Annotated in this window: 57 protein-coding genes and 1 tRNA gene (2 of these 58 cut by a window edge); 26 read left to right on the top strand and 32 right to left on the bottom strand. The window is 54.0% G+C overall.

Annotated elements, in window-relative coordinates; all coding sequences use genetic code 11:
• The 3 genes from Q0X64_RS00845 to Q0X64_RS00835 all read right to left on the bottom strand — a co-directional run.
• Positions 1–1,057, bottom strand: partial view of an N-acetylmuramoyl-L-alanine amidase gene (locus Q0X64_RS00845; protein ID WP_297807720.1) — the 5' portion only. Its footprint begins 290 nt before the window's first position; 1,057 of the gene's 1,347 nt are visible here — the first part of the coding sequence; its start codon is at positions 1,055–1,057; the stop codon falls past the left edge of the window.
• A gap of 98 nt (positions 1,058–1,155) precedes the next feature.
• A complete protein-coding gene (tsaE, locus tag Q0X64_RS00840) occupies positions 1,156–1,611 on the bottom strand; it encodes a tRNA (adenosine(37)-N6)-threonylcarbamoyltransferase complex ATPase subunit type 1 TsaE (protein WP_297807719.1) in 456 nt (151 codons plus the stop codon).
• An 11-nt stretch (positions 1,612–1,622) separates the two neighbouring features.
• Entirely contained in the window at positions 1,623–3,113 is a 1,491-nt protein-coding gene (locus tag Q0X64_RS00835) for an NAD(P)H-hydrate dehydratase (protein ID WP_297807717.1), read from the bottom strand.
• 46 nt (positions 3,114–3,159) lie between these two features.
• Between Q0X64_RS00835 and queG the strand changes: the two genes are divergently transcribed.
• Positions 3,160–4,230 (top strand): tRNA epoxyqueuosine(34) reductase QueG, encoded by a 1,071-nt coding sequence (queG, locus tag Q0X64_RS00830; RefSeq protein ID WP_297807716.1) that lies wholly within the window; start codon positions 3,160–3,162, stop codon positions 4,228–4,230.
• Between the two features lie 60 nt (positions 4,231–4,290).
• Positions 4,291–6,234: a methyl-accepting chemotaxis protein gene (locus tag Q0X64_RS00825; RefSeq protein ID WP_297807713.1), complete on the top strand. Its 1,944-nt coding sequence runs from the start codon at positions 4,291–4,293 to the stop codon at positions 6,232–6,234.
• Here Q0X64_RS00825 and phrB read toward each other — a convergent pair.
• The 6 genes from phrB to orn form a co-directional block, all read right to left on the bottom strand.
• A complete protein-coding gene (phrB, locus tag Q0X64_RS00820) occupies positions 6,231–7,628 on the bottom strand; it encodes a deoxyribodipyrimidine photo-lyase (RefSeq protein ID WP_297807711.1) in 1,398 nt (465 codons plus the stop codon). The genes Q0X64_RS00825 and phrB overlap by 4 nt on opposite strands.
• Positions 7,625–9,172: a cryptochrome/photolyase family protein gene (locus tag Q0X64_RS00815; RefSeq protein WP_297807708.1), complete on the bottom strand. Its 1,548-nt coding sequence runs from the start codon at positions 9,170–9,172 to the stop codon at positions 7,625–7,627. Before Q0X64_RS00815 ends, phrB begins: the two co-directional genes overlap by 4 nt.
• Complete coding sequence (locus tag Q0X64_RS00810; protein WP_297807705.1) at positions 9,172–9,567, bottom strand: DUF3429 domain-containing protein; 396 nt, start codon at positions 9,565–9,567, stop codon at positions 9,172–9,174. The genes Q0X64_RS00815 and Q0X64_RS00810 overlap by 1 nt, the downstream gene beginning before the upstream one ends.
• Positions 9,564–11,030, bottom strand: coding sequence for an exonuclease domain-containing protein (locus tag Q0X64_RS00805; protein WP_297807702.1), 1,467 nt, complete (start codon positions 11,028–11,030; stop codon positions 9,564–9,566). The genes Q0X64_RS00810 and Q0X64_RS00805 overlap by 4 nt, the downstream gene beginning before the upstream one ends.
• Complete coding sequence (locus Q0X64_RS00800; RefSeq protein WP_297807883.1) at positions 11,027–11,170, bottom strand: DUF2256 domain-containing protein; 144 nt, start codon at positions 11,168–11,170, stop codon at positions 11,027–11,029. The genes Q0X64_RS00805 and Q0X64_RS00800 overlap by 4 nt, the downstream gene beginning before the upstream one ends.
• A 97-nt stretch (positions 11,171–11,267) precedes the next feature.
• On the bottom strand, positions 11,268–11,825 hold the full coding sequence (orn, locus tag Q0X64_RS00795) for an oligoribonuclease (RefSeq protein ID WP_297807700.1): 558 nt from the start codon (positions 11,823–11,825) through the stop codon (positions 11,268–11,270).
• 104 nt (positions 11,826–11,929) lie between these two features.
• Here orn and Q0X64_RS00790 point away from each other — a divergent pair, with 104 nt between their 5' ends.
• On the top strand, positions 11,930–13,174 hold the full coding sequence (locus Q0X64_RS00790) for a M48 family metallopeptidase (protein ID WP_297807698.1): 1,245 nt from the start codon (positions 11,930–11,932) through the stop codon (positions 13,172–13,174).
• 1 nt (position 13,175) lies between these two features.
• Positions 13,176–13,451, top strand: a complete 276-nt coding sequence (locus Q0X64_RS00785) for a hypothetical protein (RefSeq protein ID WP_297807696.1) — start codon at positions 13,176–13,178, stop codon at positions 13,449–13,451.
• Here Q0X64_RS00785 and Q0X64_RS00780 read toward each other — a convergent pair.
• The 4 genes from Q0X64_RS00780 to trxB are packed head-to-tail and all read right to left on the bottom strand — an operon-like array spanning position 13,448 to position 17,262.
• Entirely contained in the window at positions 13,448–14,482 is a 1,035-nt protein-coding gene (locus tag Q0X64_RS00780) for a GGDEF domain-containing protein (RefSeq protein ID WP_297807692.1), read from the bottom strand. The genes Q0X64_RS00785 and Q0X64_RS00780 overlap by 4 nt on opposite strands.
• A gap of 60 nt (positions 14,483–14,542) precedes the next feature.
• Positions 14,543–15,820 carry an MFS transporter gene (locus Q0X64_RS00775; protein ID WP_297807690.1) on the bottom strand — a complete coding sequence of 426 codons (1,278 nt, stop codon included), beginning with the start codon at positions 15,818–15,820 and terminating at the stop codon, positions 14,543–14,545.
• A gap of 6 nt (positions 15,821–15,826) precedes the next feature.
• Positions 15,827–16,273 (bottom strand): universal stress protein, encoded by a 447-nt coding sequence (locus Q0X64_RS00770; RefSeq protein ID WP_297807688.1) that lies wholly within the window; start codon positions 16,271–16,273, stop codon positions 15,827–15,829.
• A gap of 53 nt (positions 16,274–16,326) precedes the next feature.
• Positions 16,327–17,262, bottom strand: a complete 936-nt coding sequence (gene trxB, locus Q0X64_RS00765; RefSeq protein WP_297807685.1) for a thioredoxin-disulfide reductase — start codon at positions 17,260–17,262, stop codon at positions 16,327–16,329.
• Positions 17,263–17,394: 132 nt separating this feature from the next.
• Between trxB and Q0X64_RS00760 the strand changes: the two genes are divergently transcribed.
• The 3 genes from Q0X64_RS00760 to Q0X64_RS00750 all read left to right on the top strand — a co-directional run bounded on the left by Q0X64_RS00760 (position 17,395) and on the right by Q0X64_RS00750 (position 21,729).
• Positions 17,395–19,692, top strand: coding sequence for a DNA translocase FtsK (locus Q0X64_RS00760; protein WP_297807682.1), 2,298 nt, complete (start codon positions 17,395–17,397; stop codon positions 19,690–19,692).
• 61 nt (positions 19,693–19,753) lie between these two features.
• Positions 19,754–20,389, top strand: a complete 636-nt coding sequence (gene lolA / locus Q0X64_RS00755) for an outer membrane lipoprotein chaperone LolA (RefSeq protein WP_297807679.1) — start codon at positions 19,754–19,756, stop codon at positions 20,387–20,389.
• Positions 20,390–20,400: 11 nt separating this feature from the next.
• On the top strand, positions 20,401–21,729 hold the full coding sequence (locus Q0X64_RS00750; protein ID WP_297807677.1) for a replication-associated recombination protein A: 1,329 nt from the start codon (positions 20,401–20,403) through the stop codon (positions 21,727–21,729).
• Positions 21,730–21,732: 3 nt separating this feature from the next.
• On the opposite strand, the gene Q0X64_RS00745 is transcribed toward Q0X64_RS00750, so the two are convergent.
• From Q0X64_RS00745 to Q0X64_RS00735, 3 genes are read right to left on the bottom strand one after another with little or no spacing between them, the layout of a single operon-like run.
• On the bottom strand, positions 21,733–22,482 hold the full coding sequence (locus tag Q0X64_RS00745; RefSeq protein ID WP_297807674.1) for a class I SAM-dependent methyltransferase: 750 nt from the start codon (positions 22,480–22,482) through the stop codon (positions 21,733–21,735).
• Positions 22,475–23,470, bottom strand: coding sequence for a cytochrome D1 domain-containing protein (locus tag Q0X64_RS00740; RefSeq protein ID WP_297807672.1), 996 nt, complete (start codon positions 23,468–23,470; stop codon positions 22,475–22,477). Before Q0X64_RS00740 ends, Q0X64_RS00745 begins: the two co-directional genes overlap by 8 nt.
• Positions 23,470–24,033 (bottom strand): SRPBCC family protein, encoded by a 564-nt coding sequence (locus tag Q0X64_RS00735; protein ID WP_297807669.1) that lies wholly within the window; start codon positions 24,031–24,033, stop codon positions 23,470–23,472. Before Q0X64_RS00735 ends, Q0X64_RS00740 begins: the two co-directional genes overlap by 1 nt.
• A gap of 209 nt (positions 24,034–24,242) precedes the next feature.
• Between Q0X64_RS00735 and Q0X64_RS00730 the strand changes: the two genes are divergently transcribed.
• Genes Q0X64_RS00730 through hisC form a run of 10 tightly spaced genes read left to right on the top strand, consistent with a single transcriptional unit; the run spans position 24,243 to position 31,793 of the window.
• Positions 24,243–25,061: an ABC transporter ATP-binding protein gene (locus Q0X64_RS00730; RefSeq protein ID WP_297807666.1), complete on the top strand. Its 819-nt coding sequence runs from the start codon at positions 24,243–24,245 to the stop codon at positions 25,059–25,061.
• Positions 25,058–25,840, top strand: a complete 783-nt coding sequence (gene mlaE / locus Q0X64_RS00725) for a lipid asymmetry maintenance ABC transporter permease subunit MlaE (RefSeq protein ID WP_297807664.1) — start codon at positions 25,058–25,060, stop codon at positions 25,838–25,840. The genes Q0X64_RS00730 and mlaE overlap by 4 nt, the downstream gene beginning before the upstream one ends.
• Before the next feature lie 2 nt (positions 25,841–25,842).
• On the top strand, positions 25,843–26,307 hold the full coding sequence (gene mlaD, locus Q0X64_RS00720) for an outer membrane lipid asymmetry maintenance protein MlaD (RefSeq protein ID WP_297807662.1): 465 nt from the start codon (positions 25,843–25,845) through the stop codon (positions 26,305–26,307).
• Positions 26,308–26,309: 2 nt separating this feature from the next.
• Positions 26,310–26,942, top strand: coding sequence for a phospholipid-binding protein MlaC (locus Q0X64_RS00715; protein ID WP_297807659.1), 633 nt, complete (start codon positions 26,310–26,312; stop codon positions 26,940–26,942).
• The gene (locus Q0X64_RS00710; RefSeq protein ID WP_297807657.1) at positions 26,939–27,244 is read left to right on the top strand and encodes an STAS domain-containing protein; all 306 of its coding nucleotides are present in this window, start codon (positions 26,939–26,941) and stop codon (positions 27,242–27,244) included. Before Q0X64_RS00715 ends, Q0X64_RS00710 begins: the two co-directional genes overlap by 4 nt.
• Positions 27,245–27,267: 23 nt before the next feature.
• Positions 27,268–27,492 (top strand): BolA/IbaG family iron-sulfur metabolism protein, encoded by a 225-nt coding sequence (locus tag Q0X64_RS00705; RefSeq protein WP_297807654.1) that lies wholly within the window; start codon positions 27,268–27,270, stop codon positions 27,490–27,492.
• 23 nt (positions 27,493–27,515) lie between these two features.
• Positions 27,516–28,793, top strand: coding sequence for a UDP-N-acetylglucosamine 1-carboxyvinyltransferase (murA, locus tag Q0X64_RS00700; protein WP_297807652.1), 1,278 nt, complete (start codon positions 27,516–27,518; stop codon positions 28,791–28,793).
• Positions 28,794–28,796: 3 nt separating this feature from the next.
• Positions 28,797–29,441: an ATP phosphoribosyltransferase gene (gene hisG / locus Q0X64_RS00695; RefSeq protein WP_297807649.1), complete on the top strand. Its 645-nt coding sequence runs from the start codon at positions 28,797–28,799 to the stop codon at positions 29,439–29,441.
• A complete protein-coding gene (gene hisD / locus Q0X64_RS00690; RefSeq protein ID WP_297807646.1) occupies positions 29,434–30,735 on the top strand; it encodes a histidinol dehydrogenase in 1,302 nt (433 codons plus the stop codon). The genes hisG and hisD overlap by 8 nt, the downstream gene beginning before the upstream one ends.
• Positions 30,736–30,737: 2 nt before the next feature.
• On the top strand, positions 30,738–31,793 hold the full coding sequence (gene hisC, locus Q0X64_RS00685; protein WP_297807643.1) for a histidinol-phosphate transaminase: 1,056 nt from the start codon (positions 30,738–30,740) through the stop codon (positions 31,791–31,793).
• Here the strand turns inward: hisC and Q0X64_RS00680 are convergent.
• Positions 31,790–32,461 (bottom strand): DUF4124 domain-containing protein, encoded by a 672-nt coding sequence (locus tag Q0X64_RS00680; RefSeq protein WP_297807640.1) that lies wholly within the window; start codon positions 32,459–32,461, stop codon positions 31,790–31,792. The genes hisC and Q0X64_RS00680 overlap by 4 nt on opposite strands.
• On the opposite strand from Q0X64_RS00680, the gene Q0X64_RS00675 reads away from it, so the two are divergent.
• Entirely contained in the window at positions 32,460–33,248 is a 789-nt protein-coding gene (locus Q0X64_RS00675) for a sulfite exporter TauE/SafE family protein (RefSeq protein WP_297807637.1), read from the top strand. The genes Q0X64_RS00680 and Q0X64_RS00675 overlap by 2 nt on opposite strands.
• Here Q0X64_RS00675 and pyrE read toward each other — a convergent pair.
• The 6 genes from pyrE to Q0X64_RS00645 all read right to left on the bottom strand — a co-directional run bounded on the left by pyrE (position 33,245) and on the right by Q0X64_RS00645 (position 37,894).
• Complete coding sequence (gene pyrE / locus Q0X64_RS00670) at positions 33,245–33,886, bottom strand: orotate phosphoribosyltransferase (protein ID WP_297807634.1); 642 nt, start codon at positions 33,884–33,886, stop codon at positions 33,245–33,247. The two genes, Q0X64_RS00675 and pyrE, sit on opposite strands and share 4 nt — an antisense overlap.
• Positions 33,883–34,482, bottom strand: a complete 600-nt coding sequence (metW, locus tag Q0X64_RS00665) for a methionine biosynthesis protein MetW (RefSeq protein WP_297807880.1) — start codon at positions 34,480–34,482, stop codon at positions 33,883–33,885. The genes pyrE and metW overlap by 4 nt, the downstream gene beginning before the upstream one ends.
• Before the next feature lie 2 nt (positions 34,483–34,484).
• On the bottom strand, positions 34,485–35,633 hold the full coding sequence (locus tag Q0X64_RS00660) for a homoserine O-acetyltransferase (RefSeq protein WP_297807631.1): 1,149 nt from the start codon (positions 35,631–35,633) through the stop codon (positions 34,485–34,487).
• A gap of 125 nt (positions 35,634–35,758) precedes the next feature.
• On the bottom strand, positions 35,759–36,325 hold the full coding sequence (locus tag Q0X64_RS00655) for a YggT family protein (RefSeq protein WP_297807629.1): 567 nt from the start codon (positions 36,323–36,325) through the stop codon (positions 35,759–35,761).
• Positions 36,318–37,151, bottom strand: coding sequence for a pyrroline-5-carboxylate reductase (gene proC / locus Q0X64_RS00650; protein ID WP_297807626.1), 834 nt, complete (start codon positions 37,149–37,151; stop codon positions 36,318–36,320). The genes Q0X64_RS00655 and proC overlap by 8 nt, the downstream gene beginning before the upstream one ends.
• A gap of 44 nt (positions 37,152–37,195) precedes the next feature.
• The gene (locus Q0X64_RS00645) at positions 37,196–37,894 is read right to left on the bottom strand and encodes a YggS family pyridoxal phosphate-dependent enzyme (protein ID WP_297807623.1); all 699 of its coding nucleotides are present in this window, start codon (positions 37,892–37,894) and stop codon (positions 37,196–37,198) included.
• 90 nt (positions 37,895–37,984) lie between these two features.
• Here Q0X64_RS00645 and Q0X64_RS00640 point away from each other — a divergent pair, with 90 nt between their 5' ends.
• The 3 genes from Q0X64_RS00640 (at position 37,985) to Q0X64_RS00630 (ending at position 41,198) form a co-directional block, all read left to right on the top strand.
• Positions 37,985–39,022 carry a type IV pilus twitching motility protein PilT gene (locus Q0X64_RS00640; protein ID WP_297807621.1) on the top strand — a complete coding sequence of 346 codons (1,038 nt, stop codon included), beginning with the start codon at positions 37,985–37,987 and terminating at the stop codon, positions 39,020–39,022.
• 11 nt (positions 39,023–39,033) lie between these two features.
• The gene (locus Q0X64_RS00635; protein WP_297807619.1) at positions 39,034–40,176 is read left to right on the top strand and encodes a PilT/PilU family type 4a pilus ATPase; all 1,143 of its coding nucleotides are present in this window, start codon (positions 39,034–39,036) and stop codon (positions 40,174–40,176) included.
• A gap of 176 nt (positions 40,177–40,352) precedes the next feature.
• Positions 40,353–41,198, top strand: coding sequence for an OmpA family protein (locus Q0X64_RS00630; RefSeq protein WP_297807616.1), 846 nt, complete (start codon positions 40,353–40,355; stop codon positions 41,196–41,198).
• A gap of 89 nt (positions 41,199–41,287) precedes the next feature.
• On the opposite strand, the gene Q0X64_RS00625 is transcribed toward Q0X64_RS00630, so the two are convergent.
• The 6 genes from Q0X64_RS00625 to yihA all read right to left on the bottom strand — a co-directional run bounded on the left by Q0X64_RS00625 (position 41,288) and on the right by yihA (position 47,357).
• On the bottom strand, positions 41,288–42,094 hold the full coding sequence (locus Q0X64_RS00625) for a DUF2927 domain-containing protein (RefSeq protein ID WP_297807613.1): 807 nt from the start codon (positions 42,092–42,094) through the stop codon (positions 41,288–41,290).
• 170 nt (positions 42,095–42,264) lie between these two features.
• Positions 42,265–42,341, bottom strand: a tRNA-Arg gene (locus Q0X64_RS00620).
• 100 nt (positions 42,342–42,441) lie between these two features.
• The gene (locus Q0X64_RS00615) at positions 42,442–44,943 is read right to left on the bottom strand and encodes a glycogen/starch/alpha-glucan phosphorylase (protein WP_297807611.1); all 2,502 of its coding nucleotides are present in this window, start codon (positions 44,941–44,943) and stop codon (positions 42,442–42,444) included.
• 17 nt (positions 44,944–44,960) lie between these two features.
• Positions 44,961–45,506, bottom strand: a complete 546-nt coding sequence (locus tag Q0X64_RS00610) for a cytochrome c (RefSeq protein ID WP_297807610.1) — start codon at positions 45,504–45,506, stop codon at positions 44,961–44,963.
• Complete coding sequence (soxC, locus tag Q0X64_RS00605) at positions 45,475–46,734, bottom strand: sulfite dehydrogenase (protein WP_297807608.1); 1,260 nt, start codon at positions 46,732–46,734, stop codon at positions 45,475–45,477. Before soxC ends, Q0X64_RS00610 begins: the two co-directional genes overlap by 32 nt.
• Before the next feature lie 5 nt (positions 46,735–46,739).
• Positions 46,740–47,357, bottom strand: coding sequence for a ribosome biogenesis GTP-binding protein YihA/YsxC (gene yihA / locus Q0X64_RS00600; protein ID WP_297807606.1), 618 nt, complete (start codon positions 47,355–47,357; stop codon positions 46,740–46,742).
• A gap of 88 nt (positions 47,358–47,445) precedes the next feature.
• Between yihA and Q0X64_RS00595 the strand changes: the two genes are divergently transcribed.
• From Q0X64_RS00595 to Q0X64_RS00580, 4 genes are all read left to right on the top strand, one after another.
• On the top strand, positions 47,446–48,054 hold the full coding sequence (locus Q0X64_RS00595) for a c-type cytochrome (protein WP_297807604.1): 609 nt from the start codon (positions 47,446–47,448) through the stop codon (positions 48,052–48,054).
• 81 nt (positions 48,055–48,135) lie between these two features.
• A complete protein-coding gene (locus Q0X64_RS00590; RefSeq protein WP_297807602.1) occupies positions 48,136–50,142 on the top strand; it encodes a cytochrome c biogenesis protein ResB in 2,007 nt (668 codons plus the stop codon).
• A 45-nt stretch (positions 50,143–50,187) separates the two neighbouring features.
• Positions 50,188–51,342, top strand: a complete 1,155-nt coding sequence (ccsB, locus tag Q0X64_RS00585; protein WP_297807877.1) for a c-type cytochrome biogenesis protein CcsB — start codon at positions 50,188–50,190, stop codon at positions 51,340–51,342.
• Between the two features lie 15 nt (positions 51,343–51,357).
• Positions 51,358–51,990 carry a thiol:disulfide interchange protein DsbA/DsbL gene (locus Q0X64_RS00580; protein ID WP_297807600.1) on the top strand — a complete coding sequence of 211 codons (633 nt, stop codon included), beginning with the start codon at positions 51,358–51,360 and terminating at the stop codon, positions 51,988–51,990.
• A 69-nt stretch (positions 51,991–52,059) separates the two neighbouring features.
• Here Q0X64_RS00580 and mltF read toward each other — a convergent pair whose 3' ends face one another.
• The 3 genes from mltF to waaA form a co-directional block, all read right to left on the bottom strand.
• Positions 52,060–53,448: a membrane-bound lytic murein transglycosylase MltF gene (gene mltF, locus Q0X64_RS00575; protein WP_297807874.1), complete on the bottom strand. Its 1,389-nt coding sequence runs from the start codon at positions 53,446–53,448 to the stop codon at positions 52,060–52,062.
• A gap of 170 nt (positions 53,449–53,618) precedes the next feature.
• The gene (gene tadA, locus Q0X64_RS00570; protein ID WP_297807598.1) at positions 53,619–54,068 is read right to left on the bottom strand and encodes a tRNA adenosine(34) deaminase TadA; all 450 of its coding nucleotides are present in this window, start codon (positions 54,066–54,068) and stop codon (positions 53,619–53,621) included.
• Positions 54,061–55,371 (bottom strand): lipid IV(A) 3-deoxy-D-manno-octulosonic acid transferase, encoded by a 1,311-nt coding sequence (gene waaA, locus Q0X64_RS00565; protein ID WP_297807596.1) that lies wholly within the window; start codon positions 55,369–55,371, stop codon positions 54,061–54,063. The genes tadA and waaA overlap by 8 nt, the downstream gene beginning before the upstream one ends.
• A gap of 30 nt (positions 55,372–55,401) precedes the next feature.
• Between waaA and lpxL the strand changes: the two genes are divergently transcribed.
• On the top strand, positions 55,402–56,295 hold the 5' portion of the coding sequence (lpxL, locus tag Q0X64_RS00560; protein WP_297807594.1) for an LpxL/LpxP family Kdo(2)-lipid IV(A) lauroyl/palmitoleoyl acyltransferase. 21 nt of this gene lie beyond the right edge of the window; the window shows 894 of its 915 coding nt (coding positions 1–894); the start codon lies at positions 55,402–55,404; the stop codon falls past the right edge of the window.

The raw sequence follows: 56,295 nt of genomic DNA, 5'->3' as shown, positions 1-56,295 counted from the left end.
GAATATCGGGTGATTTCAACACCACAAAAGCAGCGGATTCGACCTGTTTTTTATGTACATGGCCGACCCGTTTAAGGCCGGAAAGCACGGTATTGGCAACTTCCAGACTGGCTTCCAGGCTGGCAGTCTGCGACAGATCCAGTAACACCGAGGCCAGCAGGTCATCTTTGTCTTCCAGACTGATGCCCCCGGCCAGATCGGCGGCGTTTTCGCGGTCAGCCAGGATTTGCGCTGCTTCACTACTGGCGCCACGTTCGGATAGTACATAGACCGAAGACCCTCGGGCACTGCGTTTGTGGAAAGCGTCCGCATGAATGGAAATAAACATATCCGCGCCGTTTTCATGGGCGCGGCGAATGCGCTGGCGCAGGCTGATAAAGACGTCCTTATCGCGGGTCAGGTAAGAGCGCATACCCGGCTCCTGATCAACCAGCTTGGCCAGTCGTTTTGCCACTGACAGCACAATATCTTTTTCCTGAGTGCCGCGCGGACCGATAGCACCGGGATCCTGGCCGCCGTGGCCCGGGTCAATCGCAATCACGATATCCCGACGTGGCAGCACCTTGTTTTGCTTCACCTCGCTGGCCTTGGCTTGCTGTTGCTGGGCCGGCGTCTGCTTAGTTTCCTGCTTTTGTTCCTGTTTGGCGGCGATTAATGCCTGCTTTTCCTGGCTGGCGGTGTAGTCCAGGTCCACAACCAGCCGGTGCGGGTAGCCCTGATTGGGCCTCAGTGTCTGGGTTTGGTATTCCACTTTATGTGCCAGATCCAGCACGATCCGCAGCGTTTGACGGTCATAGGCGGCATAACGGACAGACTTAACCGGCGTATTAATGAGCGAGGGAATAATCAGCTTGTCGTGCTGGGTGAAGTCTTTCAGATCGATGACCAGACGGTGCGGGTTTTCCAGCGTAAATGTGTTGTAGCGGGCATTGGCATCCAGATCGAATACCAGACGGGCGCTGGTATCATCATGTGACACACGAATGCCCTGAACGGAATCCGACCAGGCCAGGTCACTGGTTAGCAAAAGAAAAATACTCAGCAGGAAACGGAGCATCTGATCATCCTTAAATCGACTTGATTGATATTTTGTCGATGCCGTAGTTAAAAATCAAGTTTTCTTTTTAAATAAGCAAGATAGCGTCAAAACTTGAACTAATTGTGAAGTTTTCCGCAAATCTGTTTGCCCCGTTCTGTTAAGGGCACGATCTCGGCTTGACGGGCCTGTTTTTGATAACTGAGCCGAATCACAAGGTCTGCTTCTGGTAAATACTCACTACCGCGTTGCGGCCACTCAATCAGGCAGATGGCATTATCGCAAAGGTAATCATCGAGCCCCAGAAACTCGAGTTCACCCGGATCACTGACGCGGTATAGATCAAAATGATAAAGCGGCCTCTGCTGAAGTTGATAATGCTCTACCAGCGTGTAGGTCGGACTTTTGACCTTGCCCTCATGCCCCAATGCACGCAGAAACCCGCGTGTCAGCGTGGTTTTACCGGCGCCCAGTTCTCCCTCCAGGTGAAGCTGAATCAGCGCATCGGGACAGGCCTTTGCCAGTTCCGCCCCCAGAGCCAGTGTGGCTTGTTCATCTGCCAGAAATCGTTGCAAAACAGTCCTGCTTATTCATATCGAAGATTGACCAGTTGCCGCAGGTGCGGCATTAAATCCATCGCGAGCATACCACGTTCGCCGTCCTGTTCGGCAGCTTTGTCAGCCGCCATACCATGCAGCATAACGCCGGCGCAGGCTGCCTGAATGGGACTGAAATGCTGTGCCAGCAGGCCGCCGATGATGCCGGACAATGCATCGCCCATGCCGCCACTGGCCATGCCCGGATTACCCCTGTCTGACAAGTGAATCAATGGCTGGCCATCCGCAATCAGGGTGCCGGCGCCTTTGAGTACCACTACGCCCCCATAGCGGGTCTGTATGGCATTGACCGCACGCAGGCGGTCAGTCTGAACCTCGGCAGTGCTGCAGCCGAGCAGCCGGGCGGCTTCACCGGGATGTGGTGTCAGCACCCAGTTATCGCGCTGATGCGGGTTATGGCTGAGCAGATTGAGGCCATCAGCATCAAGCACAATGGGTAAATCGCTATCCAGCGCTTTATCAAACAGGCGCTGACTCCAGCGGCTTTGGCCCAATCCCGGTCCCAGTACCAGCGCACTGGCTTTTTTCAGTAAAGGCTTTAGCGCATCAGCATCCTCTACCCCGTGAGACATCAGTTCAGGCCGGGCCAGATTAAGGATTGTGCTGTGTGCACTGCGCGTCGCCACACTGTTGAGCCCCGCGCCAACCCGGGCGCCGGCCTCGGCAGCAATGCGCACAGCACCGGACATGCCTAGATCGCCACCGATCATCAGTAGATGGCCGAAATGGCCTTTGTGGGCATTTCGCTGACGTGGGCCCAGTAAAGCTATGAAGTCATCCAGATCTATCCGCCGGGCGGTGGGAGTGAAGCTTTGATAGACCGATGCCGGGACTTGTAGCGATTCAAAATAGACCTCGCCGCTGTAAGCGGGGCCGTCGCCAGTGAACAAACCAGTATTGAGTCCGATAAAACTGAGGGTGGCTGAGGCTTGTACCGCTACGCCCATTTTATTGCCGGTATTGGCATCAATGCCCGACGCAATATCCAGTGACAGCACCGGCGTATCAGTCTGTTGATTTAAAGCGGCGATGGCATCGGCATAAAGACCGGCCACCTGACGATCCAGGCCGGTACCAAACAGTCCGTCAACCAGCACATCAGCCCCGGGCAGCGATCCTGTAAAAGGCTGAATATGATCTCCCAGTGCCTGCAGCGCCTCACGGGCAGCGCGGGTTTCATCGCTCATTTTGTCAGCCTTGCCGAGTTCAAACAGGCTTACCTGGTAGTCTTCCAGCAGCGCCTGGCGGGCCAGTTCATAGCCATCCCCGCCATTGTTGCCGCCGCCGCAGACCACCACAAGCTTCCTCGCCTGTGGCCATAGTTGCTTGAGTAATGCCAGCGCAGACGCCCCGGCATTTGCCATGAGCCGGGCACCGGGGATATGGTGCTGTTCAATAACGGTTCGGTCAATTTCACGGGTTTGTGCGGCGCTGTAAAGTTCATGGGGCAGGTGGCGCATAGAGCTAATCCCGGATCAGAGTGGATACCGCTTTATAATAACGTGCATGACAGAAAATAAAACAGCCATCGCGGAGCAGGATTTACTGTCGCGCATGCAGCGCTGGGCCCGATCTTTCGGGTTTCAGGCGCTGGGTGTGAGCGATATCGATCTGTCTGATGCCGAGCGCCATCTGCAGGACTGGCTGGCAAAAGGTTTCCATGGGGAGATGAGCTTCATGGAAAAGCACGGCAGCAAAAGAACGCGTCCCGAACAGTTGATCGAGGGAACGCTACGGGTCATCAGCGTTCGAATGGACTACTGGCCGGGCGAAGCCGCCGAACCCTGGAAAGTGATGGCGGATGGCGACAAGGCTTTTATATCGCGGTATGCACTGGGCCGTGACTATCACAAACTGATGCGTAAACGCCTGGCCAAGCTGGCCGCTAAAATTGAACGTGAAATCGGGCCCATGGGCTACCGGGTGTTTACCGACAGTGCCCCGGTGATGGAAAAAGCGATTGCCGAAAAAGCCGGCATTGGCTGGATTGGCAAACACAGCAACGTGCTGAACCGGGATCACGGCTCCTATTTTTTCCTGGGGGAAATCTACACCGATCTGCCATTGCCCCTGACCGATTCAACCACGGCCCATTGTGGCAGTTGCACAGCCTGCCTCGATGTTTGCCCGACACAGGCGATCGTGGCGCCATATCAGGTCGATGCGCGGCGCTGTATATCCTATCTGACTATTGAATTGCGGGGTTCGATACCGGAAGAGTTCCGGCCTTTGATGGGGAACCGCATCTATGGCTGTGATGATTGCCAGTTGATTTGTCCGTGGAATAAATATGCGCAATCCACAGTCGAACCCGACTATCTGCCCCGCGAGGGGCTGGATGCACCGCAACTGTTGGATTTATTTAACTGGACCGAGCAGGACTTTCTGCAGAAGCTGGAAGGCAGCCCGATACGACGCATTGGCTATGAATGCTGGCTGCGTAATATTGCGGTGGCGCTGGGTAATGCCGACAGCTCGACAGCGGTGGTGAGTGCGTTAAAACAGAGACAGGATCACCCATCAGCGCTGGTTCGTGAGCACGTCAACTGGGCGCTGAAACAGCACGGTCTGTCATAAAGCTGTCATCGGTAAGCGGTACGCTCGCAGGTTGCTTTTACTCAGCTTACCGGCGAATTTATGAAACTGTCCCATGTGTCGCGCGCACTGACCCTGGCTATTGTCGCGCTATTAATCATTTCCTCAGTGATAGGTGTCTGGGGCTGGCGCCAGCTTGATAAACCCTACCAGATTGCCGAGTCATTTCAGCAATACCGCAACACCTTTGATATTGAAGTCAGAAACCTGCTCGAACGCTACCTGGCATCAGGCAATGCCGATTTGCTGCAGCAGGCTGAGACCCGCTTGAATGGCTTGCGGGAGCAATCCATTGACTGGCTCAGCGAGCAGGATAATCAGCAAATAGACAGCGCCATAGTGAAGCTGCAGGAGCAGGTGCAGCAGGTTCGTGCTGCCGGCAAGCTGGCGGCAAATCCGCAGGCTTTGCTGATTAACAATGAGCGCGAACGGGCCGGAGATATCGGCATGCTGGTCGATTATGCTAAACAGGCCGGCTTCCAGTTCAGTGAGGAGCAGACGGTGTTTCTGGCCACGCTGGCCGAAATGGGGCAAAGCCTCAATAGCCTGTCGCAGCAACGCCAGGCCTATTTTGAACAGCAGAGCGAAGGCCAGCAGCAGGCTTTACTGAGCGAGAATAAACAGTTCGGCGAACTGGTTTCTACGCTGGAGTCCATGCCGCGCTTTGAAATTTATACCGAGGTCAATCAGGAAGCGCTGATCCCGGAGGAGCCCGACGAAATCGGTGAGTTGAGTATCTCCTCGCTGCAGACTCTGACCCGCCGCTATGAAAAAGAGATCGCTAACACCGTCGAATTACAGCAACAGGTCAATGCCAGCCGTCAGTCGCTGAACCAGCAAATTCTGGTCCTGCAGTCAGTGCTGGATAATGCTCAGCAGCAAATCAGCGGTATCAAGGCCGATATTACCCGCCAGGTTCGCTGGGCCATGCTGGTCGCCTTGTTATTCATCGTGATTGCCGTGGCCGCACAGGGATTAATGCAAAAACAAACCCTTACCTTTTTGCTGCAGACCGAGCGTTTTTTCCGCGCCATGCTCAAAGGTGATTACCGTCAGCCGATGGCCACGACCACGCGTTTCGCCGAACCCCGCTCGGTCGCCGAGTCGGCCAATCATTTACAGGCTTATCTGGCTGAGCTTATCGCCAAGCTGGAAACGCAGGCGGAAACAGTGACCGGTGCCAGTGAATCCCTGCAAGCCGTGTCCGCTTCAACGTCGGAACTGACCCGCCAGCAAAATGCTGCCACCGACCAGGTCGCGACGGCGGTGACCGAGTTGTCGTATTCCTTTAAGGAAGTGGCGGACAATGCCAGTCAGGCGGCTTTGTCAGCCAGCCAGGCGAATGAATCAACACTGACGGCCCGAGCCACGCTCAAGCAGGCGACGCAGGCCAGCGATAAACTGGCTGCCGATTTGCTGGATGTGGAAACGGTGATGGGGCGACTGGAACAGAATGGTCATAATATCCGGGCGGTGCTGGAAGTGATTCAGGGTGTTGCCGAGCAAACCAATTTACTGGCCCTGAATGCGGCGATAGAGGCAGCCCGTGCCGGTGAGCACGGCCGTGGTTTTGCCGTCGTTGCCGATGAAGTCAGGCAACTGGCTTCGAGGACGACGCAGTCCACCGAGGAAATTCGCGTGATTATTGAGCAACTGACCGAGTCGGGATCTGAAGCAACAGCCATTGTCTCGCGCCAGAGCCAGGCTGCGGCAGATTGTGCCAAACAGACCACCGAAGCCAGTTCAGCTATGGAGCCGGTGGTGTCAGCCATGGATAATATCAACCAGATCAATGCCGCGATTGCTACGGCCACCCAGCAGCAAACGACTACCGTCGATGAGATTGCCCGCACCACCGAGCAAATCAAAACTGACTCGGAGCAGGTGGACCAGCATGTTGCTGACATCAACCAGGCTGGTCTCAGCCTGACCCGGATCAGTCAGACACTGGCCCAACTAGTGCGGCAATTAAAGCAAGCCGACTAGTCCTTTTTAAGGTCAGCAAAAGTATCAATGGCCCGTTTTCTGGCCATTTTGTAGTCCACCACCGGCAGTGGATAGTCCAGATCCTGGCGGGTTTCATCGTCAGGATCATGGATTTTTTTGCCTTTGAGCGATGACAATTCCGGCACAAAACGGCGGATAAACTCGCCGTCGGGATCAAAACGCTCGGACTGGCGGGTGGGGTTGAACACCCGGAAGTAGGGCGCAGCATCACAGCCGGTGGAAGCGCTCCATTGCCAGCCACCATTATTGGCACCGAATTCGCCATCCACCAGATGTTGCATAAAAAACTGCTCGCCCCGGCGCCAGTCAATCAACAGCAGCTTGGTCAGAAAGCTGGCCGTGATCATGCGCAGGCGATTATGCATCCAGCCGGTTTGCTTGAGTTGTCGCATCGCCGCATCAACGATAGGGAAGCCGGTGCGGCCTTCGCACCAGGCCTGAAAGCCCGCTTCATCATCACGCCAGACCACCTGCTCGGTTTCCGGCTTGAATGGTTTATCCATGCTCAGTCGCGGGAAATGCAGCATTAATTGGCGGTAAAAGTCGCGCCAGGCCAGTTCCCGCAGCCAGTCATTGTCCTGCCAGTGCAGATCCTGCTGCAAACAGTGATACTGAATACTGTGCAGCAGACGACGCGGGCCGAGTCGGCCAATGCTCAGGTAGGGCGACAGGGTACTGGTTGCCGGTTGCGCCGGAAAATCACGGTCATCAGGGTAGGCCTTAAGACGTTTTTCGCAGAAGCGGCTGAGCTTATCCAGCACGGCCTCCTCTTCAGCAGGCCACAGATCATCGCGGTAGTCGCCGGCCCAGTCGGGAATATCAAATTCAAATGTCAGCTTCTTGCCCTGCTTTTCCGGTGCCGGATAGGGGGGCTGTTGTAGATCCTGCAGGATTTGCAGCCAGCGGCGGTAATAAGGGGTAAAGACTTTAAAGGCCTCATCCTGCTGGGTTAATACCGGGGCCGATACCAGCAGATCCGGGGCCAGGGCATGGGTTTCCAGACCTTCCTGTTGCAACAATTCGCACACCGCCTGATCCCGCCGGCGCTCATCCAGTGGTGTTTCCTGGTTGAACCAGAGTGCGGTATAGCCCTGTTGTCGGCACAGTGTTTCCAGTTTGCCGGGCACATCGCTGAAAAAGTCGGCCTCGACAAGATGCAAATCGATGCCTTTTTGCGCCAGTTGTGCGCTGATATCTTTCAGGCTGGCTGCTTTGAGGCCCAGTTTGGCAGGCGAGTCATCATGCTGTTGCCATTGACCGGGGCTGGCGACAAACACCACCGCAATATCACCCTGTTGCTGGGCGAGGTTCAGCGCCGGGTTATCATCCAGTCTCAAATCATTGCGCAGCCAGACCAGTTGGGTGGCACTCATGTTTGCTCCTTGTTGTTTTTATCCAGGTTACGATACAGCCACACGCTGCGTTCCCGGATCTGCTGTTGCTCCTGTTCGCCCTTGTTGTACCAGTTACGCACCTGCATGCCCAGCCGTGGATTGCGCGACAGTCTGTCCTGATGCTTGTCGATAAAAGACCAGTAAAGTGTAGTGAAAGGACAGGCTTTCTCGCCGGCAGCCTGTTTGGGCTGGTACTGACAATGGCTGCAGTAGTTGGACATGCGGTTGATATAAGCACCACTGGCGATATAGGGCTTGGAGCCGACGATACCGCCATCAGCATACTGGCTCATGCCAATGGTGTTGGGGATTTCCACCCAGGCAACAGCATCCACGTACATGCCCAGGTACCAGCGGTGAATGGCTTGCGGTTTGACGCCCCAGAGTAGAGAAAACAGGCCGGTGACCATCAGTCGCTGGATGTGATGGCCATAACCGCTCTCCAGCACCTGTGACAGACTCTGTTGCATGCAGGTCATTGAGGTATCACCATCCCAGTAAAACCAGGGCAAATCCTGGTCAGCATCCAAAGCATTGTAATCGAGCCAGTTGTCACGATAACTCCAGTAGAGCCCGCGCACGTACTCACGCCAGCCCAGGATCTGGCGGATAAACCCTTCCACGGCATTGAGCGGAGCCTGACCATCATGGTAAGCCCGTTCGGCAGCCTGAATGACTTCCATCGGCCCCAGCAGTTTCAGGTTGAGACTGGCTGACAGCCGCGCATGGTAAAGAAAAGGCTCATCCGTCCATATGGCATCCTGGAAGTCACCGAACAGCGGCAGACGCTGATGGATAAAGTCATCCAGTTGCTGCATGGCCTGCTCCCGTGTAACTGGCCAGTTAAAGCTGTCCAGCCGCCCCGGCAGATCGGGCAGATAACGTTCAATATCAGCGATGACCTGCTCGGTGAGTTTGTCAGGTTCGAAAATTACGTCTTCCGGCACGGCCTCAGGTCCGGCTTTGGCAAAACTCTTGCGGTTGTCCTTATCAAAATTCCACTGACCGCCTAAAGGTTCATCTTTTTCCATCAGAATCTGGTGTTCACGCCGTAAATGCCGGTACCAGTGTTCCATCCGCGGTTGTTTACGCTCGCCCAGCCAGTCGCTGAACTCACCGCGGCGGGCGATAAAATGATTATCGGGCAGCCAGGAGAGTCTCACCTGATGCTTTTTACAGCTTTGTTCAATTTCTTTGACTACCGCTACATCGCCGGGCAACACGCAGCGCAGCTCATCAACATCCTGTTTTTGAAAGCAGCGTTCAAGCGCATCAGCAAAGCGGCTGATGCCTTGGTCAATGCTGAAATAAATCAGCTTGTAACCGTCGGCTTTAATGTTGTCGGCAAAATGCCGCATGGCCGATAAGAACAAAGCCGTGCGTTGTTTGCTTGACGGTGTCTGCGTCGATTCTGCTTTGACTTCGGCCATCAGGAAAAGATCCTGACTGGCATCACAGTCCTGCCAGATCAGGCTTTCGGCATTGAGTTGATCGCCAAGGATAAGGTTGAGTCGCAAAGCCATCAGAAACCGGCAACAAGCAGTGATAGTGCGGCAATCATTGATAATTGACCACGCATTTTCAAAAAGTCCGGCTTGATATAAGGCCGTAACAGCAGCCATTCGTATAGCCACAGCGCGACGAAGGACAGGGCAGCCAGCCACAGCCAGTTATAAGCGGGCATCAACAACCACACCCAGGCCCACAACATGCAACTGACAGAAACCAGACTGACATGGGCAGGTAAAGCCCTCAGCAGGCTGTGTCCCCACAGTATGCCGCCCAGAAAACTGAAAATCAGCGCCGCATAGCTGAGCAAAAACGGCGTGGCATGATCGATATTGAACAGGCTTGCCAGCGCCAGCAGTACGAAAGGAATCAGGCCGCCGTAGCCAAGATATCGATGCTGTGAGCTCATGACACAGACTCCCTATCAGTGGATGAAAAAGGTTTGATGCTGAGTCGCTGATGTTTTTGCCGGGTGGGCGTCAGCAGAAAACGCACCAGGATTTTGTAACTGTCCAGATCAAAAAATGGCGGGTTATGACGAAGCTCGGCCAGTATTTGATGACAGTCTTCCTGATCCCGTACTTGACCCAGATAACACCACTGGTCAATCAGGTGATAGTGGACGCCATCAAAATCTTCGCTCAGCGGATGTTCTTCCACCAGGACCGGTCCCGGCCACGGCCACTGTTCATTTTTCAGGCCCTGCAGCGCCAGTTGCAGGCGCAGATTGTAGTGGGCGGCATCTTCTTTGCCGCAACAGGCGCCTTTGCATTGACTAAGCTGATAGCCGAAACAGGCCCCGCGCTGGCGTTTTTCGATGCCACAGAGTTTCTGACAAAGCTGAAATTGCTGGGCCAGATCCAGCAGCTTTTTCTCCGCCTGTTTGCGGCTGCGAAACAGGCCGAAACGGGTGCTGATATCGGCCAGCGCCGTCATCTCGGTGGCCACGGTTTCCAGCTGGTGATAGCCCTGGTTGTCAGGTTTCAGAAGCAGTTGATAGAGCTTGCGGGTTTTGGTCTGACGCCGGTTGTAGCGCGGCGACAAGGTTTTGATTTCACTGTTTTCCAGCAACTGGGCACCAAAGTCAGACGGTGTCTGCTGGAATTCAATCTGGTGCAGTTGCTTGCTGATATCCAGCTCTTTGGCGCTCTGATGATCCTGACTGAAGTGGCTCAACACCCGTTCACGGATATTGACGGACTTGCCGATGTAAAGCAGGCCACCTTCACTGTCATAGAAACGGTATATGCCGGCAGCTTCGGGCAGGGCATCTATCTGCTGCTGGCTGATGTGACTGGGCAGGCTGGGACGTCTCAGTAACTCATTGCAGGCTGCTGTAATCTGCGCATCCGGTATGTTTTCGCTGATATAACGGAAAAAAGCCAGGATGACCTCGGTATCAGCCATGGCGCGATGGCGGTCATCAATAATGATCCCTAGTCTTTCGATAATACGATCCAGGCCATGACGTCGATACTGAGGAAAAAGCTTGCGGCTCAGCCTGACTGAGCACAGCGTTTTACTACTCAACTGCAGACCGCAGCGGGCAAAAGACTGTTTGAGAAAACTGAAGTCGAAGCGGGCATTGTGGGCAACAATCACCTTGCCCTGCAGGCGTGTGAACAGCGCATCAGCAATCTCATCAAAAGCAGGGGCGTTCTCCAGCATGCCCTGGTGGATACCGGTCAGCCGGGTGATCCAGGGCGGAATGGGAATCTGCGGATTGATCAGAGTTTGCCAGCGATCGACTACCTCGCCATTTTCAATCTCAATCAGGGCGATTTCGGTGAGTCGGTCACGGCTGGCGCGGCCGCCGGTAGTCTCGCAGTCGAGCAACACCATCTTGTCCGGAAAGGCAGACAAATCGCTCACTGCTGACTCGCATTGCGGCGACATCGCTGCGAGCAGTATTTCACCTGTGGCCAGTCACGCGCCCACTTTTTGCGCCAGTTGAAGGGGCGCTGACAAACTACACAGATTTTGCTGGGGAGATGACTTTTAGCGTGCACGATTTCACAAGTATCTTGAGATCTGCGCTTAATGTGAATCTGCCGCTGTGAAAAGCGGGTGAACATGTGCTATGTCACAGCTACAAGGCAATGATTAGGCTTAGACGCTTTCCGGCACTTTGATCATATGTTCGCGATAGTGTTCCAGCTCACGGATGGAGTCACGGATGTCATCCATGGCCAGGTGAGAGGCATTTTTCTTGAAGGCTTTTTCCACCTTGGGCGCCCAGCGCCGTGCCAACTCCTTGAAGCTGCTGACATCCAGGTTGCGATAGTGGAAAAAGGCTTCCAGCTCCGGCATGCAACGGGCCAGAAAGCGGCGATCCTGGCAGATACTGTTGCCACACATGGGGGACACCCCGGCCGGAACATGCTCACGCAAAAACGCCAGGGTCTCGGCCTCGGCCTGTGACTCAGTCATGTTGCTGTTACGAACCCGCTCGGTGAGGCCGGATTTACCGTGTTGACGGGTGTTCCACTCATCCATGCTTTCAAGTATGGCATCCTGCTGGTGAATAGCGAACACCGGGCCTTCGGCAATCACGTTCAATTGGCTGTCGGTGACAACCGTGGCAATTTCAATGATGTAGTCATTGTTGGTATCAAGACCGGTCATTTCCAGGTCAATCCAGATCAGGTTATTTTTGCTTTTGGCCATGGGTTTCGTCTTTGCTTTAAGGGCGGTGAGTGAACTAACTTGCCTCAGAGTGTATCAAAAGCTACTCTGCATGACATTTAATAGAGGAAACTTGGGCTTAAAGTATGAATGAATTCAGTTGGATATTTCTGGCTGCCGTGGCCTTGATGACCGCGGTGGAATTGTGGTTGTCGTTCAGGCAGGGCCGTTATGTCGCGGCGCACCGCAATGAGGTTCCCAAGGCCTTCAAAGAGCAAATCAGCCTGGCATCGCATCAGAAAGCGGCGGATTACACCGTAGCCAAAGGCAAGTTCAAGCGCACAGAAACCGTATTCGGCTCAGCAATCCTGCTGATCTGGACTTTGGGTGGGGGCCTGGCACTGTTGTTCGGTGCCTGGCAGCCGTTCGGCATGGGCCCGATGCTGAGTGGGGTGCTGTTCTTTTTGAGTTTCCTTTTGATTGGTTCGCTGCTGGAACTGCCGCTGTCTTATTACAAAACTTTTGTTTTGGAGGACAAGTTCGGTTTTAACCGGCAAACGCCGGGCCTGTTTTTCTCTGATTTTATCAAGCAAACCATTTTGATGCTGGTGGTAGCCGGCCTGCTGGTATGGGTCGCGTTGTGGATGATGGGTAGTGCCGGTCAACTCTGGTGGTTGTATCTTTGGGCTGCCTGGATGGGCTTTGCTTTGCTGATGATGTGGGCTTACCCGGCGTTTATTGCGCCCTTATTTAACAAGTTCACCCCGCTGGAGGATGCCCAGTTACAACAGCGGGTCGAAAACCTGTTGAGCCGCTGTGGTTTCAAAAGCCAGGGCATTTTCGTGATGGATGGTTCGCGCCGCAGTGGCCACGGTAATGCTTATTTCACCGGCCTGGGCAGTAACAAGCGGATTGTGTTTTTTGACACGCTGCTTAATACCCTCAATGAAGATCAAATTGAGGCCGTGCTGGCCCACGAACTGGGGCATTTCCGCCGCAAGCATGTGGTTAAAAACATGCTGGTGATGGCCGCTATCAGTCTGTTGGGCCTGGCATTGCTGGGCTGGGCTTCGGGCCAGAGCTGGTTCTATCAGGGACTGGGTGTCAGCACGGAATCCAATGCCATGGCGTTGGCGCTTTTCATGCTGGTCATTCCGGTGTTCCTGTTTTTTCTGCATCCGCTGATGACGTCGCTGTCTCGCAAATACGAGTATGAGGCCGATGATTACGCTGCCTCTGTCGCCAGTGCTGATGATCTGATTGCCGCGCTGGTGGCCTTGTATCAGGAAAATGCCAGCACGCTGACGCCGGACCCGCTGGTTTCTGCAGTCTATGATTCGCATCCGCCTGCGGCATTGCGCATCGCTCACCTGCAGTCGAATACCGCCTGATATGCGACTGGCGCTGCTGTTAGTGATGATAGCCTCCAGTGGCGTGACGCTGGCACAGGGCAAGGCTTTGCATGATTCAGCCTGCCTGCAGTGCCATGCGTCGCTGGGCGGTGGTGATCCCAATCAACTCTACACACGCGGAGATCGCACGGTGAAAAGCCTGGATGGCCTGAAAAAGCGGGTGGCTTATTGCACAAAAGCCGCCGATGTGAGCTGGGATAAATCGCAACAGCAGGCCGTGGTTGATTACCTGCGTCAACGCTTCTATAACTTTTAGAAGAAATTGACCCTGTTGCGGCCGTCGGCCTTGGATTTGTAGAGCGCCTTATCAGCACGATCAATCAGGTCGTGAGGTTGGTCACCTGCCTGCATCTGGCTGATGCCGACTGAGACGGTTACCTGGCCGATGGACTCCTCACTGTCCTTGCGTTTGAGACGGCTGGCAGCAAACTTCTCGCGGATGGTCTCAGCGATAATAAAAGATTCTTCCAGACTACTGTGCACAAACAGCATCGCCATTTCCTCACCGCCAAAACGGGCGGTGATATGAATATCATCACGGAACTGATTCAGCACAGAGGCAAAATACTGCAGCACTTTGTCACCCACCAGGTGACCAAAGGTGTCGTTAAGGCGTTTGAAGTTATCCAAATCGAACAAAGCCAGGGAGAAATTCAGGTTCTGATCGCGGCACAGGCCAGCCAGTTCCTGATCAAAGCTGCCGCGGTTGAGTAGCCCGGTCAGGCTGTCAGTTCGGGCTGAGTGTTTGACGGCCTCTAATTCTTCACGCAGTTTCATGATTTCTTCGGTTGAACGAGACAGTTCACTGCGCAGTTCACTGCTGCTCTGACTCAGCTGTTGGGTATTGCTGAGGATCTGACCGACCAAGGTCTTTAACTCCTGCACATCACTGCATTGTTCCAGTTGTGACTGGCTCTGGTTGAGTCCGCTGCTGTACTGGGTGGCGGCGGCTTCGGCGCGGTTGATGTTTTCCAGCGTGTTATCGACAACCAGCTTGAGGCCATTATTGGTCTGGCTGAGGCGGCCGGGCATATCCATCAGCACAAATTTTTCATAAAGCTGCTGGGTCAACTCGGCAGTGATGGGTTCGTTTTTCTGCAGACGGCGGTCAATGGCCTCGCTCAGTTGGGCATTATCACCGGAGACATATTCGTACCAAACTGCGTAATTGACGGGGTTGACCGGCGTTTTGTGCTGGTTAACGAGTGGAAGTGTTCGTCGTAAATTTTCGGATGCTTGCTGAAATTCATGATCATAAAGCGGGGGGAACGACGATATTTTAGTCACTTTCAATACTCGCCTCAGTAGATTGCATGGCAATAAGAATTACTTATTTACTGAGCAATATCAAGTCTGTCGTGCGCGAGCAGATCGTCTCGCCAGGATCAGTGCCAAGACCAGTGCTATCACCGGAATAGATTGAATCATGATTTGACTGGCGATGGCAGCCGTGGCCGCGGCCAGGGTAATCAGTAAACAACTGATCATAACGATATTCTGAATCCAGTTATTACCAGCCAGGATGGTGCCCAGTTGCTGTATCGGCGCGTGTAACTGGATCAGAGCATTGAGGGGGATGATAAATAGCCCGCCAAACAGACCGAAAGCCAGAATAGCCAGCGCAAACGCCGCGGTCGAGGCAAGATGGGGAATCATAAACAGCACCGCACACATGCCGATAGCGCCCAGCGGTATCAAGCGGGTTTTGATATGACCTTTTTGGCCACTGCCAGCAATCATTGAGCCGATAATAATGCCGATGCCGGAGCAGGCCAGCAGGCCCTGGATGATAATGGTGTTGTCCTCAGCCAGACGAATTTTGGCAAAGGCCGGGAAGGTGGCGAGGAAGGTCTGCGAGATCCCCCAGAACATAGACAGGCCCAGTATGGCGTACCAGATAACCGGGTTGCGATAAATCTGCCCCAGGTTTTCACGCAGGATGTGACCGCGCCGATAACGTTGCCAGTCAAAGCGTTTCGCGGCAGTCTCAGATCGCGTGAGCGGCAGTCGGCAGGCCAGAATAAATTCAATCACGCTTAATGCCACCAACAGCCAGCCAACCGGGGCGATATGCTGAATAAGCTGCGCCTCATTGTTATAACTCAGCCCCTTGAGCTGATTTTCAAACACAATGCTGAACAGAAAAATACTGCTGAGTATGGCAACAATCGTGGTGGCCTGAATAAATCCATTGGCGGACGACAGGCGATCCTTGCCCGCCAGTTCTCGGATATAACCGTATTTGGCCGGAGAATAGAGCGCGCTTTGTGCAGCAAGAACCAGCGTCATGCCAAAGGCAAAAACAAACCAGCCCTGGTAATAGGCGAGCGTTATCAGCAGGGTAATCAGGATCGCGGCAAAAGCGGTGCAGCGCATCAGCAGCGGCTTGGCAAAGCGATCTGAGAGAAAGCCGGCGGGGGTGAATAACAGAATAAATGGCAGCAGGATCAGCGCATTGACGACAGCGGTCAGTGCCACCTGAGCGGCATCATCATAAACCTTGAAGATGGTGTTCTGGATCAGGATTTTATGGCCGAGATCGACCATGGCATTGATAAAGGCCACCGCCAGAAAGCTCATAAAGCCGGGGAGTCTGGCGGTGTCCAGCAGGCTGGATTGTTTCACGAAAAGTTAGTCGTCCCTGAGTCTGACTGCAAGCACATCACAGTGGGCATGGTGTAAAACGGCATTGGCGGTTGAGCCCAGTAACATTTTGATGCCACGACGGCCGTGAGAGCCGACCACGATCAAATCGACCTGCTGTTCATCGGCGATGCGCACGATGTCATGTCCCGGACTGCCACATTCCACCCATTGCTGGCTGGCGGCAATGCCCAGTGTATCGGCCAGTTTGGTCAATTGCTTTTTGCCGGCTTCAAGCAAGGCATCGCGCATATCGATATCGACGCTGATCATCGGTTCGTAGGCAAAATCGGTGAGCGGGAAGTCTTCGACGATATGGCAGATACTGAGCCGGGCATGATTGCGCTCCGCCAGTTGCCGGGCCTTGCTGCAGACTTCATCACTGTGGCTGGAAAAGTCGGCGGCGATCAGGATGTGTTGATAGTCTGAGTCCATGCGCTATCCTCCAACAAAAAAGGGGCAGTTAACTGCCCCTTCATTGTAAGTCTTTAGTCGGTGTCGAGAAAGCGTTCCGCATCCAGCGCCGCCATACAGCCGGCCCCGGCTGAAGTCACCGCCTGGCGGTAAACCGGGTCTGACACATCACCAGCAGCAAATACGCCCGGCACACTGGTTTCGGTTCCTTTCTTGAGAATGATGTAGTCATGCTCCATTTCCAGCTGTTCTTTAAAAATGCCGGTGTTGGGCTGGTGACCGATGGCGATAAAAACACCCTGCACATCGACTTCCTGCGTACTGTCATCCTGGGTGCTCTTGACCCGAATACCGGTCACACCGGCATCGTCACCCAGCACTTCATCGAGGGTATGATCCCAGAGGATTTCCACATTGCCTTCCTCGGCCCGCTTGAGCAGCTTGTTGGTGAGGATCTTCTCGGCGCGGAAGGAGTCCCGGCGGTGAATCACGGTGACCTTAGAGGCGATGTTGGACAGGTACAAAGCTTCTTCCACCGCGGTGTTACCACCGCCAACCACCGCTACCGGCTGGCCTTTATAAAAGAAGCCGTCACAGGTGGCACAGGCAGAAACACCGCGACCTTTGAAGTTTTCTTCCGACTCCATGCCCAGGTACTTGGCAGAAGCGCCGGTGGCGATAATCAGCGCATCACAGGTGTACTCACCGGCATCGCCCGTCAGTTTGAATGGACGCTGACTGAGATCTGCGGTGTGAATGTGATCAAAAACAATCTCGGTGCCAAAGCGCTGAGCATGGCGTTCCATGCGTTGCATCAGTTCCGGACCCTGCACACCTTCATCGTCACCGGGCCAGTTATCGACATCGGTGGTCGTGGTGAGCTGACCGCCCTGTTCAATGCCGGTTACCAGCACGGGATCCAGTGCAGCACGCGCAGCATAGACCGCTGCTGTGTAGCCGGCCGGGCCTGAGCCCAGAATGAGTAAACGACAGTGTTTGGCGTCTGCCATAGAGATTGCCTCCAAAAGGATGATTGAATACTGGGGTAGAGTAACCACTGCTGTGACTTTGAACAAGCATCTTAGTTCAAAAGCTGTGTTAAAATCAGACGTTAATTTATTGGCTGAGTTGGAAATATTACAGTGGCACAGGCGACGCGAGTCAATGACAAAAAGAAACAGAATGATAGCGATGGCGCAGTGGGATTTCGCCTACGTGAAGCAGCCCTGATCCTGGCGGTCGCGCTGGCTGCTTATCTGCTGCTGTCATTATGGACTTATGAACCTACCGATCCGGGCTGGTCAACGACAGGGGCAGATGATCTGGTGGCGAACAGTGGCGGTATCGTCGGCGCACTGCTTGCCGATGTAATGCTCTATGGCTTTGGCTTCCCGGCTTATCTGTTCCCTTTCATGGTGGGCTTTTCCGGCTGGCTGCTATTCAGTTGGGGACGTCGTGCAGACAGTGAAGATGCGCTGCATTTCTGGGTGTTGAAAATGGTGGGCCTGCTGATGGCGCTGGCGGCGGCCAGTGGTTTGTCAGCCCTCAGCCTCAACCTTCATGCCCAGTTGCTGCCGATGGGCGCTGGCGGTGTTTTGGGTGAAGTGGTCGGCCAAGGTTTTGAGTCTGTGTTTGGCGCCTCCGGCACCAGTCTGCTTCTGCTGGCGGTGCTGCTTACCGGTGTGACTTTATTTACCGGCCTGTCATGGCTGATGGTGATCGACAAGCTGGGCAGTGTGGCGATGATTGCGGTAGTGCATGTCAGCCGCTGGTTGCGGGAAATGAAAGAAAACCTGCAGGCGCGCCGTACCCGCCAACAGCGTGAAGAAACGTTCCGCGAACAGAAAGATAAACTGCAGCACAAAGCCAAGGTGCGGATTGAACCGGTGCTGGATAAGAAAGAGCCCAGCAAGCGCGAGGAAAAAGAAAAACAGGTGCCGCTGTTTGAAACGCCGGATGCACCCGGTATGCCGGCACTGGCCTTGCTGGATAAAGCCCAGGCCAGTAATAACGGTTACAGCGAAGAAGTATTGCAGGCCCTGTCACGCCAGGTAGAGCTCAAGCTCAAGGACTTCGGCGTTACTGTGCAGGTGGTGGAAGTGCAGCCAGGACCGGTGGTCACCCGCTTTGAACTGCAGCCTGCGCCGGGTATTAAGGTCAGCCGTATCAGCGGTTTGGCCAAAGATCTGGCCCGCGCCCTGTCGGTGAGCAGTGTGCGTATTGTCGAAGTGATTCCCGGCAAACCGGTGGTGGGTCTGGAAATTCCCAATGAAACCCGGGAGATGGTTCGGCTGCGCGAAATTCTGGCCTTTGAAGGTTATGAAAACAGCAAATCCCTGCTGGAGCTGGCCTTGGGTAAAGATATTGCCGGCCGGCCGATTGTCGCTAATCTGGAAAAAATGCCCCACCTGCTGGTGGCGGGGACCACTGGTTCCGGTAAGTCGGTCGCTGTTAATGCGATGATCCTCAGTATCCTCTACAAGGCGACACCGGAGCAGGTGCGCATGATCATGGTGGATCCCAAGATGCTGGAACTGTCGGTCTACGAAGATATTCCGCATTTGCTGGCACCAGTGGTCACCGATATGAAAGAGGCCGCCAATGCTCTGCGCTGGTGTGTGGCAGAAATGGAGCGTCGTTATCCTCTGATGGCGGCATTGGGCGTGCGTAATATCGCCGGCTATAACAAAAAAGTCCGTGAAGCGATTGAGCGTGGTGAACCTATCAAAGATCCGACAATCGACGTTGAGCCGGGTGAAGTGGCCCCGACGCTTGAACCTTTACCGTTTATCGTGGTGGTGATCGATGAACTGGCCGATATGATGATGGTGGTCGGCAAGCAGGTGGAAGAACTGATTGCCCGACTGGCACAGAAAGCCCGGGCCGCCGGTATTCACCTGATTCTGGCCACGCAGCGGCCATCAGTCGATGTTATCACCGGCCTGATTAAGGCCAATATTCCGACCCGGATTGCTTTCCAGGTTTCGTCACGCATTGACTCACGCACAATCCTTGATCAGATGGGTGCTGAGCAGTTGCTGGGGCAGGGCGATATGCTTTATCTGCCTCCCGGCAGTGGTCTGCCGGAACGGGTGCATGGTGCTTTTGTTGACGACCATGAAGTGCACGCCGTGGTTGAACATCTGAAGAAAAATGCCGCGCCCAACTACCTGGAAGAAATTACTCAGGATCCGGCCGGTGATGAAGGTGAAGGCGGACTGGGCGATCCCAGTGATGCTGAGTCCGATCCGCTTTACGATCAGGCTGTGCAGGTAGTGACCGAAACCCGTCGAGCTTCTGTGTCCGGGGTGCAGCGTCGCCTTAAGATCGGTTATAACCGAGCGGCTCGCATTGTTGAAGCCATGGAAGCCGCCGGTGTGGTGTCGGCCATGCAGGGGAACGGCAGCCGGGAAGTGCTGGCACCGCCTCCGCGTGATTAGCGGGAACCCCGCTGCAAGCCCGGCAGTCTGCTCAAATAACACAGGACAACGGAGTCGTTTAATGACCTTTTTTAAAGCCCTGCTGGTGCTGGCAATGTCCCAGTTTCTGGCCTTTGCTGTTAACGCCGCTGAACACGGTGAAGATAAGCTCAATCAGTTCGTCGCGCAGGTCCAGACCTTCTCTGCGCACTTTGAACAGACCGTGATCGACACCGACGGTAATGTGCTGGAACAGGCCGAGGGCGAGTTCCAGTTAGCGCGCCCTGGCAAGTTCCGCTGGGACTATGCCCAGCCCTATCCGCAGCAAATCGTGGCTGATGGTGAGCAAATCTGGTTTTACGATGTAGATCTGGAACAGGTGACGGTGAAGCCGCAGCAACAGGCATTGGCAGAAACGCCGGCCAGTCTGCTGTCCGGTCAGTCGGTGCCCGCTGACCAGTATCATATCCAGAACTTGCCTTCGGATGATGGGCTGACCTGGGTAGAACTGAGCCCTAAAGACAGTGAAGCCAGCTTTCAGGCAGTGACCCTGGCCTTTGATGGCGATGCCTTGTCGCAAATGATTATGCGTGACAGCTTTGATCAGCGTACCCGCCTGACCTTCACCCAGGTTGAGGAAAACCCTGAATTCGCCAGAGATACCTTCAGTTTTACTCCGCCCGAAGGTGTGGATGTAGTGGGTGAAGAACAACAGTAATCTGAGACACAGTGAGCTTATTCGACCAAGTAGAGGATGATCTGGCCAGCCGTCCACTGGCTGATCGCATGCGTCCCAAAAACCTGGATGAGTATATCGGCCAGCATCATCTGTTAGGTGCTGGCAAACCCCTGCGCCAGGCCATTGCCTCGGGCCACCCGCACTCAATGATTTTCTGGGGGCCGCCCGGCACCGGCAAAACCACGCTGGCCAAGCTAATTGCCGGCTATTGCGATGCCGAGTTTGTCACCATTTCAGCGGTGTTGGCCGGGGTCAAAGATGTCCGGGCCGCGGTGGCCAGAGCCCAGCAACTGCAACAGGAGCAAGGCCGGCGCACGATGTTGTTTGTCGATGAGGTACACCGTTTCAACAAATCCCAACAGGATGCTTTTCTGCCCTATGTTGAGGACGGCACCTTCACCCTGATTGGAGCCACCACCGAAAATCCTTCGTTTGAACTTAATAACGCCTTATTATCCCGTGCTCGGGTTTATGTACTGAAGTCCTTGGAGGCCGACGATCTCAGACAGATCATTGATCGCGCCATGGCGGATGCTGAACTGGGGCTGGCAGAGCGCGGGATCTCGGTGTCGGATGCGCTACGTGATCAACTGGCCCAGACTGCCGATGGCGATGGACGGCGGGTGCTCAACCTGCTGGAAATTGCCGTGGATCTGGCAGACAGTAAAGGCCAGAATGAAGTTGATGATAATGATCTGGCTGAAGTCCTATCCGGCACTATTCGCCGTTTCGATAAGGGTGGCGAAGCCTTTTACGACCAGATTTCGGCCTTGCATAAATGCGTGCGTGGTTCAGCGCCCGATGCGGCTTTGTACTGGCTGTGCCGGATGCTGGATGGCGGCTGTGATCCGGTCTACCTGATGCGGCGGGTGGTGCGTATGGCATCGGAAGATATCGGTAATGCCGATCCCAGGGCCTTACGCATTGCCTTGGATGCATGGGAGAGTTTCGACAAACTGGGCAGCCCCGAGGGCGAGTTGGTGATTGCCCAGGCCGTGGCTTATCTGGCCTGCGCACCGAAGAGTAATGCGGTGTATGTCGCCTACAAAGCGGCGATGAACGATGCCAAGAGCCATGGCAGTGCGGAAGTGCCGGTGCATCTGCGTAATGCGCCGACCAAACTGATGAAAGAACTGGGCTACGGCAAGGAATACCGCTATGCCCACGATGAACCTGATGCCTATGCGGCGGGTGAACAGTATTTCCCCGATACCATGCAGGATCGCAGCTATTACCAGCCGGTTAACCGTGGACTGGAAATCAAGATGGCGGAAAAGCTGGCGCGGCTGCGTGAGTTGGATAAGCAGTACAAAAAATAAGCGCTAGATGGTCGGGTACAGATCGTAGCGGGTATTTTTGCTCTCGATACTGGCAGCGGGCTTTTGTTCACCAACATACCCAGCGCCTTTGGGACGCTTTACCACCACCCGCTTGAGCGCTTTTTGCCTGGCCACCGCGAGTAATGCCGCACTGTTGGTATCGGCCCCCACCAGTTGATGCAGCAACTGCATGTCTTTTTTCACCAAAGCCGACTTTTCCCGTGATGGATACATGGGGTCCAGATAAATGACATCAGCTGTGGTAGTTGTTTGCTGCAGGTAATCAACCGCATCGGTTTGCTCAAGCCTCATGCGCTCAGCAATATCGACAATCTCGGCCGTCGCTTGGGCTCGTTTCAAGGCATCAGCCAGCAGCAGGCTCATTACTGGGTTCTGCTCCAGCATGGTGACTTCACAGCCCAGGCTGGCGAGTACAAAGGCATCGCGGCCGAAACCGGCGGTCGCATCAATCACTCTGGGTGATTGGCCCTGCTTGAGGCCAATCGCCTTGGCCAGCGGCTGACCACGGCCGCCACCGAAGCGACGCCGGTGCGCGTATTTGCCACTGGCAAAGTCAATTTCAAAGGTTTTGCCGAGACCGGGAATATTCAGACTGAGGCTACCACCGAGGCGTAACTGGGCCAGCGAGTCATCAGTAGTTTTAATGGGAATGGCCAGTTGCCGGGACAGGCGCCGGGCTTCAGCCAGCGCCTGTTCATCCAGCACTGCAATGGAGTCGAGCAAGTCAGTCAAGTTCGCTGATAAAGCGGCCGAAGGCGCGACTGCCCTTGGCGGCTTGAATCACCTGCAGCGTTTTCTCGGTGGCAGCATCAATGACTGAAACGGTGCCATTACCCCAGTTGGCCACATATATCCGGCTTCCATCTTTGGTGGTGTCCACGCCCTCGGGGGTGTCTTCCACCGCAATGGTGCTGGTGACTTTGTTGCTGGCCACATCGATCACAGACAGCGAGCTGTCATCCTGATTGGTGACATAGAGCTTTTTGCCGTGGGGACTGACGGCCGCACAATAAGGCCATTCGCCGACCGGAATGGTGGTCACTACCTCTGCTTCCCGGGTATCGATCACAGTGACATCACCGCTTTGCACATTGACGCTGTAGAGAAACTGACCGTCAGGGGTGAGGGCCAGACCGAAGGGAGCTTCACCGGTTTCAACACTGCGTACCACCTGATGACTTTCCAGGTCGATAAACGCCACCGCATTATCATCACGGTTGGCCACATAAAGCCGTTGACGCGCTTCATCCAGCACCATGCCAGCCGGTGACTGACCGACGCTGATGCGTTGACTGATTTCACCGGACTCAGGGTTGATGATACTGATATTGTTGTCATACCAGTCGGCGACATAGACTTCGCTGCCTTGCTGATTGGCCACAATGCCCACCGGACCCGGACCGGCTTTGATTTCTTTGGTCTGCTCCAGCGTCTCCAGGTCAATGACCGATACCGTCTGGCTGTCAGGGTTAGTGACAAAAGCCATCCTGGCCGAGGGGCTGAGCGCAATACCTGCCGGGCTCTCACCCACCGGGATTTGCTTGATCACCTGGTTGCTGGTGGTATCAATCACGCTGACATTATTCGCCAGTTGATTGGTGATAAAGGCATATTGCTTGTCATCACCAAAACAGCCACTGAGAACCGAGGCGCTGATAACAAAAAAGGCGACCCGAAACAGGGTCGCCTTTTTGATTGATTGAACCAATGCTGAAAGCATTATTTTTCCAGAATGGCTTTCAGATTGTTCAGGCCGGAAGTGTAAACACCGGTGATGGCATCCACTGCGTCCTGGTCGCTTTGACCTTCAGGCACTGGTGGGTTGGCCATGAATGAACGGTAGAATTTACCTTTCCACATCACTTCTGAGCCACCGTCTTTGGCTTTCACTGACAGCCATGATTTGTAGTTGGTCACAGGCAGGGTGTAATAAGGTGTTTCCTGGCTGTTGAATTCGATGGTTTTAACAACGCTCATTTCTTCGATCTTATAGATCATCATCATTTTTTCGTCGTTGAGCTTATCCAACTCTTCAGTGATGGTTGGGTTGCCTTCCGCTTTCAGGGTCAAAACACGCATGTTATCGCCTTTCAGTTCGGTGCTGGCAACAGCCGGGTGCCAGTTGTGAAGACCACTGAAATCACCGACCATTTCCCAGACTTTTTCCGGGCTGGCATTGATGAAAACGGTTTCCTTGACTTGCTGACGGGTCGGGCCGTGAGCGGTGGCCAGCATAGGGACAACCATCATGGCCAGAGCAAAGAACTGTAACAACTTCTTCATTATATCTCTCCGATTTATTATGAATGTGTTAGGGACATTAGCACAGGAAGTCTGAACGGAATATGAACAAACTCCAAGGTGAATTATTCCCGTTCACCAGAAACTGGAGTGCACACTCTAGCGGATAAGGTCGCGTTTTTCCATACGGAGATTTGACTTAGTTTGGCTTATTCACCAAAATTAACGGCCTTTAATTGATGACTAAATAGATGCTGGAGAAACCCGTGCCACTGATAAAGATCAGGGACTTGCACTTTTATCGTGGTAACCGTGCCATTTTTGAAGGCGTGAACATTGATATTCAGCGCGGCAAAGTCACGGCTATCATGGGCCCGAGTGGTACCGGCAAGACCACCTTGCTGAAACTGATTGGTGGTCAGCTGCGTCCAGACAAAGGCACTATCGAGGTGGATGGTCAGGACGTACACAAGCTGTCCCGTTCCGAACTTTACGAGTTGCGTAAACGAATGGGCATGCTGTTCCAGAGCGGTGCCCTGCTGACTGACATCAACGTTTACGACAATGTCGCCTTCCCGTTAAGAGAACATACCGACCTGCCGGAAACGCTGATTCGTGATCTGGTGCTGATGAAGCTGCAGGCAGTTGGGCTGCGAAATGCCCGCAACCTGCATCCCAGCGAATTATCCGGCGGTATGGCGCGACGCGTCGCACTGGCCCGGGCAATGGCACTGGAGCCGATGATGATCATGTATGACGAGCCATTTACCGGTCAGGATCCGATTTCCATGGGCACGCTGGTGAATCTGATTCATCGTATCAACGATGCCATGGGCCTGAGCAGTATCGTGGTCTCTCATGATGTCAGTGAAACCGCCGAGATTGCCGACTACATCTATTTACTATCTGGCGGTAAGGTCATTGAACAGGGCTCACCGGTGCAGCTCAAGCGTTCAGGCTCCCAGTGGGTTCAGCAGTTTATGCAGGGGCTGCCTGATGGTCCGGTACCTTTCCACTACGCCGGTCCGGAATTCGCCGATGACTTACTCAAGCCCGAGGAATATGCATGATTAACCTGATTCGGAGCCTGGGACGCTGGGGCCTGAGTGCCTTCGAGCGACTGGGGCGTGGTCATATTTTCCTGATGCACATGCTGGCCGGTATTCCCGGTCTGTTCCTGCGCTTTTCGCTGGTGGTTCAACAGTTATTTTCGGTCGGTGTGTTATCACTGTTGATTATTCTGATCTCCGGTCTGTTCGTAGGCATGGTGCTGGGCCTGCAGGGGTATAATACGCTGGTTGATTTCGGCGCCGAAGAATCTTTGGGCGTGCTGGTCTCCTTGTCACTGGTACGTGAGTTGGGACCGGTGGTCAGCGCGCTGTTATTTGCCGGTCGGGCCGGTTCGGCGCTGACCGCAGAAATCGGTCTTATGAAAAGTACCGAGCAACTGTCTGGCATGGAAATGATGGCTGTGGATCCTATTCGCCGTATTATTGCGCCACGCTTTCTTGCCGGCCTGATTTCCATGCCTATCCTGGCCGCGATTTTCAGTGCTGTGGGCATCATCGGGGCATTCCTCGTGGGGCATGGTTTGCTGGGCGTGGATGATGGGGCCTTCTGGTCACAGATGCAGGCTAAAACAGATTTTTACGATGACATTATGAATGGTGTTATCAAAAGTGTGGTCTTCGGTTTTGTTGTGACCTGGATCGCTTTGTTTGAAGGTTACGATGCCACACCGACCTCTGAAGGGGTTGGCAGAGCAACGACGCGCACAGTGGTGCACTCCGCGTTTGCTATCCTGGGGCTGGACTTTGTGCTGACTGCGTTGATGTTTGGAGATGAATAAAAATGATGCAGAATAAGAGTACCGAAATTATCGTCGGGATGTTTGTTGCCGTGGGCATTGCCGCGCTTTTCATGCTTGCCATGAAAGTCAGCAATCTGGGCGAATACGCCGATGAGGCCGGTTACCAGGTCACTGCGGAATTTCAGAATATTGGTGGGCTCAAGGTTCGGGCGCCGGTAACTATGGCCGGTGTGCGTGTCGGTCGCGTTGCGGATATCAGTCTCGATCCGACAAGCTACAATGCTGAAGTCACTATCGATATGTATTCCCAGTACGATAATATCCCGCTGGATACCGCTGCCAGTATCTACACTGCCGGCCTTCTGGGTGAACAATACATCGGTCTCGAAGCCGGGGCCGAGGAAGAATTTTTACAGAGTGGTGATGTCATATACCTCACCCAACCTGCCCTGGTACTGGAGCAGGTAATCGGACAGTTCCTCTACAGCAAAGCAGAAGGTGAGTAATCATGACCATGCTCGTTAAAACAATGCAGTCAATCATGCTGGCTTTGTCAGTCATGATGATGAGTTTCAGCCCGGCCGGTGCCGAGGAAATGCCAGCACCACAGGCTCAGGTCAAGCAGGCTTCTGACAAAATGCTGGCCGCGCTGGCAGAAAACAAGACAGAACTGGAAACCAACCCCGATAAAATCTACGAGTTGGTGGAAGATATTCTGATGCCACATTTCGACTTTGAGAAAATGTCGAAACTGGCGCTGGGTAAAAACTGGCGCAGTGCTGATGACAAGCAGCAGGCACGTTTTGTAGATGAGTTCAGACTGCTGCTGATCCGTACCTACTCAACCGCAATGCTGGAATATACTGATGAAGAAATCCGCTTTCTGCCGTTTCGTGACGATCTGAGTCGCAAACGTGTCAGTGTGCCGATGGAAGTGGTACAGCCTGCCGGTCCGTCGATTCCGATGTCTCTGTCTCTGTATCAGAACAAAGGTGGCGACTGGAAAGTCTATGACGTCAAAATTGACGGTATTAGCCTGGTTACCAACTACCGTTCCAGTTTTGCCAATGAGATCCGCAAAGGCGGCATGGATAAACTGATTGAAGATTTGTCTGAACGCAATGCCAAAATCAAAGCATGAGCGATTTATTCAACATACAGTTTGATGCCGACAATCAGCGCTACCTTGTCAGTGGTGAATTGACTCTGGATAGTGCTTCGGCTGTGCTGGCCGAGTCCGAGCCGCTGTTTGATAAAGCGCCGCAGCTTGATATTGACCTGGCACAGGTCAGCCGCGCCGACAGCGCGGGTCTTGCTTTGCTCATCACATGGATGCGGCAGGCAAAGCAGTCAGATAAAACCATCAGTTTTACGCATCTGCCGGCACAAATGCTGGCGATTGCCAAAGCCAGTGGTCTGGATGCCATTTTACCTTTGAAATAGCCAACCCCAATTGACGACAAATTATGAAAGCTTCTGAAATAAAAGCAATTATTGAGGCCGGTCTGCCCGATGCAGATGTTGAAGTCAACGGCGATGATGGCCAGCATTTCGATGCTGTGGTTGTCAGTCCGTCATTCAACGGCAAAAGCCTGATTGAACAGCACAAAATGGTCAAAGCGACGCTGGGTGACCGATTCACCAGCGGCGAATTACATGCGCTCGGCCTGAAAACCGCTGCGCCTAAATAAGCCAACAGGCGCAGACAAACAACATGGATAAATTGATCATCAACGGCGGTGTCGCGCTTGACGGCGAAATTCGTATCTCCGGTGCTAAAAACGCAGCCTTGCCCATCCTGATGGGCGCTTTGCTGGCCGATTCGCCGGTACGTATCGGTAATGTGCCGCATCTGCACGATATTACCACCACGCTGGAACTGCTGGGACGAATGGGCGTGACCCTGATCGTTGATGAGCGTTCCGGTGTAGTGATTGACCCCAGCACCCTCACCGATACCGAAGCCGCCTATGATCTGGTCAAGACCATGCGGGCCTCAATCCTGGTATTGGGACCTCTATTAGCGAAATACGGCAAAGCGGACGTGTCTCTGCCTGGTGGTTGTGCCATTGGTTCGCGGCCAGTCGACCTGCACCTTCACGGGCTGGAGCAAATGGGCGCCGAGATTCGTGTTGAAAATGGCTATATCCGTGCCACCAGCGGCAAGGGACTCAAAGGTGCGCATATCTTTATGGATCAGGTCACCGTGACCGGCACCGAAAACCTGATGATGGCGGCCACCCTGGCTGAGGGCACCACCGTAATTGAAAATGCGGCGCGGGAGCCTGAAGTCGTTGATCTGGCTCATTACCTGAATAAAATGGGCGCCAAGATCGAAGGCATCGGTACGGCCACACTGACCATTGAAGGCGTGAAATCGCTCAGCGGTACTGACTACAAGATTCTGCCTGATCGTATCGAAACCGGCACCTATCTGGTGGCGGCAGCCCTGACCCGTGGTCGGGTCAAACTCAAAGACACGGATGCTAATCAACTGGAATCGGTACTGCTCAAACTGGAAGAGGCGGGGGCTTATATTGATGTCGGTGATGATTGGATTTCACTGGATATGAAAGGCAACCGGCCCAAAGCGGTCAATGTGCGCACAGCCCCTTACCCGGCATTTCCGACCGATATGCAGGCCCAGTTTACGGCGCTGAACAGCATCGCTGAAGGCCAGGCGACCATAGTCGAAACCGTGTTCGAGAACCGCTTTATGCATGTGCAGGAAATGCAGCGTATGGGCGCTGACCTGCAAATTGAAGGCAACACTGTGGTTTGCAAGGGCAGGGAAATGCTGACTTCTGCACCGGTGATGGCCACCGATCTGCGCGCCTCTGCCAGTCTGGTGCTGGCAGCGCTGGTAGCCGAGGGCGATACCGAAGTGGAACGCATTTACCATATCGACCGCGGATATGAATGTATTGAAGAGAAACTACAACAACTGGGTGCCCGTATTCGTCGCGTGCCCAGCGCGAGGAGAGCATCTTAGTCTATGTCTGATTCACTGACGCTGGCACTGTCAAAGGGGCGGATTTTCAAGGAGACTCTTCCTCTGCTGAAAGCGGCAGGGATTGAACCGCTGGATGACCCTGAAACCAGTCGCAAGCTGATCCTCGATACCAATCAGCCGGATGTCAAACTGATTATCGTGCGCGCTTCCGATGTACCGACCTATGTCGAATATGGTGGTGCCGATATCGGTGTGGCCGGCAAAGACGTGCTGATGGAGCATCCGCATGCCGAGCTTTATGAGCCTGTGGATCTGCAGATTGCCTGTTGCAAACTGATGACGGCCGGTAAACCTGATGTCCCGCCCAGCAATGGTCGGTTGAAGGTGGCGACCAAGTTTGTTGAGAGTACCCGTCGCTTTTATGCTGAAAAAGGTGAGCAGGTGGAAATCATCAAGCTTTACGGTTCGATGGAACTGGCACCGCTGGTAGGGCTGGCCGATCGCATTGTGGATGTGGTCGATACCGGCAACACCCTGCGAGCCAACGGCCTGGTGCCGATGGAGCATATTGCCGATATCAGCTCGCGGCTGGTGGTTAATAAAGCCTCGATGAAAATGAAGCACAAGCGGATCCAGACATTTATCGAGCAGATCCGCGATGCAGTTAGAGAAAAAGATAATGGTTGATATTAAACAGTTAGACGCGACGCAAGCGGACTTCTGGCCGCAGTTGGAAACGCTGCTGGACTGGGAAGGCGTCTCTGACGATAAGGTCACGACAATCGTCCGTGAAATCCTGGAAGCAGTGAAAACCCGAGGCGATGCGGCAGTGATTGAATACAGCCGTCGTTTTGATCGGGTTCAGGCAGGGACGATGGCCGATCTGGAAATTTCCATGGATCGTGCTAAAGCTGCCCTGGACAAGATTCCTCAGCCACAGCGCGAAGCACTGGAAGCAGCCGCTGAACGGGTCAGACAATACCATGAGCATCAAAAACAGGATTCTTGGCACTACACCGAAGCAGACGGCACGGTGCTCGGGCAGCAGGTCAAACCGTTAGATCGTGCCGGGCTCTATGTCCCTGGTGGCAAGGCCGCTTATCCCTCATCAGTATTGATGAATGCAATTCCGGCCAAAGTTGCTGGTGTGGGTGAGCTGATTATGGTGGTGCCGACACCGGACGATGAAGTCAATGAACTGGTGCTGGCGGCCGCGGCGGTCGCGGGTGTTGACCGGATTTTTGCGATTGGTGGTGCCCAGGCGGTAGCCGCACTGGCTTATGGCACTGAAACCATTCCCCAGGTCGATAAGATTGTGGGGCCGGGTAACATCTTTGTTGCCACCGCCAAAGGGATGGTGTTCGGCACAGTCGGCATTGATATGATTGCCGGCCCATCTGAAATTCTGGTGATTTGTGATGGCAAGACCGATCCAGACTGGATTGCCATGGATCTGTTCTCACAGGCCGAGCATGACGAAGATGCCCAGTCGATATTGATCTCTCAGGATGCGGAATTTCTGCAACAGGTGAAGGCATCAATCGATAAGCTGTTGCCAACCATGGAACGTAAAGACATTATCACCACGTCGCTGAGTAACCGGGCTGCCATGATCCAGGTTGATGATCTGGATAAAGCGGTGGAAGTCGCTAACTTTATCGCTGCCGAACACCTCGAGTTGTCGGTCGATGAGCCGATGGCCATGGCTGAAAAGATCCGCCACGCCGGTGCGATTTTCCTGGGGCGCCACACCCCTGAGGCACTGGGTGATTATTGTGCCGGGCCTAACCACGTGTTGCCAACTTCACGCACCGCGCGTTTCAGCTCGCCACTGGGCGTTTATGACTTCCAGAAACGTTCAAGCCTGATCCAGGTTTCAGAGCAGGGCGCCCAGGAATTGGGCAAAGTGGCCTCAGTGCTGGCCCGCGGTGAGAGTCTGACCGCTCACGCCCGCAGTGCAGAATATCGACTGAAGGATTAATCATGAGCCGCTACTGGAGCGACTTTGTTCATAATCTGCAGCCCTATGTGCCCGGTGAACAGCCCAAGATGGCGAACCTGGTCAAGCTCAACACCAACGAGAATCCTTATGGGCCCTCGCCAAAAGTGCTGGAGGCCATACAACTGGGCGTCAGTGACCGGTTGAGACTGTATCCGGACCCCGGCTCACAGGAACTGAAACAGTCGATCGCGGATTACTACAAGGTCAATACCGCCAACGTGTTTATCGGTAATGGCTCGGATGAGGTGCTGGGACATATATTTCATGCTCTGTTCCAGCATGAACCGCCTTTGCTGTTCCCGGATATCACCTATAGCTTTTATCCGGTTTACTGCCAGCTGTATAAAATCGATTACCAGACAATTCCGCTGACGACTGATTTTCAGATTGATATCAATGATTATCTGCGTGATAACGGCGGTATTATTTTCCCCAACCCCAATGCGCCCACTGGTTGCCTGCTGGGGCTGGACGAGATAGAAAAGCTGCTGCAGGAGAATACTGATTCTGTGGTGGTGATCGATGAAGCCTATGTGGACTTCGGGGGGGAGAGCGCTATTCCCCTGACTCAGAAGTATCCCAACCTGTTGGTGACCCAAACTCTCTCCAAGTCACGCTCGCTGGCTGGTATGCGTATCGGCTTTGCGATTGGTCATTCTGACTTAATCGAGGCGCTGGTGCGTATCAAGGATAGCTTCAATTCCTACCCGCTGGACAGCCTGGCGCAGGCGGCCGGGGTGGCGGCTATCCGTGATCGGGTGTATTTCAAAAAGACCTGTGACCTAGTTATTGAAAGTCGTGATGAATTGGTTAAAGGCCTGGAAGAGCTGGGTTTTGAGGTATTGCCTTCTGCAACCAATTTTGTGTTTACCCGCCATCCTGACTATGACGCTGCCGAACTGGCTGCAGGCTTGCGAAAAGATGGCGTGATCGTGCGCCATTTCCAGAAACGCCGTATTGATCAGTTCTTGCGCATTACCATCGGCACGCCAGCTGAGAATCAGCTACTGCTGTCCTTGCTTGATACTCTGGTCTAGCGCTGCGCGCTGCTGCCACGTAACTGTCGCAAGCGCTCCAAATCCTGGCGATATTGCTCGCTCAGTTCTTCAATCTCAGCGCGGTATTGAGCGATAGCATCACGGCTCACGGTGATTTCCTGTTGTGCAGCGTCCAGCCTTTTCTGCATATTTTTGGTGATTTGGCCGCCGCTTAACTCTTTTTTAGCGGCTTGTTGCTGCACGTGCTCCAGTCTTTGCTGCAGTTTGGGTAACTTATCATTCAGTAAGCGGATCTGCTCCTGACGATAGTTGATGTCCTTGTCACGGGCGGCCATCAGATCCGCCTCGGTGGGGTAGGTGGTCAGCAGCGTGCGGTCATAACGGCGCTGTTTTTCGCGCTGCATCTGCGCTTGCTTTTCGGCTTCAGCCTGCTGTCGCTGGCGTTCTTTTTCTTCAGCTTCACGGGCTTTCATTTCAGCGATTTCCGCTTCGGTGGGTGCCGGTGGTACCCGCTCAATCAGCCGCATAGTGTTGCCGTCCAGAATATCGTAGCCTTGCTGAGCGGCTTCTGGTGGCAGGCTGCGGCTCAGTGTTTTCACGCCATCCTCGTTTTCAAAACGATACAGGTTGCCGGCTATGACCGAGACACTGAGCAGGACAAGCGGCAGGCAGAAGATGCTGCGAAAAAGGATTTTACGTATCATCATGGGCTTTATTCTAAAGTGGCCTCGCGAAAAGTTGAACCTGCTTGAGCAATTTATCCTGTTTCTGGTGTCATTGGTAGCCAATACATTTTCCGCCTTTAGTGGTGGTGGTGCCGGTTTGCTGCAGTTTCCGGTATTGATTTTCCTTGGCCTGAGTTTTGGCGTGGCCCTGGCTACTCATAAGGTCGCCAGTGTAGCGCTGGGACTGGGCGCGGTTTTGCGCTATTTGCGCAGCAGCAGTCTGGAGCGGCAGTTTGTATTGCTGATGCTGATGGCGGGGGTGCCGGGCGTGGTGCTGGGTGGCAGCCTGATCCTGCAGGTGCCGGATCGCTGGGCTGAAATCGCTTTGGGTCTGCTCACCGGCGGCCTAGGCGTTTATTCAATGATGAAATCGGAGCTGGGGCAACATTATGCCCCGGTACATCGCGATCGGCGCGGTTATGTTCTGGGCGGCCTGATGCTGTTCTTCCTGGGCTTTCTCAATGGCTCATTGACGTCGGGTACGGGCCTGTTCGTGACTATCTGGCTGGTAATGTGGTTTGGCATGGATTACCAGCGCGCTGTCGCCTATACCCTGATTATGGTGGGCCTGTTCTGGAATGGCTCGGGTGCGGTCACGCTTGGCCTGCTTGGCGATATCCGCTGGGACTGGCTGCCGGCTTTACTGCTCGGCTCGTTATTGGGCGGTTACTTGGGCTCGCATCTCGCCATCCGTCATGGCAACCGCTGGATCAAACGCGTCTTTGAAATCGTGACCTTGCTGGTGTCCGTCAAGCTGATCCTGGGTTAAACCCCGTACTGATCGCGGTAGGCCTCAACGGCAGGCAGGTGTTCACCCAGTTCCGGGCTGTCCTGGAGAAAGCCCAGCAAATCATTGAGTGAGATGATGTTGAGGACTGGGATATCGTGTTCGGCCTTTACTTCCTGGATGGCTGACAATTCGCCCTGTCCGCGTTCCTGTCGATCCAGCGCAATAATAACGCCAGCAGGTTCTGCGCCGGCGGCGCGGATGATCTCTACCGATTCGCGCACTGAAGTGCCGGCGGAAATCACATCATCGATAATCAGCACTTTACCCTTGAGCTCAGCGCCGACCAGTTGGCCGCCTTCACCATGATCTTTGACTTCTTTGCGATTGAACACATAGGGCATATCCCGATCATGCTGGTCTGCGAGCGCGACAACGGTGGTCGAAGCGAGTGGAATGCCTTTATAAGCCGGGCCAAACAAGACATCAAAGTCGAGGCCGGATTCAGCGATAGTGCGGGCATAAAAACGACCCAGTTTGGCCAGGCTGGCACCACTGTTGAACAGGCCGCTGTTAAAAAAGTAGGGACTCTGACGGCCGGACTTGAGGGTGAAGCTGCCAAATTTCAGTACCCCGGTGTCGAGGGCAAATTCAATAAACTCGCGTTGATAATCTTTCATGGTCTGTTTTGTTGTTGTACCAGGTAAACGGCGATCTGACCGAACAGGTTAGGCAGCAGGCGTATACCCAGGCTGTCTTTGTGTTCGTGGTTGACGATGCTGTGATTGAGCACATCCAGATGATGCGAGTCGCACAGGCGCTCGAAATCCTGAATAGTGCACAGGTGAATGTTGGGGGTTTCATACCAGGCCGCCGGCAGGGTTTTAGAGACCGGCATGCGGCCACCTAATGCCAGTTGAAAGCGGCATTGCCAGTGACCGAAATTGGGAAAGCCGATAATGCCTTTTTTGCCTACACGTACGATTTCTCGCAACAGAAAGTCGGGCTGTTTCAGGGCCTGCAGTGTTTGTGACAGGATCACAAAATCAAAACTCTGATCGGCAAACTGTGACAGGCCTTCATCCAGATCGGCCTGAATAACGTTAATACCGGCTTTGATGCAATCAGCAATCTTGCTGTTATCGATTTCCAGGCCGTAGCCGGTAATGCGACGCTGTTGCAGATGGTTGAGCAAAGCGCCATTGCCACAGCCGAGATCGAGCACACTGGCACCATCCGGAATCCAGTCACTGATGATCTGCTGATCGATACGCAGGTTCATGAGCCCACCTCCTCAGCGACGCTCTGCATGTAGGTTGCAAAGATTTCCAGATAACGCGGAATCGGCATTAGGAAGGCATCGTGCCCCTGATGGGCTTCAATTTCGGCATAAGTCACCGGTTTGCCGGCAGCCAGCAGTGCATTGACGATTTCGCGCGACCGTAGCGGTGAAAAGCGCCAGTCACTGGTAAAGGAAACCACCAATGATTTGGCTTTGATGCCTGACAAGGTGGCCGTCAGATCGTCATCAAACTCCTTGGCCGGATCGAAGTAATCAAGCGCCTTGGTCATTAAGAGATAAGTGTTGGCGTCAAAGCGGCCGACAAAGCTGGTGCTCTGATAGCGCAGGTAACTCTCGATTTGGAATTCCACATCATAGCCGTACTGGATACTGCCACTACGCAGTTCACGGCCGAATTTCTGACCCATCGCCTCGTCAGACAGATAGGTAATATGACCGAGCATACGCGCCAGGCCCAGCCCTTGTCTGGGCAGGGTATTAAGCTCCATATAGTGGCCGTCATGAAAGTCAGGATCCGACTTGATGGCGGTGCGCGCTACTTCGTTAAAGGCAATATTCTGGGCTGACAGTTTGGGCGCTGCAGCGATGACGACGGCATGACGAACCCGCTCGGGCAGGCTGATGGCCCACTGCAGGGCCTGCATACCGCCCAGGCTGCCACCTATCACCGCCGCCCAGATCTCAATGCCCAGCTTATCGGCCAGCACTGCCTGACTGCGGATCCAGTCGGGCACTGTGACAATAGGAAAATCAGGGCCAAACAGTTTGCCGGTTTCAGGATTCACCGTATTGGGGCCGGTCGAACCTTTACAGCCGCCCAGGTTGTTGACGCTGACCACAAAGAAACGGTTGGTATCAATCGCTTTGCCGGGACCGATTGCGGTTTCCCACCAGCCGGGCTTGCGATCCTCCATGGAATGGTAGCCCGCGGCATGATGATCGCCGGACAGGGCATGGCAGATGAGTACGGCGTTGCTGTGATCGGCATTGAGTTCGCCATAGGTCTCATAAACCAGATCGTAGCTCGCCAGCGTACGACCGCAGTCCAACTCCAGCGGCGTATCAATATGCAAGGTGGTGGGATTGACCAGGCCAACAGAGTCGGCTGGTATCGTCTCCGGCATAAACGGTTGATTCCTTTGAAAAAGCGTTAAGTCTAATCAGAGCGCGGGCTGAGCGCAATGCCGGCATAGCTTGGCATTGCGGATCAGCGGCTGTCAGCGAGTCGCGAATCTCTATTGCCGGGCGTTCAGACACGCCCCAGCAAAAGCGGCATCACCAGCATCGACAGAACCTGCAGGCCCAGCAAAACAAACAATGGTGAGAGGTCGATGCCACCCAGTGGTGGAATGGTATTTCGCACCGGCCGCAACAGCGGGGCATTCATTCGGTAGACCAGCGGTGCGACCGGATTATAACTGCCCGCCGGGGTCACCCAGCTGAGGATGACCTCAACAATGATGCTGACCGTATAGATGCTGATAAATAAAGAAAAGATTTCGGCCGCGATCAGCTTCAGCCACATCAGGCCGCCGGGCAATGCGCCGGCAATCAGGCCTACTATCAGTAGTTTGAGTAGTGTGACACCAATCAGCAGCACGATGGTGGCACTATCCCAGCGTCCCATCGCCGGAATGAATTGGCGCAGAAATTTAACCGGTACCTGAGTAGCTTTGATGATGAACTGAGCCAGCGGGTTGTGATAGTCCCAGTTGGCCCACTGCATCACCAGCCTCAGTGCCACAACGACCATGTAGAGATAAAATAAGGTCTCAACGATGAAAATCAGCGGGTTGGCAAAATATCCGTTAGTCATAATCCTGTCCCAGTTGATCTGCGAGTTCAGCAGCCCGGCCGGCTGCCGCTTCCAGTGCTTTGTTGAACAGGCCACGCAGGTCGCCCTGTTCAAACTCTTCCAGCGCCCGTTCAGTCGTGCCCCCCGGTGAGGTTACCCGCTGACGTAATACACAGGCCGACTCATTACTTTCCAGCGCCATCTTGGCAGCACCGAAGGCGGTTTCCAGCGCCAGCAGCCGGGCAGTGTCTTCCGGCAGGCCGAGTTCCATCCCGGCACTCTGCATGGCTTCGATTACCAGGAAAAAGTAGGCGGGACCACTGCCGGAAAGGGCGGTCACGGCATCCATCTGCTGTTCATCTTTAACCCACAGAGCCAGGCCCACGGCGCGTAAAATCGATTCTGCCAGTTCATGTTGCTCGTTGGTCACCTGCGCATTGCCACACAGCGCAGTAGCGCCAGCCTGAACCAAAGAGGGGGTGTTGGGCATGGCACGGACAATGGCGGCATTCTCGAAGCCCAGCCAGCGGCCAATATCATCCAGACGAATCCCAGCGGCAATCGAGACCATCAGTTTAGCGCGATGCCAGTTGGCTGCTATATCACGCACCACTTTCTGTAATTGCTGGGGTTTGACGGCCAATACCACGACATCGGCATCGGCGATAGCGGCATTGTTGTCAGTGAAGGTCTGCACCGGATACAGTGCGGTCAGGCTTTGCAGGGCTTCGGTGTTGTGGTCAGCCACATGGATGGACTGAGCCGGGAAGCCGTTATTGACCAGTCCGCCAATCAGGCTGCGGGCCATATTGCCGGCACCGATAAAAGCAAGCGTACAGTCTTTCATTAAATAACCTTTGTTAGCGATGTGTGTTGCTTTCAGTGTAAAGCTTATTGGCGCTGACTTGTATCACGCTGCCCAAACAGGGCAGTGCCGATGCGCACCATGGTGCTACCCTCGGCAATGGCTGCGCTTAAATCAGCGGTCATACCCATAGACAGTGTATCCACTTGAGGGTATTGATGTTGTAACTGTTGAAACAGGTGATGGGCGCGGCGGAAGCTCGCTCGCTGGGCGGCTTCATCGGTCTGGCGTGAGGGGATGACCATCAGGCCCCGCAGTTGGAGCTTGTCCAGTTGAACAATTTGTTCAGCCAGCGACAGCACCTCATCAGCATTGACACCGGACTTGCTGTCCTCATTGTCGATATTGACCTGTATGCAGATATTCAGCGGCGCTTGCTCATCGGTTCGTTGCTGGTCAAGCCGGCGGGCGATTTTAAAGCGGTCGATACTCTGCGCCCAGTCAAAATGCGCGGCAATGTCTCGGGTTTTGTTGGACTGTATCGGGCCGATGAAATGCCATTCCAGTTCCAGATCGGCCAGCGCCTCGATTTTTTCCAGCGCTTCCTGCAGGTAATTTTCACCAAAGCAAGCTTGTCCCAGGACGGCCATTTGCCTTAGTTTATCGGCGGGCCAAGTCTTGCTGACGGCCAGTAAGCGGATGCTGTCAGGGGCACGTCCTGACTGCTTTGCGGCTTCGTGGATAGCCTGCTGGATGAAGTTGAATCTGTTTTTTATCTCAGTCATGTTGCAAGCCCGTGGTGAGCGCGCTACTTTATAGGCATTCGAATATTTTTAAAAAGCACACATTACACCAAATCAGTAAAAGGAACGTGGATGGATATTACTGAATTGCTCGCCTTCAGTGTCAAGAACAAGGCTTCCGATTTACACGTCTCTGCAGGCGAACCACCAATGATCCGCGTTGACGGCGATGTGAAGCGTATCAACCTGCCGCCCATGGAACACAAAGAAGTCCATGCCATGGTGTATGACATCATGAATGACAAGCAGCGCAAGGACTACGAAGAGTTCCTTGAGGCTGACTTCTCATTTGAAGTGCCCAACATGGCACGCTTTCGTGTCAACGCCTTCAACCAGAACCGGGGGGCGGCAGCGGTATTCAGGACCATCCCGTCCGAGGTGCTGACACTTGAAGATCTGGGGGCACCGGATATATTCCGTGCCATTGCCGATAATCACCGCGGTATCGTGCTGGTCACCGGTCCCACCGGTTCCGGTAAGTCCACCACACTGGCGGCGATGATCAATTACCTCAATGAAAAAGACAATGAGCATATCCTGACCATTGAGGATCCCATCGAGTTTGTGCACCAGAGCAAGAAATGTCTGGTTAACCAGCGTGAAGTCCACCGCGATACGCTGGGTTTCAGCGAAGCCTTACGCAGTGCGCTGCGTGAGGATCCGGATATTATCCTGGTGGGTGAGCTGCGTGATCTGGAAACGATTCGACTCGCTCTGACAGCGGCGGAAACCGGTCACCTGGTATTCGGCACCCTGCATACCTCTTCGGCGGCTAAAACCATCGACCGGATTATCGACGTGTTCCCGGCTGCTGAAAAAGACATGGTGCGGTCCATGTTGTCTGAGTCTTTACGCGCGGTGATATCGCAAACCCTGATGAAAAAAGTCGGTGGTGGCCGAATCGCTGCTCACGAAATTATGATAGGTACGCCCGCGATTCGTAATCTCATCCGCGAAGACAAGGTGCCACAGATGTACTCGGCGATTCAGACCGGGGGGGCCGTGGGCATGCAGACGCTGGATCAATGCCTGCAGGATATGGTCAGACGTCAACAGGTCACCAAGAATGAAGCCTTGCCGCGCGCTGTGAACAAAGATCTATTCCGATAGGAGGCTGCACCATGGATATTGTCACCATTTTGAAAGCCGCGGTGAAGCATGATGCCTCGGATATTTTCATTACTGCCGGCCGCCCGGTCACGCTGAAGGTCAGTGGCCGTATGGCGACGCTGTCACAGGATGCCCTGTCCGATGATGACGCCCGGGATCTGGTGTTGGGCACCATGTCGGATGAGCAAAAGAAAATTTTTGAGCGTGACAAGGAATGTAATTACGCACTGGAAACCAAAGGCGCCGGTCGTTTCCGGGTCAGTGCGCTGTTCCAGCGTAATCGTGTCGCGATGGTGCTGCGCCGGATCAAGGATGAAATTCCCACCATAGAAGAACTGCATGTGCCCGAGATCATCAAGGAACTGTCGATGACCAAGCGCGGACTGGTGATTTTTGTCGGTGCGACGGGTAGTGGTAAGTCGACCACGCTGGCGGCGATGATTGGTTATCGTAACCATAACAGCACTGGCCATATTCTCAGTATTGAAGATCCTATCGAGTTCAATCACCAGCACGCCGGCTGTGTCGTCACCCAGCGTGAAGTCGGCATTGATACGGATTCCTATGAAATCGCGCTGAAAAACTCGCTGCGCCAAGCGCCGGACGTCATCATGATTGGTGAAATCCGCTCCCGCGACACTATGGATTACGGTATCGCTTTTGCTGAAACGGGTCACCTGTGTCTATCGACGCTACATGCCAATAATGCGAACCAGGCCATGGATCGGGTGATTAACTTCTTCCCGGAAGAGCGGCATAAACAACTGTTTCTGGATCTGTCTCTCAACCTCAAGGCGGTGGTCGCCCAGCGTCTTATCCCCAGAAAAAATGGCAATGGCCGCACGGTAGCGGTTGAGGTCCTGCTCAATACGCCGCTGGTGGGGGATATGATTGAAAAAGGTCGGGTCGGTGAAATCAAAGATGTCATGAAACGCTCCCGCGAACTGGGCATGCAGACTTTTGACCAAGCTGTTTATGATCTCTATAAAGCGGGTGAAATCAGCTACGAAGATGCACTGAAAAATGCCGACTCAGCCAACGAGGTCCGGCTGATGATCAAGCTGGGTACTGAGTCGGGTGAACTGCCTGCTGATGACAGTGTTGATAGCTTGTCACTGGAGCCTGAAGATGAAGGCATGCTGAGCCGGTTTTAGGTGTTGTATTTTTGACACAAAAAATAAATTAATCGCTGCAATTAATTAGACGTTACTTGAAATACGGGCTATGATGTAGCCAAACTACAACAGTGTGATGTCGGTGGGGCTGGTAGCCTTTGCGATATCCCTGTTAGGTTTATGTTTAACTCTAGGGAAAAGAAAAGGAAGGCAAAATGAGACTATCAGGCAAGTTATTAGCTGTCCTGTTTTTGGCAGCTTTGATGGCCGGTTGTGCTGGCCCTAATCAACGCCAATCGACTAACAACCTCTTCTGTGCCCTTGGTGGCGCGCTGGTTGGTGGTGGTGCCGCTTCAGCTGCAACCAGTGGTGCAAGTGGTGCTGGTGCTGGTGGTGCTGTAGCCGGTGCGGCTCTGGCATTGTTGCTCTGCCCGCAAGAGGCTGAAGCTGAAGAGCCGATGGTTGAAGAGCCGGTTTGTCCGGTAGAGCCACCACCGGGTGCCCTGCTGGATCAAAACGGTTGTGCCTATGACACAGATGGCGATGGCGTTTATGACGGTATCGACCTGTGCCGTAATACACCGGAAGGTGTCACCGTAGACCGTGTCGGTTGTCCACTGGACTCCGATAATGACGCAGTGGCAGATTACCTGGATCTGTGTCCTGGTACACCAGAAGGTGTGATTGTCGACCAAGATGGTTGTCCGCTGCCAGGTGAAAACCTGCTGTCGCTGACTGGTGTTAATTTTGAGTTTGATAAAGCCACACTGACACCAGAAGCTCAGGACATTCTGGAAGAAGCGGTTACCCTGCTCAAAGAAACCGATGAAGTGGTTGAAGTCCGAGTTGAAGGTCACACTGACAATATCGGTCCTGAAGCCTATAACCAAGACCTGTCACAACGCCGTGCTGAGTCAGTCGTTGACTACCTGACTTCACGTGGTATTTCTGGTAGTAACCTGATGCCAGTTGGTCTGGGTGAGAGTTCACCGGTCGCCCGCAACGACACCGAAGCTGGCCGTGCGATGAATCGCCGCGTTGACTTCGTGGTCAATCAATAACAACAATAATAAATTTGTTGAAAGGGCTCTGCTTGCAGAGCCCTTTTTTTTGCCTGCCGTTAAGGTTTTTTGGGATGATCGCTGAGGTGTCAGTCCAGCCAGTTCTCCAGGCTACCGTTTTGAACATGACGCTGAGCATCGTGAATAAGCGACTGAAAGGCTTCAGCTGACACGATATCTGCCACCAGGGGCTGTAGTTTCTCCCTGTTCATACCAGCCTTCATATCAGGATGGTAGAGTAGTTTCAAAAGCAGATAGTCGAGGCCGCTCAGAAAGTCATTGAAAGAGCGGTCATTAAAGATCGAGGGATAGACCGCGGTTGAATCATTGACCAGCCCCAACACCTGCGTTAGTTCTTCCACCACGCAAGCCATCAGTTTGCCATGTGCCCTTGCCCGATCTACTGGGATCAATACCGCTGCGTTTTTAATCTGTCCATTGTCAGCCACGCTAATGCGGCCCAGGCAAACGCTGTCGGTCAGCAACTGTTGATGAAGGCTGGGCTTATTGATGCCCAGATCTTGTTGCAGGTCTCCGGCCAGGGCTGTTTCGCTGCTGAAAATAATGTGCAGGTTGGCTTTATCAATCCGCGCGGTCGGCGTCACCGACAAACCGGTAATCGCCGCCAGATGCTGCATATGCTGCTTGACCATGCGCTCATGCAAGGCTCTATCGGCAGTTCGATCATCAATATAAAAGCGGATGGGGCTATGCCACTTGCTGAGCGTAGTTTCCGGCTTTGAGCCATGCTCGCGTTGCAGTGCGATGGTATAGAAACTGTCCTGAATGTAAGCCGTTTGTTGCCAGTGTAAAAGCTCTGTGGCGAAAGCCATCGGAGACAGGCTGAGAGACAGCAGACCGGCTGCTAAGGGGCTGAAAAAGGGTGATCGAATCATTTGCCCAGTGTATGCCCTGAGACTGACCTGGGCAAAAAAGGAATTACTCCTATATCGTCCGCTGTGCTGATTTCATACGCTGTAATCAAGCTCTAGCTAAATGAGTTTTCCTCTATACCGCTGCGGTCTTCCGTGGCGGTTTTTTTATGTTAGCAATTCAGACAGGAAAATGGCGCGCCCGACAGGACTTGAACCTGTGACCCTCGGCTTCGGAAACCGATACTCTATCCAGCTGAGCTACGGGCGCATATAAGCTTAAGGATGCCAGATTATACGGATTTTACAGTGGCTCTGCATTAAAACATGGCAGGGCCGGGCGTATCCGGCTGAATACGCCCGACCAGGCTTTAGTATTGCGGGTTGATTTTTTCCAGCTTCCAGATTTCCTGGTTGTACTCTTCCATGGTGCGATCGGTAGAGAACTTGCCGCTATTGGCGCTGTTGATAATGCTCATTGCCAGCCAGCGGTCGCGATCCCGATAGGCTTCGCTGGCTTGCTGCTGGGCATCCACATAGCTGCGGAAGTCAGCGACGGTCATCCATGGATCACCGGGACTGGTGAAGGCGGTAACAACATCATCGAAACAGCCCGGTTCAAACTGGTTGAAGTGCCCACACTCCAGTAAATCGACGACCCGCCGCAGGTCGCTATCATTGTGGATGATAGCGCGAGGATTATAGTCTTGCCGGGCTGCATCCACCTCTTCCTCGGTGAGGCCGAAGAGGAAGAAGTTTTCCTCACCGGCTTCTTCACGGATCTCTATATTGGCACCGTCAAGCGTGCCAATGGTGATGGCACCGTTCATCATGAACTTCATATTGCCGGTCCCCGAGGCTTCCTTGCCCGCGGTGGAGATCTGTTCCGACAGGTCGGCGGCGGGGCAGATAACTTCCATCGCTGAGACCTGATAATTGGGCAGGAATACCACTTTGAGCCAGTCGCCGACATCCGGGTCATTGTTAACCACATTGGCGACATTGTTGATCAGCTTAACGATTTGTTTGGCCATCACATAACCCGGCGCGGCCTTGCCGCCAAACAAGACGCAGCGCTCAGTCATACCCTCGGTGTCACCACGTTTTATGCGATCATAGAGGTGGATGACATGTAGCACATTGAGCAATTGACGTTTGTATTCATGGATACGTTTGACCTGAATATCAAACAGCGCCTCAGGATTGAACTCAACACCACAGCTCTGTTTGACCAGCGCTGCCAGTCTTTTCTTGTTTTCCAGTTTGGCTTGGTGCCATTTCTGTTGAAACGGTTTGTCATGCGCCAGCGGTGCCAGCTTCTTCAGCTCCGTGAGGTTGGTGATCCAGTTTTCGCCGATAGTCTCGTTGAGCAATTGACTCAGATCCGGGTTGCACCAGGCCAGCCAGCGGCGCTGCGTGACCCCGTTGGTTTTGTTGTTAAACTTGTGTGGCCACAGTTGATAAAAGTCATGGAACAGGCCTTTTTTCAGCAGCTCCGAGTGCAAAGCAGCGACGCCATTGATTGAATAGCTGCCGACAATCGCCAGATGAGCCATGCGGACTTGTTGTTCGTGACCTTCTTCGATGATCGACATTTGCGCCAGCTTCTGCTTGTCGCCGGGCCAGTGATTGGCCACTTCACGCAGGAAGCGGGCATTAATTTCGTAAATGATTTCCAGGATCCGTGGCAGCAGGCGACCGAACATCGGCACCGGCCAGCGCTCAAGCGCTTCTGGCAGCAGTGTATGGTTGGTATAGGCCATGGTTTGGGTGGTGATTTCCCAGGCCTTATCCCAGGTCAGGTTGTGCTCGTCCATCAACAGGCGCATCAGTTCAGCGACGGCAACAGTCGGGTGGGTGTCGTTGAGTTGGAAGCAGTTTTTATCGGCAAAGTCGTCAAAATGCTCACCGTTGTTGGTGACCCAGTAATCGAGAATGTCCTGCAGGCTGGCAGAGGCCAGGAAGTATTGCTGACGCAGGCGCAGTTCCTTACCGTTTTCACTGGCATCGTTGGGGTAGAGCACCATGCTGATATTTTCGGCTTCGTTTTTGGCAGCCACTGCGTCGGTATAGGAACCGGCATTGAAGTCTTCCAGGTTGAACTCATCAGTGGCGGTGGCCTTCCAGAGGCGGAGTTTGTTGACCGTGCCGTTCTGATAGCCGGGCACCGGCAGATCATAGGGTACGGCCAGCACATCATTGGTAGCCACCCAGTAGGCGCGCATCTGACCGTCATGGTCCTGGTGGAATTCAGTGTGGCCGCCGAACTTGACGCGTTGAGTGAACTCGGGCCGTTCCAGTTCCCAGGGATTGCCGTCACGCAGCCAGTGATCGGGCTTTTCTACCTGAAAGCCATTATCGATCTTCTGTTTGAACATGCCGTATTCGTAGCGCAGGCCGTAACCGGTAACGGGTAATTGCAAGGTGGCACAACTGTCGATAAAGCAGGCTGCCAGACGACCCAGGCCACCATTACCCAGGCCGGCATCGTGTTCCATTTCAATCAACTCTTCAAAGTTGAGTCCCAGTTCATTGAGGGCCTGTGTTGTTTCCTTTTCCAGTCCCAGGTTGAGCGCAGCATTCCCCATGGCACGCCCCATCAGAAACTCCATCGACAGGTAGTAGGCCTGTTTGCATTTGGCCTCGGCATAGGTGTGCTTGGTGTGCTTCATTCGGTTGAACAGGCGGTCGCGCAAGGTCATGGCCAGCGCGGTATAGAAATAATGACTGGAGATATAGCCTTTGTCCTGGGCCAGGTAGGTACCGTAATAACGTTTGAAATCGTTAATCAGATCGCTGCTATTCATCCCCAGTTTCGGGGTTTCATATAACGCCGGCGCAGGCGTAGCAGTACAAGCATAGCGTGGGCTCATAGACGGATCCTTCAAATTCAGCGGTTGTTTGGATAGACGGCAGAAAAGCCATCCCGATTAGGCATCTTTACCTGGGGTAGTGTCACTTCGTTGAGTTCCACATTGGCTTCAATTATACCATCCTGACTTAGAATATAAGCACAAAGTGCGTAGATTTCATGACTACTCAGCGAATAGGGCGCAGCAGGCGGCATCGCCCGGCGAATATAGTCAAACAGCGTGGTCGCATAAGGCCAGTAGCTATTGACCGTTTTTTCCGGGTATTCACTGCGGAGCGAGCCTAATTCTCCGACCAGCGGCATAGCACTGGCGCCAATGGCATCAAAACCATGACAACCGGCGCAGCGCTGTTCAAAAATCTGCTGGCCCACTTTTGCATCGCCTGAGCCTGGTGGCAGACCTGTTCCATCCGGACTGATCGTCAGATTCCACTGTGGCTGTTCAGTCAGTTCAGAGGCTGACTGGCCCAGGGCTTGGTACTGTGGTTCGGCCAGCAGCGCAGCGCTACACCAAAACAGCACCAGCAACAGGCTAATCCGGATAGATATGGCTGATATATCCATCTTCATAGACTTCCCAACTGATGATCGCATTGAAATGGTAATAGCCATGGCGACCCCGATTAGCGATGAGTTGTTCACGACTGGGCTGCACATAGCCAGAGTCATCGGTTGCCCGACTCTGCAGCACAGCATACTGCCCCTGCCATTGCCAGGGCAGGCTGAAGCGGGTGAAGGCCTTGTCCAATATGGGGGCTTGCAAATCTGCATCGACCCAACTCTCTCCGCCATCAGCAGAGACTTCAACCCGCGTAATCTTGCCCCGTCCGGACCAGGCCAATCCGGTGACTTGATATATACCCGGGTTATCGGGCAGGGTCATGCCCTGAGAAGGCGAGGTAATCAGCGATTTCGCCGCCATTTCAAAACTGAATTGGCGGGCAGTGCCATCCGGCATTAAATCGGTATATTGCGACGTTTCATCGCGGGTCATTGCCGGCGTCTGCTGCAGCCTCAACTGGCGCAACCATTTGACGTTGACAATGCCTTCCCAGCCCGGGAGCAGCAGCCGCACAGGATAGCCGTTTTCAGGGCGCAGCCGTTCACCGTTTTGATACAGCGCCAGCATCGCATCATCCAGTAACTTATCGACCGGAATACTGACATTGAGAGAGGCACCGTCAGCCGCTTCGGCGATTGCCCATTTGGCTGCAGGCTTGAGGCCGGCTTCCTCCAACAGCAGTTTCACCGCTACGCCGGTCCATTCGGCATTGGATACCAGGCCATGGGCATAGCCGGCGGGTGTCTGAATCGGTTTGCTGCGAAAACTGCTGTTGCTGTTACCGCCACACTCAATAAAGCTAATCCGTGATTGCTGGGGATAGCGTTTAAGGGCATCGATAGTGAATTTGAGCGGCCGTTCCACCAGACCGTCAATCAACAACTCGTGTTGTGCCGGGTCAATGTCAGGTACGCCATTATGGTGACGTTCAAAGTGCAAGCCGTTGGGGGTAATCGTGCCCTGCAATTCGTGGAGTGGACTCCAGGAGACGCCATTGCCAGTCATCTCACTGTTGGCTGAAATCCAGCGGATCACCTTTTTTTCATAGGCCGAGGGTTGGCCGTAATTAGAAAAGTCGGCCCCGGCGCGGGTCATCGACCCTGGCAGAATCTCGCGGAAATCGGGCGCAGTTTGTGCCGCCAACACAGGCAGGCTGAAGCCGGCAAAAGCACCACCCAAAGCCGTGTACTGCAAAAACTGACGACGACTGTGAAGCGGTGAGCGGGCCATGGCGTTTACTCGGTGCTGTTTAAAGTTTCGACTTCAAACCAGTGATCAAGCTTTTCGATTGCCTTGTCACGGCCGTTTTTTTTCAGTGAGGAGAATAACTGCACCGATGCCGCCAGGCTGGCTTCTTTCAGTGCTTTTTCCACCTGCAGCTGGGTGTGGCGGGCAGCACTGTTTTTGAGTTTGTCGGCCTTGGTTAGAAGGATATGGACCGGCAACTCGGCCTGGTTCGCCCACGACAGCATTTGCATATCGAAATCCTTAAGCGGGTGACGAATATCCATCATCAGCATCAGACCGCGCAAGGATTGCCGCGTTTCCAGGTATTTGGCCAGCGTAAATTGCCACTTTTGCTTCATTTTTTCCGGGACTTTGGCATAACCGTAACCGGGAAGATCGATTAATGCCCGTTCCTCATCGAGTCGGAAAAAATTAATCATCTGCGTCCGGCCCGGCGTTTTACTGGTTCTGGCTAGAGCGCCAATCCCTGTGATGGTGTTGATAGCACTGGATTTGCCGGCGTTGGAACGACCAGCGAAGGCGACTTCGTAACCTTCGTCATCGGGCAACTGCGACAGCTGAGTGGCACTGCCGCTATAATAAGCGTTTTGATAAAGCTTTGACATCGAGCCATTCTGGGTGAAAAAAAATCCTAACAAGAGTAGCATACCCAAAGTTTTAGTGATGCAAGTGCTTAGTTTTCAGGTATACAAAATGATAAGACTTATTATGGCGGCCGTGTTGGGCATGGCGATGAGTACGACTTCGGTTCTGGCAGCGGGCAATGTGTCTGCAGGTAAGGAAAAAGCAGCGGTCTGTGCTGCCTGTCACGGTGCTGACGGCAACAGCCTGACTGATGCCTTTCCCAAACTGGCAGGCCAACATGAAGGTTACATCGTCAAGCAGTTGATGGACTTCAAAAGCGGTGAACGCCAGAACGCGGTGATGGCGCCAATGGTGGCCAATCTGACCGAACAGGACATGGCCGATCTCGGTGCTTATTTTGCCAGCCAGAAAACCGCACCGGGAGCAGTGTCGGAAGACATGGTCGAACTGGGTGAACAAATCTACCGCGGCGGTAATAAGGAAACCGGTGTCCCTGCCTGTATGGCCTGCCATGGTCCCAACGGTAGCGGTGTTCCTGCTGCCAACTGGCCCAAGCTGGCTTCCCAGTACGGCAGCTATGTCGAAATGCAGTTAAAAGCATTTGCCAGTGGCGATCGCGCCAATGACCCCAATGGCATGATGCGTGACATTGCCGCCAAAATGAGCGAAGACGAAATCAAAGCCGTGTCGGCTTATGTCTTCGGTCTGAAACCCTAACTGATTTAGACGCTGATCTGCCCGGCCCGGCGCCGGGTAGCTTCGCTGGATTCAGGTTCAGCCTGATACAGAGGCTTCCTCATGTCGAAAAAGCAGGATTCGCAACCCAAGCAACGTTCCCTGGCCTGGCGGGTATTTCATTTCCTGGGCAGCATGGAGTTTGCGATCACTATGCTGATCACGCTGGCTATCGCCTCCGTCATCGGCACCGTGCTGCAACAAAATCAGCCCTATCCTGATTACGTCATCAAGTTCGGCCCCTTCTGGTTTGAAGTATTTGAAAGCCTGGGACTCTATGATGTCTACAGCGCGCTCTGGTTTCTGACGATTCTGACTCTGCTGGTAGTGTCGACCTCGGTCTGCGTGATACGTCACACGCCATCAATGTTCAAGGACATGTTTAACCTGCGTACCCATGTCCAGCTCAAATCCCTGCGTTCCATGCATCATAGAGCCAACTGGCAGCAAAGCCCTGGGCTGGAACAGAGCGCCGAGGACATCAGCGAGCAACTGAAGCAACAGGGTTTTCGTACCCGCATCACCGATAAGGGTGATGACAAGCTGGTGTCGGCCATGCGTGGCGGCATGAACCGGCTGGGCTATATTCTCACCCATGTGGCGATTATTGTTATCTGCGTTGGCGGCCTGCTGGATGGCAATCTGCCACTTAAAGTCGCTGAGTGGCAAGGGCGCATTGCGATAGAAACGCGAGACCTGCCATTGAGTGATATCCCCAAACAAAGCCGCCTGCCGGTCGGACCACAGGCGTTTCGCGGCAGTGTCAGCATTCCAGAGGGCCGTGCTGCCAGCGTGGTGTATCTGCCCATGCGCGACGGTTATCTGGTGCAGAATCTGCCTTTCACCATTGAAGTGGAAGAATTCCGAATTGAGCATTATGCCACCGGCCAGCCCAAGTCTTTTGAGTCGGACTTGGTGGTTCATGATCCCGAGCGTGAGCAGCCGCTGGAACAGACTATTTCGGTTAATCATCCACTGATTTACAAGGGCTATGCCATTTATCAGGCCAGTTTCGGCGATGGCGGTTCGGAATTAACCATCGACGCATGGCCTTTATTTGCCGGTCAGCCCGAGCCCACCGAACTGAATACCAAAGTATTTGAGACCCGCCAGATGCGCTGGGGAGAACAGGAAATGCAGCTGGAAGTGACCGGCTTCCGGCCTTTTAATATCAACCCGGATCCCACCGAAGATGATCCGCGCAATGTCACTAACTATGGTCCCAGTATTCAGTTCAAGCTTCGGCGTGAGACCGGCGAAGCGTTGGAATACGAAAACTATATGAGCCCGGTTCAACGCAAGGGGCGAGACTTCTTCCTCAGTGGGGTTCGGGGCAGTCCGGCAGAAGAGTTTGCCTATCTGCACATTCCGGCTGACGAGAACGGCAGCATTGATGGCTTTATCCGCTTTTTGCATGACCTGCATGATGAGGACGTGGTGGCCGACACTGCGGCTGAAATGAAGGATGAGACCCTAAGCAGCCTGCAGAGCGAAGAGGATCTGGTGCTGGGCGACAGCCTGCAGCAAACCCTGCAGACCCTCGTATCAATGTTTGTCGGTGGCGGTTTTGGCGAGGTGCGAGACTTTATCGAACAGACTTTGCCCGAAGCTGAACGTGACACGCTGGCACCCGCTTATCTGGCGATGCTGCGGGAAATGCTGGGACGGATTTATTTTGATGGACTGGATCTGCAGCCGGACGAACTCGTCACTGATGCCAGAATTCAGTTCATGCAAGACGCGATCGATGCCGTGGGTAGCTTACCGCGCTATGGTTCGCCGGTTTATCTGTCTTTGAATGACTACACCCATATTGAATCGACCGGGCTGCAGATTGCCCGCTCACCGGGTAAAAGCACGGTTTACCTGGGCTGTGCCTTCCTGGTTGTCGGGGTGTTTCTGCTGTTTTACCTGCCGCAGCGTCGTTTCTGGGTCTGGCTCAGCCGAGAGCAGGACAAAACGCAGGTTTACCTGGCGGGCATGACTAACCGCAACCCACGTGATTTCGATAATTATTTTGATCAGATTAACAGCTTACTCCAGTCACGGCGGAACTCTGCCGGGGACTGATGTTCTTAGACTTACAATATGCAATGATGCAGTTCGAGACGAATGATGACCACAGATTCTCTTGCCCTAAACAGCAATAAAACCAACCTGAGCGCCTGGATTTGGCGTGTGCTGATGGTGCTGGCCGCCGCTGGCGTGATCAATTTTTACGCTGATGTGCTCACCGTGTATGAAGTGGCCATCATCATCATTACAGCCATTGGCATGGCAATCCTGGGTCAGAACTGGCCGGGCTACCGCTGGCATACAGCGGCGGTGGCCGTTTTCAGCCTGTTTGCGGTATCGATATACGGTAATGAACTGGCCGCCGCCGACAGCAGTTTCTGGCTGAATTACCTATTGGCCAGCCAGTCGGCCTTTATGTGGATGAGCGCCTTATTCGTGATGGCCACAGTGACCTATTTTGCCGGTTTGCTTTTTCATTCAGAGTTTACAGAAAAGGTCGCCAGTTTTCTGACCTGGTCTGCGACTACCATGGGCATGATCGGTCTGATGGTACGCTGGCGTGAATCCTATTTGCTGGGCGCGGATATCGGCTATATCCCGGTCAGCAACCTGTATGAAGTCTTTATCCTGTTTGCCGTGGTCACCGCGCTGCTCTACCTGTTTTACGAACGTCGCTACCAGACCCGTAGTCTCGGTGGTTTCGTATTGCTGGTGATCAGTGCTGCGGTAGCGTTCCAGCTCTGGTATACCTTCGACCGCCAGGCGCATGTTATTGAACCGCTGGTGCCCGCTCTGCAGAGTTACTGGATGAAAATTCATGTGCCAGCCAACTTCATCGGTTATGGCGCCTTTGCTATGGCAGCGATGATTGGTGTGGCCTATCTGCTGGTGGATAAATTCCAGGGCCGCGGCTCAGCCGGTGGCTGGACCAGCAAAATGCCGTCATTCAACCTGATGGATGATTTGATGTATAAAACCATTGCCCTGGGCTTTGCCTTTTTCACGCTGGCAACCATACTTGGTGCATTGTGGGCGGCCGAAGCCTGGGGAGGTTACTGGTCCTGGGACCCGAAAGAAACCTGGGCTTTGATAGTCTGGCTCAATTATGCGGCCTGGCTGCACATGCGCATGACCAAAGGCTGGCACGGCAGACCGATGGCATGGTGGGCGATTGTTGGCCTGTTTGTGACCCTGTTTGCCTTTCTGGGCGTCAATATGTTTTTATCCGGGCTGCACTCCTACGGCACCCTCTAACAATAAAGGACTCTGATGATGAGAAAGATAATCAAAACCCTGGCTGCCGGCCTGATGTTTGGGCTGGTCTCGACCACAGCCTGGGCGGTACCGATGTCATTTGTGGAAGGCACGCACTATTTCCCCACGGCTGAAAAACTGAATATTGCCGAAGACGACAAAGTGGTGGTTGTGGAAATGTTCTCCTATACCTGTCCGCATTGCTTTGCCCTGGAACCCGAGGTTGAAGCCTGGAAAGAAAGCCTGGCCGATGATGTAGAGTTCGTTAAAGTGCCGGCCATTTTCCGCGATAGCTGGCTGGAACTGGCCAAAGTCTATTATGCGGCGGAAGCCACCGGCGACCTGGCAATGCTGCACCCTAAGCTGTTCAGCGCGATTCATGTGGATAAGCGCCGCCTCAATACCGAAGATCAACTGCTTGATTTCGTTGAAGAGCAGGGCGTTGACCGGGAGGCTTTTTCCAAGGCCATGAACTCATTCAGCGTGAAAGGTAAAGTTAAAAATGCATTGATTATGAGCCGTACGTCCGGTATCACCGGCGTGCCAGCGTTTATTGTTGACGGCAGCTATCGTACCAATGCCAGCAGTGCCGGTGGTGCTGAGAACGTGTTTGATGTGGTTGATATGCTCATTGAGCAGGCACGTTAAAACGCCAACAATTGAAAACAAAAAAGCCCGGCTTCGGCCGGGCTTTTTTATGTCTGATATTGGATCCCGCTATAGCGCTGCCGGGGCAGGGTTTTCCGGCGTCGGCTGGGTGTCTATCACCGGTGTTGCGGTATCATCGTGATGCAGCAGAATATCCAGATAACGACGGATATTCTGTACATAGCGAACCGGCTCGCTGCCGCGGGCATAGCCGTAGCGTGTTTTGGAGAACCACTTCTGTTTCGACAGCAGTGGCAGGTGTTCACGGACATCGGTCCAGATATCCGGATCCTTGCCCTGGATTTCGGTAATCACGCGTGCATCTTCCAGATGGCCGAGACCGATGTTGTAGGCCGCCAGAGCAAACCAGATTCGATCCGGTCCATCAATGCCATCAGGCAATCTTTCGTAGATGGAAGCCAGATAGCCGGCACCGGCAAAAATGCTCTGCTCAGGATCTTCACGGTCGGTGACTTCCATCTCCTGGGCCGTCGCCCGGGTCAGCATCATCATGCCTTTGACGCCGGTACTGGATACCGCTTCCGGGTTCCAGTGTGACTCCTGATAAGCCATGGCAGCCAACAGGTGCCAACTGAAGTCAAATTGTTCAGCCGCCTGCTGAAACCAGTCCTGATAGCGGGGCAGGTGGGTCTGGATCCGACGGTGAATGGCGCGGGTGTCCACATAATCAAAGCGACGTATGTGGCCGTAGTATTTCTCAATCAGTTTATCCAGCTCACCGGATGCTTCCATTTCATGGAAAAAGTCCAGCACCTCCTGGTATAGCGTATCGTCTTCAGCCAGAGGCATGGCCCAGCCCAGCGGCTGAGGTTCGGAGATATCAAAGGCGACGCGCAGCTCCGGAAACAGACTCTGATTGGCTGACATTTCATTGGAGTCGGCAATGGTGTAATCAATCAGCTCAAGCTGCACCAGTTCCAGCAGGCCACTGTTATCCAGCTCTTCATTCTCCTGCCAGTAAAGCCCCGGAATTTCCTCTCGCAAAGCTTGCAGTTGTTCAACATGGCTGCTGTCAGCCACGACTTCCAGCTGACCATCGGTGATAGCGGTAATATCCTCAGGCTTGCCGTTACCGTGTTTATAAACCAGTTGCTGGGTGACCTCGTGATAGACCGGTCCGAAACGAATATGATCCTTACGACGCTCGGTCACGGTCAGACCGGCTGCCGCCAGATCGGCCCGGCCTTCTTCGATGAGCTGCAGCATATTACCCAGATTGTCGGGCACGATGATTTTCAGGTCGACGCCCAGACGTTCGGCGAAGCGCTGTGCCAGCTCATACTCAAAGCCGGCAATGGTATCGCCTTTGATGTAGTAACTGGTCAGACTGTAGCGACTCAGCACACGTAGATCACCGCGCTCCTGAATCTCATCCAGATGGGGTTGTGCTTCGCTGCAGGCGGCCAGCATGGTCAGAGCCAGCAGGAATATGATCACCGTTTTCAAGCGTAATCCTCTCATTAAACAGGGCCATTATCGCCCGTTATAGACTGCATTGCACAGCGCAGAGTTTTAAAATCGAGAGAATGTCACTGTTTTTATTGTGGAAATCAAGGTAGTGCTTCACTGGTCACTCGAACAAGGCTGCGCAATATGGAGCATGGTGCTTAGCGGCGGGCGCGGAAGAAGGCGCGAAGCATCTCACTACTCTGATCGGCAAGCAGGCCTGGCTCACAATGCACGCGGTGGTTCAGATTGGGCAGGCTGAATACATCCACACAACTACCGGCGGCACCGGTCTTGGGTTCCGTCGTAGCGTATATCAGCCGTCGGATTCGGGCATGAACCAAGGCTCCGGCACACATCACACAGGGTTCCAGGGTGACAAACAAATCAGCACCGGGGAGCCGGTAGTTCTGCTGCTGCTCACAGGCTTGGCGCAAGGCCATGATCTCGGCATGGGCGGTGACATCGCAGCCACTGATGGGATGATTCCAGCCCTCGCCGATAATCTCGCCATCGAGCACCACCACGGCGCCGACCGGCACCTCACCAGCGGCTTCAGCGCGGCGAGCCAGTTCCAAGGCCCGTTGCATCCAGCGCGTATCGTCAGACATCGATATGACGTTTGATCAGATTAAGTAATCGCTTGCTGGCGCCCTGACTCTGCAAAATCAGGTTCTGGCCTGCCTGCCCCATATCTGCCCGTTTTTGTGGGTTTTTGAGGAGATCGGTGACTGCGGCTGCCAATGTTTCGCTGTTGTTGATTTGCAGGGCGGCATTGGCATCCAAGAACTGGCGGCTGATTTCACTGAAGTTGAAATAATGTGGACCGATAATCACGGCGCGGCCCAGCGCCGCCGGTTCCAGCAGGTTGTGGCCGCCGCGGGGCACCAGACTGCCGCCGACAAAGGCAATATCGGCAGTGCCATAGAACAAGGTCAGCTCACCCATGGTATCGACTACCAAAACCTGGATATCACGGCTGCACATGCCGTTGTCTTTGCGGCGCAGGATCTTGAAGCCGGAACGCTGGCTCAGCGCCGCGACCTTGTCAAAACGTTCAGGATGGCGCGGCACCAGAATCAGCAACAAATCGGGAAAATCGGCGCGGATCTGACGGGAGGCATTAAGGATGATTTCATCCTCGCCCTCATGCGTGCTGGCAGCAATAAAAACCGGGCGATTACCCCAGTTGGCACGCATGGCCTCGGCCTGTTCGGTGAGACTCGCCGGCAGCGCAATTTCAAACTTGAGATTGCCCACCGCATGGACCTGCTCCTTGTCGGCACCGAGAGCAATGAAACGTTGACGATCGTCCTGTGACTGGGCGGCAATCAGGCTGAACTGCTGCAACATGTAGCGGGTCAGCTTGGCAATACGCTGATAACCGGCAGCGGAACGCGCTGACAAGCGTGCATTAGCCAGCACCATGGGAATATCCAAAGCATGGGCATGGTGAATCAGGTTGGGCCACAGCTCGGTTTCCATAATGATCCCCAGTTCCGGCCTGGCTGATTTAAGAAAGCTTGAGACGGCAAATGGTAAATCGTAGGGCAGATAGCAGTGCACTACCGAATCGGCATAAAGCAGGCGCACACGGGCACTGCCGGTGGGCGTCATCGTGGTTATCAGCAACTGGTGTTGGGGGTACTGTTCACGCAGACCTTCAACCAGCGGCCGTGCTGCCTCCACCTCGCCGACTGAGACCGCATGGACCCAGATCACGGGTTTTGTTGAAGCCGGGGCCGGCTTGATGCCGAAGCGTTCATTCCAGCGTTTGAAATAGGCCGATGCCCGGCAACCACGCCAGATCAGACGCAGCACAATAAGGGGAATCGCCAGCAGAAAAATGAAGCTGTATAGATAGCGCAATGCAGACTCATTCGATAAGCGGAAAACGAGCAGGAATGATAGCATAGGCGCAACTTTGCGTACCGACATGCCCCGATGAAAATTTTCCAAGCCCAGTTTTTACATCCACGCTTCTGGCCCAGTTGGCTGGGACTGTTACTGATGCGTCTCTCCGTTTACTTGCCGGGCCGTCTCCAGGTCTGGATTGGTCAGTTGCTGGGCACTGTGATGCGGCCGTTTATGGGGTCGCGCAACCGCATTGCCCGTCGTAACCTGGCGCTATGTTTTCCGGAAATGAGCGACAGCGAGCGTGAAGCGCTGCTTAAAAAAAGCGCTAACACCATGGGCATGATGATGATTGAGACGGCGATGAGTTGGTGGGCCAGCGACAGCAAGCTGCTCAAGCGGGTGCGCTATGAAGGTTTGGAGCATCTGGAACAGGCTAAAGCCGAAGGCAAAGGGGTGATCCTGCTGACCGGTCACTTTACCAGCATGGAGCTAGGAGGCCGCTTGATTATGCTGAAAACCCCGGCCTACGTGATGTTCAGGCACTTGAAAAATGCTTTATTCAATGCGGTGATGATGCGCGCCAGAACCTATCACAGTGAAGGTATCGTGCTGCGCGATGATCCCCGCGGCATGTTGCGGGCGTTGAAAAAAAACAAGGTGGTCTGGTATGCCCCCGATCAGGACTTTGGTAAACGTCGCGCGGTTTTTGCCAAGTTCTTCGGTATCCAGGCTGCCACCATTGTCGCTACTGCGCGTATGGTGAAAATGACCGGTGCCCGGATTGTGCCGTTTGTGCCGCGGCGCGAGGCGGATGGCAACTATACCGTCACTATAGGCAAAGCCTGGGAAGATTATCCTACGGGGGATGATCTGGTTGATGCCCAGCGTATTAATGACTGGCTGGAACAGGAAATTCGTCAGTCACCCGAACAATACCTGTGGATGCACCGGCGTTTTAAAACCCAGCCCGATGGCAAGGGC

Origin of the sequence: uncultured Methylophaga sp. (assembly GCF_947259025.1) — a bacterium.
Lineage (GTDB): Bacteria > Pseudomonadota > Gammaproteobacteria > Nitrosococcales > Methylophagaceae > Methylophaga.
The sequence above is the reverse complement of the archived record's forward strand: the minus strand, read 5'-3'. Positions and strand labels throughout refer to the sequence as shown.

Excerpts from the sequence above, each read along its gene's own strand:
- orn (WP_297807700.1), bottom strand. The coding sequence starts at position 11,825 with ATGGCCAAAAGCAAAAATAACCTGATCTGGATTGACCTGGAAATGACC.
- hisD (WP_297807646.1), top strand. The coding sequence starts at position 29,434 with ATGGTTGATATTAAACAGTTAGACGCGACGCAAGCGGACTTCTGGCCG.
- Q0X64_RS00815 (WP_297807708.1), bottom strand. The coding sequence starts at position 9,172 with ATGGCTTTGCGACTCAACCTTATCCTTGGCGATCAACTCAATGCCGAA.
- Q0X64_RS00660 (WP_297807631.1), bottom strand. The coding sequence starts at position 35,633 with ATGCCGGAGACGATACCAGCCGACTCTGTTGGCCTGGTCAATCCCACC.
- queG (WP_297807716.1), top strand. The coding sequence starts at position 3,160 with ATGACAGAAAATAAAACAGCCATCGCGGAGCAGGATTTACTGTCGCGC.
- tadA (WP_297807598.1), bottom strand. The coding sequence starts at position 54,068 with ATGTCTGACGATACGCGCTGGATGCAACGGGCCTTGGAACTGGCTCGC.
- Q0X64_RS00595 (WP_297807604.1), top strand. The coding sequence starts at position 47,446 with ATGATAAGACTTATTATGGCGGCCGTGTTGGGCATGGCGATGAGTACG.
- Q0X64_RS00770 (WP_297807688.1), bottom strand. The coding sequence starts at position 16,273 with ATGGACTCAGACTATCAACACATCCTGATCGCCGCCGACTTTTCCAGC.
- Q0X64_RS00735 (WP_297807669.1), bottom strand. The coding sequence starts at position 24,033 with ATGAAGAAGTTGTTACAGTTCTTTGCTCTGGCCATGATGGTTGTCCCT.
- pyrE (WP_297807634.1), bottom strand. The coding sequence starts at position 33,886 with ATGAAAGATTATCAACGCGAGTTTATTGAATTTGCCCTCGACACCGGG.
- lolA (WP_297807679.1), top strand. The coding sequence starts at position 19,754 with ATGACCTTTTTTAAAGCCCTGCTGGTGCTGGCAATGTCCCAGTTTCTG.
- Q0X64_RS00710 (WP_297807657.1), top strand. The coding sequence starts at position 26,939 with ATGAGCGATTTATTCAACATACAGTTTGATGCCGACAATCAGCGCTAC.
- Q0X64_RS00630 (WP_297807616.1), top strand. The coding sequence starts at position 40,353 with ATGAGACTATCAGGCAAGTTATTAGCTGTCCTGTTTTTGGCAGCTTTG.
- Q0X64_RS00785 (WP_297807696.1), top strand. The coding sequence starts at position 13,176 with ATGCGACTGGCGCTGCTGTTAGTGATGATAGCCTCCAGTGGCGTGACG.
- murA (WP_297807652.1), top strand. The coding sequence starts at position 27,516 with ATGGATAAATTGATCATCAACGGCGGTGTCGCGCTTGACGGCGAAATT.
- Q0X64_RS00625 (WP_297807613.1), bottom strand. The coding sequence starts at position 42,094 with ATGATTCGATCACCCTTTTTCAGCCCCTTAGCAGCCGGTCTGCTGTCT.
- Q0X64_RS00705 (WP_297807654.1), top strand. The coding sequence starts at position 27,268 with ATGAAAGCTTCTGAAATAAAAGCAATTATTGAGGCCGGTCTGCCCGAT.
- mlaD (WP_297807662.1), top strand. The coding sequence starts at position 25,843 with ATGATGCAGAATAAGAGTACCGAAATTATCGTCGGGATGTTTGTTGCC.
- soxC (WP_297807608.1), bottom strand. The coding sequence starts at position 46,734 with ATGGCCCGCTCACCGCTTCACAGTCGTCGTCAGTTTTTGCAGTACACG.
- yihA (WP_297807606.1), bottom strand. The coding sequence starts at position 47,357 with ATGTCAAAGCTTTATCAAAACGCTTATTATAGCGGCAGTGCCACTCAG.
- Q0X64_RS00640 (WP_297807621.1), top strand. The coding sequence starts at position 37,985 with ATGGATATTACTGAATTGCTCGCCTTCAGTGTCAAGAACAAGGCTTCC.
- Q0X64_RS00580 (WP_297807600.1), top strand. The coding sequence starts at position 51,358 with ATGATGAGAAAGATAATCAAAACCCTGGCTGCCGGCCTGATGTTTGGG.
- trxB (WP_297807685.1), bottom strand. The coding sequence starts at position 17,262 with ATGGCAGACGCCAAACACTGTCGTTTACTCATTCTGGGCTCAGGCCCG.
- Q0X64_RS00740 (WP_297807672.1), bottom strand. The coding sequence starts at position 23,470 with ATGCTTTCAGCATTGGTTCAATCAATCAAAAAGGCGACCCTGTTTCGG.
- proC (WP_297807626.1), bottom strand. The coding sequence starts at position 37,151 with ATGAAAGACTGTACGCTTGCTTTTATCGGTGCCGGCAATATGGCCCGC.
- Q0X64_RS00810 (WP_297807705.1), bottom strand. The coding sequence starts at position 9,567 with ATGAGCTCACAGCATCGATATCTTGGCTACGGCGGCCTGATTCCTTTC.
- Q0X64_RS00790 (WP_297807698.1), top strand. The coding sequence starts at position 11,930 with ATGAATGAATTCAGTTGGATATTTCTGGCTGCCGTGGCCTTGATGACC.
- Q0X64_RS00715 (WP_297807659.1), top strand. The coding sequence starts at position 26,310 with ATGACCATGCTCGTTAAAACAATGCAGTCAATCATGCTGGCTTTGTCA.
- Q0X64_RS00730 (WP_297807666.1), top strand. The coding sequence starts at position 24,243 with ATGCTGGAGAAACCCGTGCCACTGATAAAGATCAGGGACTTGCACTTT.
- Q0X64_RS00590 (WP_297807602.1), top strand. The coding sequence starts at position 48,136 with ATGTCGAAAAAGCAGGATTCGCAACCCAAGCAACGTTCCCTGGCCTGG.
- Q0X64_RS00675 (WP_297807637.1), top strand. The coding sequence starts at position 32,460 with ATGGGCTTTATTCTAAAGTGGCCTCGCGAAAAGTTGAACCTGCTTGAG.
- Q0X64_RS00645 (WP_297807623.1), bottom strand. The coding sequence starts at position 37,894 with ATGACTGAGATAAAAAACAGATTCAACTTCATCCAGCAGGCTATCCAC.
- Q0X64_RS00615 (WP_297807611.1), bottom strand. The coding sequence starts at position 44,943 with ATGAGCCCACGCTATGCTTGTACTGCTACGCCTGCGCCGGCGTTATAT.
- waaA (WP_297807596.1), bottom strand. The coding sequence starts at position 55,371 with ATGCTATCATTCCTGCTCGTTTTCCGCTTATCGAATGAGTCTGCATTG.
- Q0X64_RS00825 (WP_297807713.1), top strand. The coding sequence starts at position 4,291 with ATGAAACTGTCCCATGTGTCGCGCGCACTGACCCTGGCTATTGTCGCG.
- Q0X64_RS00610 (WP_297807610.1), bottom strand. The coding sequence starts at position 45,506 with ATGGATATATCAGCCATATCTATCCGGATTAGCCTGTTGCTGGTGCTG.
- Q0X64_RS00835 (WP_297807717.1), bottom strand. The coding sequence starts at position 3,113 with ATGCGCCACCTGCCCCATGAACTTTACAGCGCCGCACAAACCCGTGAA.
- mlaE (WP_297807664.1), top strand. The coding sequence starts at position 25,058 with ATGATTAACCTGATTCGGAGCCTGGGACGCTGGGGCCTGAGTGCCTTC.
- phrB (WP_297807711.1), bottom strand. The coding sequence starts at position 7,628 with ATGAGTGCCACCCAACTGGTCTGGCTGCGCAATGATTTGAGACTGGAT.
- ccsB (WP_297807877.1), top strand. The coding sequence starts at position 50,188 with ATGACCACAGATTCTCTTGCCCTAAACAGCAATAAAACCAACCTGAGC.
- hisC (WP_297807643.1), top strand. The coding sequence starts at position 30,738 with ATGAGCCGCTACTGGAGCGACTTTGTTCATAATCTGCAGCCCTATGTG.
- Q0X64_RS00655 (WP_297807629.1), bottom strand. The coding sequence starts at position 36,325 with ATGACTAACGGATATTTTGCCAACCCGCTGATTTTCATCGTTGAGACC.
- hisG (WP_297807649.1), top strand. The coding sequence starts at position 28,797 with ATGTCTGATTCACTGACGCTGGCACTGTCAAAGGGGCGGATTTTCAAG.
- Q0X64_RS00635 (WP_297807619.1), top strand. The coding sequence starts at position 39,034 with ATGGATATTGTCACCATTTTGAAAGCCGCGGTGAAGCATGATGCCTCG.
- Q0X64_RS00680 (WP_297807640.1), bottom strand. The coding sequence starts at position 32,461 with ATGATGATACGTAAAATCCTTTTTCGCAGCATCTTCTGCCTGCCGCTT.